This is a genomic window from Pseudomonas sp. RIT-562 (assembly GCF_026241895.1).
Lineage (GTDB): Bacteria > Pseudomonadota > Gammaproteobacteria > Pseudomonadales > Pseudomonadaceae > Aquipseudomonas > Aquipseudomonas mandelii_F.
Genome location: NZ_JAPJIV010000028.1, coordinates 1 through 57,671 on the forward strand (window position 1 = coordinate 1; position 57,671 = coordinate 57,671).

At 59.7% G+C, this 57,671-nt stretch carries 52 protein-coding genes, 1 tRNA gene and 2 pseudogenes (1 of these 55 running past the window's edge); 23 read left to right on the forward strand and 32 right to left on the reverse strand.

Translation table 11 applies throughout. The features are described from left to right. Positions 1-77: 77 nt before the first annotated feature. The 4 genes from ORL50_RS25650 to edd form a co-directional block, all read right to left on the reverse strand. Positions 78-1,547, reverse strand: coding sequence for an ATP-binding protein (locus ORL50_RS25650; RefSeq protein WP_266019128.1), 1,470 nt, complete (start codon positions 1,545-1,547; stop codon positions 78-80). Beyond that, positions 1,537-2,268, reverse strand: a complete 732-nt coding sequence (locus ORL50_RS25655) for a response regulator (protein ID WP_266019129.1) — start codon at positions 2,266-2,268, stop codon at positions 1,537-1,539. The genes ORL50_RS25650 and ORL50_RS25655 overlap by 11 nt, the downstream gene beginning before the upstream one ends. A 162-nt stretch (positions 2,269-2,430) precedes the next feature. Beyond that, positions 2,431-3,381: a glucokinase gene (locus ORL50_RS25660; RefSeq protein ID WP_266019130.1), complete on the reverse strand. Its 951-nt coding sequence runs from the start codon at positions 3,379-3,381 to the stop codon at positions 2,431-2,433. Next, positions 3,378-5,204 (reverse strand): phosphogluconate dehydratase, encoded by a 1,827-nt coding sequence (edd, locus tag ORL50_RS25665; RefSeq protein WP_266019131.1) that lies wholly within the window; start codon positions 5,202-5,204, stop codon positions 3,378-3,380. Before edd ends, ORL50_RS25660 begins: the two co-directional genes overlap by 4 nt. A gap of 220 nt (positions 5,205-5,424) precedes the next feature. On the opposite strand from edd, the gene gap reads away from it, so the two are divergent. The 16 genes and pseudogenes from gap (at position 5,425) to ORL50_RS25740 (ending at position 24,579) form a co-directional block, all read left to right on the forward strand. Further along, positions 5,425-6,426, forward strand: a complete 1,002-nt coding sequence (gene gap / locus ORL50_RS25670) for a type I glyceraldehyde-3-phosphate dehydrogenase (protein ID WP_162440207.1) — start codon at positions 5,425-5,427, stop codon at positions 6,424-6,426. Positions 6,427-6,790: 364 nt separating this feature from the next. Then, positions 6,791-7,309, forward strand: coding sequence for an RNA polymerase sigma factor (locus ORL50_RS25675; RefSeq protein ID WP_266019137.1), 519 nt, complete (start codon positions 6,791-6,793; stop codon positions 7,307-7,309). Positions 7,310-7,391: 82 nt separating this feature from the next. Further along, the gene (locus tag ORL50_RS25680; protein ID WP_266019138.1) at positions 7,392-8,357 is read left to right on the forward strand and encodes a FecR family protein; all 966 of its coding nucleotides are present in this window, start codon (positions 7,392-7,394) and stop codon (positions 8,355-8,357) included. Positions 8,358-8,479: 122 nt separating this feature from the next. Continuing rightward, on the forward strand, positions 8,480-11,044 hold the full coding sequence (locus ORL50_RS25685) for a TonB-dependent receptor (protein WP_266019140.1): 2,565 nt from the start codon (positions 8,480-8,482) through the stop codon (positions 11,042-11,044). Positions 11,045-11,167: 123 nt separating this feature from the next. Continuing rightward, positions 11,168-11,794: a biliverdin-producing heme oxygenase gene (locus ORL50_RS25690; RefSeq protein ID WP_266019141.1), complete on the forward strand. Its 627-nt coding sequence runs from the start codon at positions 11,168-11,170 to the stop codon at positions 11,792-11,794. A gap of 67 nt (positions 11,795-11,861) precedes the next feature. After that, positions 11,862-12,263: a YbaN family protein gene (locus tag ORL50_RS25695; protein WP_266019143.1), complete on the forward strand. Its 402-nt coding sequence runs from the start codon at positions 11,862-11,864 to the stop codon at positions 12,261-12,263. A 473-nt stretch (positions 12,264-12,736) separates the two neighbouring features. Next, positions 12,737-13,744 (forward strand): annotated as a pseudogene (locus ORL50_RS29185) (methyl-accepting chemotaxis protein); the annotation flags it as partial. A gap of 102 nt (positions 13,745-13,846) precedes the next feature. Beyond that, positions 13,847-14,602 carry a methyl-accepting chemotaxis protein gene (locus tag ORL50_RS29190; RefSeq protein ID WP_490722694.1) on the forward strand — a complete coding sequence of 252 codons (756 nt, stop codon included), beginning with the start codon at positions 13,847-13,849 and terminating at the stop codon, positions 14,600-14,602. A 157-nt stretch (positions 14,603-14,759) separates the two neighbouring features. Continuing rightward, entirely contained in the window at positions 14,760-15,119 is a 360-nt protein-coding gene (locus ORL50_RS25705) for a DUF5064 family protein (protein ID WP_266019147.1), read from the forward strand. Positions 15,120-15,450: 331 nt separating this feature from the next. Next, the gene (gene gcsR, locus ORL50_RS25710) at positions 15,451-16,959 is read left to right on the forward strand and encodes a transcriptional regulator GcsR (RefSeq protein ID WP_266019149.1); all 1,509 of its coding nucleotides are present in this window, start codon (positions 15,451-15,453) and stop codon (positions 16,957-16,959) included. Positions 16,960-17,395: 436 nt separating this feature from the next. Continuing rightward, the gene (gene gcvH, locus ORL50_RS25715) at positions 17,396-17,779 is read left to right on the forward strand and encodes a glycine cleavage system protein GcvH (protein ID WP_266019151.1); all 384 of its coding nucleotides are present in this window, start codon (positions 17,396-17,398) and stop codon (positions 17,777-17,779) included. Between the two features lie 11 nt (positions 17,780-17,790). Next, entirely contained in the window at positions 17,791-20,643 is a 2,853-nt protein-coding gene (gene gcvP, locus ORL50_RS25720) for an aminomethyl-transferring glycine dehydrogenase (protein ID WP_266019153.1), read from the forward strand. Positions 20,644-20,846: 203 nt separating this feature from the next. Next, complete coding sequence (locus ORL50_RS25725; RefSeq protein WP_266019154.1) at positions 20,847-22,223, forward strand: L-serine ammonia-lyase; 1,377 nt, start codon at positions 20,847-20,849, stop codon at positions 22,221-22,223. A 42-nt stretch (positions 22,224-22,265) separates the two neighbouring features. Further along, entirely contained in the window at positions 22,266-23,390 is a 1,125-nt protein-coding gene (gene gcvT / locus ORL50_RS25730; RefSeq protein ID WP_266019156.1) for a glycine cleavage system aminomethyltransferase GcvT, read from the forward strand. A gap of 392 nt (positions 23,391-23,782) precedes the next feature. Next, the gene (locus ORL50_RS25735) at positions 23,783-23,995 is read left to right on the forward strand and encodes a cold-shock protein (protein WP_003175786.1); all 213 of its coding nucleotides are present in this window, start codon (positions 23,783-23,785) and stop codon (positions 23,993-23,995) included. Positions 23,996-24,090: 95 nt separating this feature from the next. Then, entirely contained in the window at positions 24,091-24,579 is a 489-nt protein-coding gene (locus ORL50_RS25740) for an RDD family protein (RefSeq protein ID WP_266019170.1), read from the forward strand. A 90-nt stretch (positions 24,580-24,669) separates the two neighbouring features. Here ORL50_RS25740 and nadA read toward each other — a convergent pair whose 3' ends face one another. The 19 genes from nadA to ORL50_RS25835 all read right to left on the reverse strand — a co-directional run bounded on the left by nadA (position 24,670) and on the right by ORL50_RS25835 (position 39,798). After that, on the reverse strand, positions 24,670-25,728 hold the full coding sequence (gene nadA / locus ORL50_RS25745) for a quinolinate synthase NadA (RefSeq protein ID WP_266019172.1): 1,059 nt from the start codon (positions 25,726-25,728) through the stop codon (positions 24,670-24,672). A 271-nt stretch (positions 25,729-25,999) separates the two neighbouring features. After that, positions 26,000-26,075: transfer RNA gene (locus ORL50_RS25750), tRNA-Lys, on the reverse strand. A gap of 63 nt (positions 26,076-26,138) precedes the next feature. Next, positions 26,139-26,831, reverse strand: coding sequence for a 7-cyano-7-deazaguanine synthase QueC (queC, locus tag ORL50_RS25755; protein WP_266019176.1), 693 nt, complete (start codon positions 26,829-26,831; stop codon positions 26,139-26,141). 1 nt (position 26,832) lies between these two features. Then, on the reverse strand, positions 26,833-27,480 hold the full coding sequence (gene queE, locus ORL50_RS25760) for a 7-carboxy-7-deazaguanine synthase QueE (RefSeq protein WP_266019178.1): 648 nt from the start codon (positions 27,478-27,480) through the stop codon (positions 26,833-26,835). Between the two features lie 168 nt (positions 27,481-27,648). After that, positions 27,649-28,479 carry a tol-pal system protein YbgF gene (gene ybgF / locus ORL50_RS25765; protein ID WP_266019180.1) on the reverse strand — a complete coding sequence of 277 codons (831 nt, stop codon included), beginning with the start codon at positions 28,477-28,479 and terminating at the stop codon, positions 27,649-27,651. 6 nt (positions 28,480-28,485) lie between these two features. After that, positions 28,486-28,986, reverse strand: a complete 501-nt coding sequence (gene pal, locus ORL50_RS25770; RefSeq protein WP_045058224.1) for a peptidoglycan-associated lipoprotein Pal — start codon at positions 28,984-28,986, stop codon at positions 28,486-28,488. A gap of 52 nt (positions 28,987-29,038) precedes the next feature. Beyond that, positions 29,039-30,319: a Tol-Pal system beta propeller repeat protein TolB gene (gene tolB / locus ORL50_RS25775; RefSeq protein WP_416236047.1), complete on the reverse strand. Its 1,281-nt coding sequence runs from the start codon at positions 30,317-30,319 to the stop codon at positions 29,039-29,041. Positions 30,320-30,336: 17 nt separating this feature from the next. Next, positions 30,337-31,416: a cell envelope integrity protein TolA gene (gene tolA / locus ORL50_RS25780; protein ID WP_266019183.1), complete on the reverse strand. Its 1,080-nt coding sequence runs from the start codon at positions 31,414-31,416 to the stop codon at positions 30,337-30,339. Next, on the reverse strand, positions 31,416-31,868 hold the full coding sequence (gene tolR, locus ORL50_RS25785; RefSeq protein ID WP_163019479.1) for a protein TolR: 453 nt from the start codon (positions 31,866-31,868) through the stop codon (positions 31,416-31,418). The genes tolA and tolR overlap by 1 nt, the downstream gene beginning before the upstream one ends. A 23-nt stretch (positions 31,869-31,891) precedes the next feature. Beyond that, a complete protein-coding gene (gene tolQ, locus ORL50_RS25790; protein ID WP_017340467.1) occupies positions 31,892-32,587 on the reverse strand; it encodes a protein TolQ in 696 nt (231 codons plus the stop codon). Then, positions 32,577-33,044 (reverse strand): tol-pal system-associated acyl-CoA thioesterase, encoded by a 468-nt coding sequence (gene ybgC / locus ORL50_RS25795; protein WP_045058228.1) that lies wholly within the window; start codon positions 33,042-33,044, stop codon positions 32,577-32,579. The genes tolQ and ybgC overlap by 11 nt, the downstream gene beginning before the upstream one ends. Positions 33,045-33,170: 126 nt before the next feature. Then, positions 33,171-34,232, reverse strand: coding sequence for a Holliday junction branch migration DNA helicase RuvB (gene ruvB, locus ORL50_RS25800; RefSeq protein ID WP_266019186.1), 1,062 nt, complete (start codon positions 34,230-34,232; stop codon positions 33,171-33,173). Continuing rightward, entirely contained in the window at positions 34,233-34,847 is a 615-nt protein-coding gene (gene ruvA / locus ORL50_RS25805) for a Holliday junction branch migration protein RuvA (RefSeq protein WP_122840147.1), read from the reverse strand. A gap of 114 nt (positions 34,848-34,961) precedes the next feature. Beyond that, a complete protein-coding gene (ruvC, locus tag ORL50_RS25810; protein ID WP_266019187.1) occupies positions 34,962-35,486 on the reverse strand; it encodes a crossover junction endodeoxyribonuclease RuvC in 525 nt (174 codons plus the stop codon). A 157-nt stretch (positions 35,487-35,643) separates the two neighbouring features. Next, positions 35,644-36,390, reverse strand: a complete 747-nt coding sequence (locus ORL50_RS25815) for a YebC/PmpR family DNA-binding transcriptional regulator (protein WP_266019188.1) — start codon at positions 36,388-36,390, stop codon at positions 35,644-35,646. A 120-nt stretch (positions 36,391-36,510) separates the two neighbouring features. After that, positions 36,511-38,286 (reverse strand): aspartate--tRNA ligase, encoded by a 1,776-nt coding sequence (gene aspS, locus ORL50_RS25820; protein WP_266019189.1) that lies wholly within the window; start codon positions 38,284-38,286, stop codon positions 36,511-36,513. Positions 38,287-38,392: 106 nt separating this feature from the next. Then, positions 38,393-38,614, reverse strand: a complete 222-nt coding sequence (locus tag ORL50_RS25825) for an FmdB family zinc ribbon protein (RefSeq protein ID WP_045058234.1) — start codon at positions 38,612-38,614, stop codon at positions 38,393-38,395. 141 nt (positions 38,615-38,755) lie between these two features. Beyond that, positions 38,756-39,076 carry a ribbon-helix-helix domain-containing protein gene (locus tag ORL50_RS25830; protein WP_416236048.1) on the reverse strand — a complete coding sequence of 107 codons (321 nt, stop codon included), beginning with the start codon at positions 39,074-39,076 and terminating at the stop codon, positions 38,756-38,758. Positions 39,077-39,327: 251 nt separating this feature from the next. Beyond that, positions 39,328-39,798 carry a Dps family protein gene (locus tag ORL50_RS25835; protein WP_266019191.1) on the reverse strand — a complete coding sequence of 157 codons (471 nt, stop codon included), beginning with the start codon at positions 39,796-39,798 and terminating at the stop codon, positions 39,328-39,330. Between the two features lie 308 nt (positions 39,799-40,106). Between ORL50_RS25835 and ORL50_RS28975 the strand changes: the two genes are divergently transcribed. Continuing rightward, the gene (locus tag ORL50_RS28975) at positions 40,107-40,709 is read left to right on the forward strand and encodes a cold shock domain-containing protein membrane protein (protein ID WP_314528865.1); all 603 of its coding nucleotides are present in this window, start codon (positions 40,107-40,109) and stop codon (positions 40,707-40,709) included. An 80-nt stretch (positions 40,710-40,789) separates the two neighbouring features. On the opposite strand, the gene ORL50_RS25845 is transcribed toward ORL50_RS28975, so the two are convergent. Together ORL50_RS25845 and ORL50_RS25850 are read right to left on the reverse strand one after the other, a co-directional pair. Beyond that, positions 40,790-40,996 (reverse strand): SlyX family protein, encoded by a 207-nt coding sequence (locus tag ORL50_RS25845; protein ID WP_266019192.1) that lies wholly within the window; start codon positions 40,994-40,996, stop codon positions 40,790-40,792. A 3-nt stretch (positions 40,997-40,999) separates the two neighbouring features. Further along, positions 41,000-41,425 (reverse strand): HIT domain-containing protein, encoded by a 426-nt coding sequence (locus ORL50_RS25850; protein WP_266019194.1) that lies wholly within the window; start codon positions 41,423-41,425, stop codon positions 41,000-41,002. An 885-nt stretch (positions 41,426-42,310) separates the two neighbouring features. Between ORL50_RS25850 and ORL50_RS25855 the strand changes: the two genes are divergently transcribed. Next, on the forward strand, positions 42,311-43,639 hold the full coding sequence (locus tag ORL50_RS25855) for an OprD family porin (RefSeq protein ID WP_266019195.1): 1,329 nt from the start codon (positions 42,311-42,313) through the stop codon (positions 43,637-43,639). Positions 43,640-43,719: 80 nt separating this feature from the next. Here the strand turns inward: ORL50_RS25855 and ORL50_RS25860 are convergent, their stop codons facing one another. Together ORL50_RS25860 and ORL50_RS25865 are read right to left on the reverse strand one after the other, a co-directional pair. Beyond that, complete coding sequence (locus ORL50_RS25860) at positions 43,720-44,562, reverse strand: mechanosensitive ion channel family protein (RefSeq protein WP_266019196.1); 843 nt, start codon at positions 44,560-44,562, stop codon at positions 43,720-43,722. Between the two features lie 18 nt (positions 44,563-44,580). Beyond that, on the reverse strand, positions 44,581-45,066 hold the full coding sequence (locus ORL50_RS25865; RefSeq protein ID WP_266019197.1) for a YajQ family cyclic di-GMP-binding protein: 486 nt from the start codon (positions 45,064-45,066) through the stop codon (positions 44,581-44,583). A gap of 134 nt (positions 45,067-45,200) precedes the next feature. On the opposite strand from ORL50_RS25865, the gene ORL50_RS25870 reads away from it, so the two are divergent. The 3 genes from ORL50_RS25870 to ORL50_RS25880 are packed head-to-tail and all read left to right on the forward strand — an operon-like array spanning position 45,201 to position 48,785. Next, a complete protein-coding gene (locus tag ORL50_RS25870; RefSeq protein ID WP_266019199.1) occupies positions 45,201-46,118 on the forward strand; it encodes a putative 2-dehydropantoate 2-reductase in 918 nt (305 codons plus the stop codon). Between the two features lie 45 nt (positions 46,119-46,163). Further along, positions 46,164-48,200 carry a sensor histidine kinase gene (locus ORL50_RS25875; RefSeq protein WP_266019200.1) on the forward strand — a complete coding sequence of 679 codons (2,037 nt, stop codon included), beginning with the start codon at positions 46,164-46,166 and terminating at the stop codon, positions 48,198-48,200. 3 nt (positions 48,201-48,203) lie between these two features. Further along, positions 48,204-48,785: a cob(I)yrinic acid a,c-diamide adenosyltransferase gene (locus ORL50_RS25880; protein WP_266019201.1), complete on the forward strand. Its 582-nt coding sequence runs from the start codon at positions 48,204-48,206 to the stop codon at positions 48,783-48,785. A 119-nt stretch (positions 48,786-48,904) separates the two neighbouring features. Here the strand turns inward: ORL50_RS25880 and ORL50_RS25885 are convergent, their stop codons facing one another. From ORL50_RS25885 to secA, 4 genes are all read right to left on the reverse strand, one after another. After that, positions 48,905-49,849 (reverse strand): Nudix family hydrolase, encoded by a 945-nt coding sequence (locus ORL50_RS25885; RefSeq protein WP_266019202.1) that lies wholly within the window; start codon positions 49,847-49,849, stop codon positions 48,905-48,907. Continuing rightward, the gene (locus ORL50_RS25890) at positions 49,846-50,478 is read right to left on the reverse strand and encodes a glutathione S-transferase family protein (RefSeq protein ID WP_266019203.1); all 633 of its coding nucleotides are present in this window, start codon (positions 50,476-50,478) and stop codon (positions 49,846-49,848) included. Before ORL50_RS25890 ends, ORL50_RS25885 begins: the two co-directional genes overlap by 4 nt. Positions 50,479-50,619: 141 nt before the next feature. Then, a complete protein-coding gene (argJ, locus tag ORL50_RS25895; RefSeq protein ID WP_266019205.1) occupies positions 50,620-51,837 on the reverse strand; it encodes a bifunctional glutamate N-acetyltransferase/amino-acid acetyltransferase ArgJ in 1,218 nt (405 codons plus the stop codon). Between the two features lie 117 nt (positions 51,838-51,954). Further along, the gene (secA, locus tag ORL50_RS25900; protein ID WP_266019206.1) at positions 51,955-54,690 is read right to left on the reverse strand and encodes a preprotein translocase subunit SecA; all 2,736 of its coding nucleotides are present in this window, start codon (positions 54,688-54,690) and stop codon (positions 51,955-51,957) included. 307 nt (positions 54,691-54,997) lie between these two features. Here secA and ORL50_RS25905 point away from each other — a divergent pair, with 307 nt between their 5' ends. Then, positions 54,998-55,453 (forward strand): DUF721 domain-containing protein, encoded by a 456-nt coding sequence (locus ORL50_RS25905; RefSeq protein WP_007945864.1) that lies wholly within the window; start codon positions 54,998-55,000, stop codon positions 55,451-55,453. A 72-nt stretch (positions 55,454-55,525) separates the two neighbouring features. Here the strand turns inward: ORL50_RS25905 and ORL50_RS25910 are convergent, their stop codons facing one another. Continuing rightward, positions 55,526-57,007, reverse strand: a complete 1,482-nt coding sequence (locus tag ORL50_RS25910) for a helicase HerA-like domain-containing protein (protein WP_266019248.1) — start codon at positions 57,005-57,007, stop codon at positions 55,526-55,528. 172 nt (positions 57,008-57,179) lie between these two features. On the opposite strand from ORL50_RS25910, the pseudogene ORL50_RS29195 reads away from it, so the two are divergent. Continuing rightward, positions 57,180-57,671: pseudogene (locus ORL50_RS29195) on the forward strand (HAMP domain-containing protein); its annotated part runs 540 nt beyond the window's last position; the annotation flags it as partial.

Consider the following 57,671-nt stretch of genomic DNA (forward strand, 5'->3'; position numbering starts at 1 on the left):
CAATTGAATAGCCCGATCAAAAGATCGCAGCCTTCGGCAGCTCCTACATAAATCGGTGCAGGAGGATCCTTTGACCTTCAATCAACCGAACGGGGCAACTGTAACGTCACCCGCAAACCGCCTTCACGCAGGTTCTGCAGGCTGACTTCACCGCCATGACTGTGCGCAATATTGCGTGCAATACCCAGCCCCAACCCATACCCCTGCTGTTGCCCGGCCAACCTGAAGTGCGGCTCGAACACCTGTTCCAGGCGCTGCTCCGGCACACCCGGGCCTTCATCATCAACGTGCAGGATGAATGCGCTTTCATCATCGTCGATGTGCAAGTGGGCGTTCTGCCCGTACTTCAAGGCATTGTCGATCAGGTTGCCAATGCACCGTTTGAGTGCCAGTGGCTTGCCGGGGTAGGTCGCCAACGCCCGCCCCTGCTGGGTCACACGACCGTTGCCGTTGGGCGCCAGATACGGTTCCACCAGGCAATCGAGCACGTGATTGAGGTCTACCGCTTCGATGTTCTCGTGGATGTCGGTGTCCTTCACGCATTGCAGCGCGCCCTTGACCAGCAGTTCCAGCTCGTCCAGGTCGCGGCCGAACTTGGCTTGCAACTGTTCGTCCTCAAGCAACTCCACGCGCAAGCGCAACCGGGTAATTGGCGTGCGCAGGTCATGGGAAATGGCGCTGAACAATTGGCTCCGCTCGGTGAGGTAGCGGCTGATGCGTTCGCGCATCGCGTTGAAAGCGCGGCCCACTTCGACCACTTCACTGCCACCGCCCTCCGCCACCGGCTCCACTTCGGCGCCCAGGGACATATCCCGCGCGGCTCGCGCCAGGCGCTTGAGCGGTCGGCTTTGCCAGTGCACCAGCAAGCCGATGAACAACAGCAGGAAGCCACTGGTGAGCACGATGAACCACACCTGTTGCGCGGGCAGGCCCTGCTCTTCCAGGCTGGTGTAGGGTTCGGGCAGGAGCGAGGCGATGTACAGCCACTCGCCGGGCGCCATCTGGATCTGCGTGACCAGCACCGGTGGATTGACCGGCTCCAGGGTCAGCGCGTAGTGCGCCCAGGAGCGCGGCAGCTCGTCGAGTTTCAGGCCGCCATTAAAGATCCGCAGGTCCTCGGGACTGACGAAGGTCACGGAGATATCCGCGTCCTGCCCCAGGGACTGGCGCAACACCTCGTCCACCGCCTTGAGCACCGCGGCTTTGCGCGGGGTGATCGGCAGTACTTCCATGCCCAGGGGTTTGTCGTTGAGCGTCACGACAAAACGCGTGCCGCCCATGCTGCGCAACTGGTCGAGGACCAGCGGCCGGAAGGCGACGGGCAGGGAGCGAAAGTAACTGACGCTGGCGGTCATCGAATGCGCGAGGCTGCGGGCACTGGTGACCAGGCCTTCGAGCTGGGTAGCGCGCAGTTGCGAGACCCAGATCACGCTCGACAACGCCTGCGCGAACAACACCGCCAGCAGTGTCAGCAGCAACATCCGCCCCAATAACGAACGCGGCACCGGCACCTTTGCCGCCAGTTTGCGCAGGAACTCAGTGACCATTGCTGGCAACCACATTGGCTGCCAGCTGATAACCGCTGCCACGTACGGTGCGAATCAGCCGTGGCGGTTTTTCGGTATCGCGCAGGCGTTGGCGCAGGCGGCTGACCGCCATGTCGACGATGCGATCCAGCGGCATCAGGTCGCGGCCACGGGTGGCATTGCCGATGGTGTCGCGGTCGAGGATTTCCTGGGGATGATCGAGAAACAGTTTGAGCAAGGCGAAATCGGCACCGGAGAGAATGACTTCCTCGCCGTCAGTGTGAAACAGCCGATGGCTGACCATGTCCAGGCGCCAGTCATCGAAAGCCAGCACTTCACTGCCGGAGCGCTCCTGACCGAACTGCGCGCGCCGCAACAGCGCCTTGATACGCGCCTGCAGTTCCCTGGGACTGAAGGGTTTGCCGAGGTAGTCGTCGGCACCGAGCTCCAGGCCGATGACTCGGTCGGCTTCATCGGAGCTGGCGGTGAGCATGATGATCGGCACCTGGGCCTGCCGCGGGTGCTGGCGAATCCAGCGGCACAGGCTGAAGCCGTCTTCGTCCGGCAGCATCACATCGAGGATCACCAGGTCGCTGGGGGCCTCGTTCATTGCCTGCCGAAAGCCGGCGCCGTCCGGTGTGGTACGCACCTGGAAGCCCGCGCGGGTCAGGTAGGTATCCAGCAACTCGCGTATCTCCTGATCGTCATCGACCAGCAAAATCGACTTGTTGACTGCGCTCACAGGAAGGCGTCCTTGTTGTTTGGAATGGGGCGGATTATGCCTTAACAGCCTGGAAAAATTGTTGTCTGTTAGGGCCCCATCGCGGGCAAGCCTTGCTCCCACAATGCAAACTCCCGAAATCCTGTGGGAGCAAAGCTTGCTCGCGATTGGAGCGACGCGGTTTCAGGCTTGCTCGAGCGCCACACCCGCGCCCATCAACCCTGAATACGGCGCCGTCACCAGCCACACCGGAATGCCCTTGAAGTAATCGCTCATGCAACCCTTGTCGGCAAAGCAGCGGGCAAACCCGCTCTCGATGAAGAAATCAGCGAACCGCGGAATCACCCCGCCAACGATGAACACGCCACCCCGTGCGCCGGTAGTCAGCACGTTGTTGCCCGCCACACGACCGAGCCAGCAGCAGAATTGCTCCAGCACTTCCAGGGCAATCGGGTCGCCCGCCAGTCCGGCGGCAGTGATCGACTCCGGGGTATCGAGCACCGCTTCATGCCCGTCTACCGCACAAATCGCCCGGTACACTCGCGGCAAGCCACTGCCACTCAACGCCGTCTCGGCGCTGACATGTCCGATCTCATCAAAAATATGCTGCCACAACTGCGTTTCGCGCAAGCTGCTCAGTGGCAGGTCAACGTGGCCACCCTCCCCCGGTAACGCGGCAAAACGCCCGGCGCCAAGGTCGAGCAAAGTGCCGACACCCAGGCCGGTGCCCGGACCAATCACCACCGCCGGACGCAACGGTTCCGGCGTGCCCTCGCACACCACCCGAAACTCGTCCGGCTGCAAGCGGGTCATGCCCAGCGCCATGGCCGAGAAGTCATTGACCAGCAGCAGTTGATCCACCTGCAGCGCCTGGCAGAACGCCTTGCGACTGAGCCGCCAGTGATTGTTGGTGAACTTGAACTCGTCGCCGCTCACCGGGCCGGCCACCGACAGGCACACCGAGCCGATGGAGCCTGGCGCCAGGCCGAGCCCGCTCAGGTACAGGGCAATCGCCTCTTCCGGGCTGGCATGATCGGCCGTCGCCAGCACCTGGATGGCTTCCAGTTGCTGGTCTTTCCACAACGCAAAACGCGCGTTGGTCCCACCGATATCACCGACCAAAGCCAGTTTCAATTAAGCGTCTCCAGGGCAGAAGTGAAGGCGCTGGCGCCCTGCTCCGCCGAGCTGAAGGCCATGCGCATGAAACCAAACAGTTCGCGGCCAGTGCCGATGTTATTGCCCAACAGGCCCTTGGCAGGTTCGCGCGCTGCGAATTCGTCGGCGTCCACCTTAATCTCCAGGGTGCCTTTGACGCCATCGACGCGGATGATATCGCCCTCCTGCACCCGCGCAAGAGCGCCGCCGACATAAGCCTCAGGGCTGACATGGATCGCCGCCGGGATTTTCCCCGAAGCACCGGACATGCGCCCGTCCGTTACCAGCGCCACTTTGAAGCCGCGGTCCTGCAGCACACCGAGGAACGGCGTCATTTTGTGCAGTTCCGGCATGCCGTTGGAGCGCGGGCCCTGGAAGCGCATCACCGCAACAAAATCCTTCTCCAGCAAACCGGCTTTGAACGCATCGGCCAGGTCCTGCTGATCCTGGAACACCATGGCCGGTGCTTCGACGATCTGGTTTTCCAGCGCGACAGCGGAAACTTTCATCACGCCACGACCGAGGTTGCCTTCCATCACACGCAGGCCGCCTTCTGGGGAGAAAGCACGTGCGATCGGGCGCAGGATGGTTTCATCGAGGCTGTCGGTCACGCCCTCGCGCCAGACCAGTTCGCCGTTATCGAGGAACGGTTCCTGGGTGTAGCGGCTCAGGCCATGACCGAGCACGGTGTTGACGTTTTCGTGCAGCAGCCCGGCTTCCAGCAATTCGCGGATCAGGAACGACATGCCGCCCGCAGCTTGGAAATGGTTGATGTCGGCTTTGCCGTTCGGGTAGACGTGGCTCAGGGTCGGCACGACTTCGGAGAGGTCGGCCATGTCCTGCCAGGTCAATTGGATTCCGGCAGCCATCGCGATGGCCGGCATGTGCAGGGTGTGGTTGGTCGAGCCGCCGGTGGCGTTCAGCGCCACGATGGAGTTGACCAGCGAACGCTCATCGACGATTTCACCGATCGGCATGAAGTTGCCATTTTGCTTGGTCAGTCGCGTGACTTGATGCGCCGCTTCGCGGGTCAGGGCTTCGCGCAACGGCGTGTTCGGGTTGACGAAAGAAGAGCCCGGCAAATGCAGGCCCATGACTTCCATCAGCAACTGGTTGGTGTTGGCGGTGCCGTAAAACGTACAGGTGCCGGGGCTGTGGTAGGAATTCATTTCCGATTCCAGCAGCTCCTCGCGCGAGGCCTTGCCTTCGGCATAGCGCTGGCGCACATCGGCCTTCTGCTTGTTGGAAATGCCCGAGACCATCGGCCCGCCAGGGACGAAGATCATCGGCAGATGACCGAAACGCAGCGCGCCCATCATCAGGCCCGGCACGATCTTGTCGCAGATACCCAGCATCAGCGCGCCGTCGAACATGTTGTGGGACAGGGCCACGGCGGTGGACAGCGCGATCACCTCGCGGCTTGGAAGGCTCAGCTCCATGCCCGGCTCGCCCTGGGTCACGCCATCGCACATGGCCGGGGTGCCGCCGGCGAACTGGCCGACGGAGCCGATCTCGCGCAGGGCTTTCTTGATCTGTTCAGGGAAGACTTCGTACGGCTGATGCGCCGAGAGCATGTCGTTATATGACGAAACAATTGCGATGTTGGCGGAGTTCATCATCCGCAGACTGTGCTTGTCTTCGGTGCCGCAACCGGCCACGCCGTGGGCGAAGTTGGCGCATTGCAGCTTGCCGCGCATCGGACCGTCGCTGGCCGCACCGCGAATGAGCGCAAGGTAAGCCTCGCGGGTGGCGCGGCTGCGGGCGATAAGCCGTTCGGTGACCTCAAGGACGCGGGGATGCATGTGTAGAACTCCAGGCTAACGGATGTGGCGACCTGATTGTCTATGCTGAACAAGCACCGCTGTGATTGGGATGACAGACGGTTTTCTTGATCGGTCGGACCAGTTGATTCAGGTCACTCGTTGTAGATTGAACAAAATATTGCCATTAAAAAGGCTTGTTTTCTATTTTTATGCGAATAATCTTGTAATTCCAACAACAAAACGACGGCGGCCCAGTTAAATGACTCTTCGAATTGCAATCAATGGTTTTGGCCGTATCGGCCGCAACGTCCTGCGGGCACTGTATACCCAAGGCTACCGTCAGGACCTGCAGATCGTTGCCATCAATGACCTGGGCGACAGTTCGATCAACGCTCATCTGCTCAAGTACGACACCGTTCACGGCACGTTCGACGCTGATGTCCAGCACGACCAGGAGAGCCTGACCGTCAACGGCGATCGCATCGCGGTCAGCGCCATTCGCAATCCGGCCGATCTGCCCTGGGCTGCGGAAAAGATCGATGTGGTGTTCGAATGCACTGGTCTGTTCACCGACCGGGCCAAGGCCGCCGCGCATATTACTGCCGGCGCGCGCAAAGTCATCATCTCGGCCCCGGCCAAAGGTGCCGACGCCACCGTGGTGTACGGGGTCAACCACGACATTCTGCGCCAGTCGCACCAGATCATTTCCAACGCCTCCTGCACCACCAACTGCCTGGCCCCGGTAGCCCAGGTGCTGCACCGAGAACTGGGGATCGAAAGTGGCCTGATGACCACGATTCACGCCTACACCAACGACCAGAACCTGACCGACGTCTACCACACCGACCCATATCGAGCGCGTTCGGCCACACAGAACATGATCCCGAGCAAGACCGGTGCGGCGGAAGCCGTTGGGCTGGTGCTGCCGGAACTGGCAGGCAAATTGACGGGCATGGCGGTGCGCGTGCCGGTGATCAATGTGTCGCTGGTCGACCTGACCGTGCAACTCAAACGCGAAGCGTCGGCTGACGAAGTGAACGCGTTGCTCAAGGAAGCCAGCCAGCACTCGAAGATCCTCGGCTACAACACCCTGCCGCTGGTTTCCAGTGACTTCAATCACAACCCGCTTTCGTCTATTTTCGATGCCAACCACACAAAATCCAGCGGCAAGCTGCTGAAGGTGCTGGCGTGGTACGACAATGAATGGGGTTTCTCCAACCGGATGCTGGATAACTGCCTGGCGTTGTGTAACGCCGAATAACACAAGCGCCTCTCCCCGTAGGAGCGAGCCTGCTCGCGATGGACGTCAACGATGACGCGGGCAGCCTGACGCCCAACGGCGCCCTCAGGTTTTTCGCGAGCGGGCTCGCTCCTACAGGTGTTGTGCGACGCTGAAAACGCAAGCGCCTCTCCCCGTAGGAGCGAGCCTGCTCGCGATGGACGTCAACGATGACGCGGGCAGCCTGACGCCCAACGGCGCCCTCAGGTTTTTCGCGAGCAGGCTCGCTCCTACAGGTGTTGTGCGATGCCGAATAAACACCTGCGCAGTTTTTCACAATTGAGGGCTTGACCATTCGAGTAGATGATAAGCATTATCATTCGCTCGAAATGGATCAGGTCCTCCCGTGAGTCAATCGCGCTTCAATCACGTCTTCATCGCCCAGCGGGTTTCCCTGCTGCGCACACTGGAGCGGATGGTCAACAATCACAGCACCGCCGAAGACCTCCTGCAGGAAACCTACCTGCGGGTGACTCGCGCGCTCAGTGAGCGGGCCATCGATCACCTTGAACCCTTCGTCTTCCAGACCGCCCGCAACCTGGCGCTGGACCATTTGCGCGCGCGCCGCATCCAGTCGCGCACCCTGCTCGATGACGTGCCGCTGGAGGTGGTCGAAAGTGTCGTCGCGCCGGTCAGCAGCGCCGAGGATGCCGCCCATGCCGAACAGTTGCTGGAGCGCCTGAACGTGAGTCTCAACCAACTCAGCTCGCGCCAACAGAAGATTTTCATCCTCAGCCGACTGCACGGCCACAGTTACCTGGAGATTGCCGAGCAACTGGACGTCTCGCTCAGCACCGTGCAAAAGGAGCTGAAGCTGATCATGGCGATCTGCGTAGGGGTTGCCGAACGTCTGAACGGCGACTGACATCGCGAGGCTTTGCTACCCTTGCGTCTTTTCGCGCTCCACTAAAAAAACAGCAGTGCACAGACACTGCCGAGGAAACACCGTGACGCACACCCGCCGCCCGCCTCCGCCCTCCCCGGCGCAGGACCGCGCCACCGCGATGGACCAGGCCCTGGACTGGCTGATTGTGCTGGGCAGTCCGAGCGCGGAACAGACTCTGGCGTTCAATGCCTGGCTCGCTGCCGACCCGTTGAATGCCCAGGCGTTTGAACAGGCCCAGGCGATCTGGGACGGCCCGCAAGTGCTGCTGAGCGCGCAAACCCTGGCGGCCCGGCCGCCAAAGGTGACGGTGCTGGCGCGCCTGCGTCCACACTGGAAACCCTTGGCCACCGCCGCCGTGCTGATCCTCGGTTTGTTCAGCTTCAGCAACCTGCCGATGCGCCTGCAGGCCGATCACCTGACCGTGGTCGGCGAGCGCCAGCGCCTGCAACTGGAGGACGGTTCCAAAGTCCTGCTCAACACCAATTCGGCGTTCTCCAGCACCATCAACGATCAGCAGCGCATGGCCCGCCTGTATCAGGGCGAAGCGTTTTTTGAAGTGGCCGGCAACCGCGGCCAGCCACTGGAAATCGATGCCGGACCGGTCAAGGCGAGCGTGCGCGATACCGCCTTTGCCGTGCGTTATCTGGACGGCGTGGCACAGGTTCGGGTCCAGCGCGGGGATGTCGACTTGCGCGCCACCCGTGACGATGCGCGGGTGCGCCTGTCGGCCGGGGAGAGTATTCGCATCGGCCCCAATGGCTTTGAGCGCCCGGCCAAGCTCGACGTCGCCACCGACCTGGCCTGGGTCCAGGGCCGCCTGGTCTTCGAGAACTGCCCGTTGAGCCAAGTGCTGACGGAGCTGCGTCGCTACTATCCCGGCTGGATCATCAACAACAACGAGCAGTTGGCGGACATTAACGTGACCGGCAATTATCGCCTCGACCAGCCGCTGGACGTGGTGCGCTCGCTGGCCCACATCACCTCGGCGCAGCTGCGGGAATTCCCGGCGCTGGTGATCCTGAACTAAATGATAATTATTTTTACTCGATAACCGTCGCTCGTTCGTCTCGTTATAGCCAATGCAATTGATTCGCATCTTCAAATGCCAATCAGCACCTATAAAGATTCGTGCGACACGGAGCGCTATCGATGTCCTCTCGCCTTACCCGCCAGTCCTCTTCACCTACGCGCATGTTGTCGCTGCTGACTGCGGCCATTCTGATGGCCGGCAGCGCGCCACTGCTGGCTGCCACCGCCAACGGACAACAGACCCGCAACATGGGTGATTACTCGTTTGCCATTCCCCAGCAACCGCTGGTGTCAGCGTTGAACGCGTTCACCGCCGTGACAGGCTGGCAGGTCGGGTTTTCCGCCGAACTGGCGCAAGGGGTGGCTTCGCCCGGCGTGCGTGGCGCCTTGTCGCCGGAAACCGCCCTCGATCGCCTGTTGGTGGGGACCAACCTGAGCTATCGCAAGCTGGGCAACAACAACATCGTCCTGGAGTTGCGCAACAACACCGGCACCTTGAACCTGCAGCAAGTCACCATCAGCGCGACCCGCCAGGAACAGGACATAAGCAGCGTGCCGAGCACCGTCACGGTGCATACCCGTGAAGAACTCGACCGCAACAACGTCAACTCCATCAAGGACCTGGTGCGCTACGAGCCAGGCGTTTCCGTGGGCGGTACAGGACAGCGCTCGGGCATTACCGGCTACAACATCCGCGGCATCGATGGTGACCGCGTGCTGACCCAGGTCGATGGCGTGCAGGTGCCTGACGGTTTCTTCAACGGCCCCTACGCCCAGACCAATCGCAACTACGTCGACCCGGAAATCGTCAAGCGCGTGGAGATTCTTCGCGGGCCTGCCTCCGTGCTTTACGGCAGCAACGCCATCGGTGGTGCAGTCAGCTACTACACGCTGGACCCGGACGACATCATCAAGCCTGGCCAGGATGTCGGTGCTCGGCTGAAAACCGGCTACAGCTCGGCTGACGAGAGCTGGCTGACTTCCGGCACCGTCGCCGGGCGCACCGGCGACTTTGATGGCCTGCTGCACCTGAGCCAGCGCAATGGCCATGAAACCGAGTCCTATGGGGAAACCGGCGGCACCGGGCTTGATCGCACCGAAGCCAACCCGGAAGACGTGCGCACCACCAACATTCTGGCCAAGCTGGGCTGGAACTACGCCGAAGACGCACGTTTGGGCCTGACTTACGAGCACTACAAGGACGACCGTGACACTAACCAGCTGAGTGCCGTGGGTGGCCCGTTCAACGCAGGTCGCGGCTTCGGTTTCTACAAGGCGCGCAGCGGTAACGAAACCATTACCCGCGAGCGCTTCGGCCTCGACCACCGCTTCGGTCTCGACAGCGTGCTGGCAGACAATATCAAGTGGACGCTGAACTACCAGATCGCCAAGACCGACCAGAGCACCGAGGAAATCTACGCCCCTTCGCGCACCGTGTTGCGCAATCGGAACACCACCTACAAGGATCGCCAATGGGTGTTTGATGCCCAGGCCGACAAGGCGTTTGCCATCGCCGAAACCGACCACCTCGTTACCTACGGCACCACCATCAAGCAGGACAAGGTGACCGGCCTGCGCACCGGCGATGGCACCTGCCTGACCGTGGCCGGCGCGTGCCGGGTGATCGGTGCGCCGAGCGCCGCCGACACCCTGACCCCGGCCAGCGACTTCCCGGACCCGACCATCAACACCTACAGCCTGTTTGCCCAGGACCAGATCAGCTGGAACAACTGGACCTTCGCGCCGGGCCTGCGCTACGACTACACCCAGCTCAAGCCGCACCTGACCGAGAAATTCCTGGTTACCGTCGACCAGAGTGGCAATGGCGAGGTGGATGACAGCACCAAGACCTGGCATCGCCTTTCGCCTAAGTTCGGCACCACTTACCAGTTCAACGACCACTACACCTGGTACGGCCAGTACGCCGAAGGGTTCCGCACGCCGAGTGCGAAGGCGCTGTATGGCCGCTTTGAAAACACCTCCGGCGGTTATCAGGTCGCACCCAACCCCGACCTCGAGCCAGAGAAGAGCAAGAGCTACGAGACCGGCCTGCGGGGTCAGTTCGAAGCGGGCAGCTTTGACGTCGCGGTGTTCTACAACAAGTATCGCGACTTCATCAACGAGAACGCCATTACCCCGGGTTACGACGAGCTCACCTTCCAGAGCAACAACATTAAGCACGCCACCATCAAGGGCGTGGAACTCAAGGGTCGCCTGAACCTGGATACATTTGGCGCCCCGAGCGGTCTCTATACCCAGGGTTCGTTGTCTTACCTGTACGGGCGCAACGATGACAGTGGCGAACCGCTGAACAGCATCAACCCGCTGACCGGCGTGTTCGGTCTCGGTTATGACCAGGACAAATACGGCGCACTGCTCAGTTGGACCCTGGTCAAGCGCAAGGACCGGGTCGACAGCACCATGTTCAACACCCCGGACGGTACCAGCACCCAATTCAAGACTCCGGGTTATGGTGTGCTCGACCTTGCCGGGTTCTACAAGGTGACCGACGATGTGACTGTCAATGCCGGCCTGTACAACCTGACCAACAAGAAGTACTGGCAGTGGGATGACGTGCGCGGCTACGACAGCGTGGGCGAGGCCTCCGTGACCCAACCGGCCAACCTCGATCGCCTGACCCAGCCGGGGCGCAACTTCTCGGTCAATCTGGTGTGGGATATCTGAACCACTGGAGCTCACTGTGCTGTTTGAACAAAGGCGCAGTGAGATTTTTTACTCGACCGTGACGGCTGGTTCGTCTAGTTCATAACGCACTGACCCGTATTGATTTATCAAGGAAAGAACGACATGTCCGCACAAACTTCGGCATCCGATGCCAGCCCTTTGATGACTCCACGCTCGCAGCGAGTCAGGGAACTGACTCACGACCTGCACAAAAGCCTTGAAAATACAGTCGCCGAATTTGCCCCCACCGATACGCTTGCCGGCTTCGCCCGGTTCGTCCAGATGCAATATTTGTTTCAATCGGAAATCCAGGGGCTGTACCAGGACCCCGAACTGATCAAGCTCTTTCCCGATTTGCCGGAACGCTGCCGCGTAAAAGCGGCAGAGGCCGACTTGGCCGACCTGGGCTCGAGTATTCCTGAAGCAGTCCCGGGTGCCCTGCAGTCCCCTGCGTTGGCGGAAGCTTTGGCCTGGATCCGGGTTTCCGAAGGCTCGAAACTGGGCGCTGCAATACTGTTCAAGCAGGCTATCGCCCTGGGCTACAGTGAGACCCGGGGCGCGCGGCACCTGGCGGAACCAGCAGGCGGTCGCATGCGGGGCTGGAAAGCATTTAATGCCATCTTCGACAATTTGCAGTTGAGCGCCGAGGAAGAAGCTCAAGTGGACAGAGCTTCCAGAGCTGCCTTCGCACGCCTGGAGTTGCTGCTCAGGGCAGTAGGAAAAAGTCCGCTCGAGGCCCAGAGCGTTTAAGCTGCCCCCTTGTTGACGGCAAAAAACCGGTCGCTGAAGCGGCCGGATCTCTTACCTGATGTTGGTCATGACTCAACCTCCTGCCTCCACCTCAAAACTGTCGCGCATCCTGTTTGGCATGCTCGCCTATATCAGCCTGGGCATCGGCCTGATTGCAATTGTGGTGCCTGGCCTGCCAACCACCGAATTCATCCTGCTCGCCGCCTGGGCCGCTACCCGGAGTTCCCCGCGCCTCAGTGCCTGGCTGGAAAACCACCGCCTGTTCGGCCCGATCCTGTGCAATTGGCGTAATGGCAAAATCATCGCCCGGCGCGCCAAAGTCAGCGCCACTGTAAGCATGTTGCTGTGCGCCGGGCTGATGCTGGTGATGCTCGATCACGGCTGGCCGATCTACCTTGCCATCGCCGGAATGATCCTGGGCAACCTGTGGATCTGGTCGAGACCGGAATCGCTGACGCAACCGACCTGAAAAACCAGTCGTCCCCATCGCGAGCAGGCTCACTCCTACAGGAATTGAGTTTACGCAAACGCTTGCGCTGACCGTTCATCGGCTTTTGCTCATGCAAACATCCCCCGCGCCGATGCCTTTTCCATGGCGCTGAATGGACTTGGCGAACCCGGTCGATCTCGACCCACAGCCAACACCTCATCCATTCGCGAGTTCGCCTTATGTTCGACTCTCTCTCCATCCGCCTGAAAATCGTTCTGCTGTCCGGCCTGTGCCTGCTGGGTGTGATTGCCCTGATCGTGAGCATGAACATTTACCAGACCAACCAGAACGACGAACTGGTCAGTGCCTCCAGCAGCAAAATGCTCACCGACAGCGTGCAGAATCTGTTGCAAGCCAAAGCCGCCGAGCAGGCGGTGCGGGTGCAGAAGACCTTTGGCGAAAGCCTGACGGTGGTCACGGCCCTCGCGGATCAGATCAAGGACCTGCGCAACATGGCGGCCAAGCGATCCCTGGAAGCGAGCACCGTACGTGAGGAGTTGAACCAGGATCTGCGAACCGCCTTCGAGCGCAACAGCAAAGTACTGGGGATCTGGCTGGCGTTCGAACCCAACGGCCTGGATGGCAAGGACAGCGAATTTGCCAACGACGCCGCGCGCCAGTCCAACGAGGCCGGGCGTTTTGCCAGTTACTGGAGCCGTGCCGGTGGTGCCGGGGTCAACACCATCATGGTCGAAGACGACATGACCAAGACCACCCTCAACATCAACGGCACGCCCTATAACAGCTGGTACACCTGCCCTCGCGACAGCAAGCGCACCTGCCTGCTGGACCCGTACGCCGACACCGTCAACGGCAAGGAAATGCTGATGACCACCATTTCCGTGCCGCTGCTGGTGGATGGCAAAACTATCGGCGTGGTCGGCATCGACATCGCTCTGGATGCCCTGCAAGCGGCCGCCGTCGAGTCTCAGCGCGACCTGTTCAACAGCGCCGGGCACATGCTGATTGTCTCCGGCAGCGGTGTGCTCGCCGGCTACAGCGTCGACGCCAGCAAAGTCGGTAAAAGCATCGCCGACACCCTGGGCACAGATGGCAAGGAAGTGCTGCAATTGCTCGGCGCCGGCACGCCAAAAATACTCGAACAAGGCGAGCTGATTCGCGCCGTGTATCCGGTCAGCCCGATTGGCGATTCCAAGGCCTGGGGCGTGGTCATCGACCTGCCGAAACAGGTGCTGCTGGCCGACTCGGTCAAGCTGCAAACCGTACTCGATGATGCCCAGCAAAGCGGCACAATCAAGGCCGTGCTGGTGGCTGCGGCGGCTGGCCTGGTTGGCCTGCTGCTGATGTGGCTCACCGCTTCGGGCGTGACCCGGCCGATCAACAGCGTCGCGCAGATGCTCAAGGCTATTGCCAGCGGCGATGGCGACCTGACCCAACGCCTGCAGTACAGCAAGAAAGATGAACTGGGCGAGCTGGTCAGCTGGTTCAATCGCTTCCTCGACAAGCTGCAGCCGACCATAGCGCAGATCAAACAGAGCATCACCGATGCCCGCGGCACCGCCGACCAGTCCTCGGAAATCGCCCGCCAGACCAGTGAAGGCATGCTGGTGCAGTTCCGCGAAATTGATCAGGTCGCGACTGCTTCCAATGAAATGAGCGCCACTGCCCACGACGTCGCCAACAGTGCCTCCAATGCTGCGAACGCTGCCAAGGGCGCGGACCAATCGGCCCGCGACGGTATGCAGATCATCGAGCGCAGCACCCGCGACATCAACCAGCTGGCCGATGAAGTCAGCAAGGCGGTCAGCGAAGTCGAAGCCCTGGCGGTCAATAGCGAACAGATCGGTTCGGTGCTGGAAGTGATCCGCAGCATCGCCGAGCAAACCAACCTGCTGGCCCTCAACGCCGCCATCGAAGCGGCTCGCGCCGGCGAGAGCGGGCGCGGTTTTGCAGTGGTGGCCGATGAAGTGCGCAACCTGGCCAAGCGCACCCAGGACTCGGTGGAGGAAATCCGCAGCGTGATCGAACGCATCCAGACCGGCACCCGTGGCGTGGTTGCCACTATGCACTCGAGTCAGACCCAGGCGCACAGCAACGCCGGACAGATCCAGCAAGCGGTCCAGGCCTTGAGCAAGATCAGCGACGCGGTCACCGTGATCAGCGACATGAACCTGCAAATTGCCAGCGCTGCCGAACAGCAAAGCGCGGTGGCCGAGGAGGTCAACCGCAACGTCTCGGCGATTCGTACCGTCACCGAAACCCTGACCGGGCAAGCGACCGAGTCGGCGCAGATCTGCAGCCACCTCAACTCGCTGACGACTCAGCAGATGAAGTTGATGGATCAGTTCCGCGTGTGACCCTCGAATATTCGCAGCCTTACCGCAGGAACTGCGCAAGGCTGCGACTTGTTGATCTTTTGCACTATGCTGCCTTCTCCTCGGGAGAGCGCCTTCGATGACGGAGCTAATCACGTTCATTCAAGCCGCATAAACCAACTGATAAGGAGAGATGCCAATGGCTACGTTCGAGCCCGGTCACCTGCACATCGAGCGCACAGCGCTGAACAAGGATGACTACAGCTACGCGCTGAGCATCGACTATGCAGTGACCCAGGACCCCAAGGAAGGCGAAGGCATGCTGTTCAAGATGAGCGGCACGGTACAGGGCAAGGAACTCCAGGAGGAGTTTTTCCTGCCCAAGGACCAGGCGTTCGATTTCGCCCGCCATGCCACCCGCCTCGCGCAGAAACATGGTCTGCCAAAGGAAGTCGGTGTGGGTACGGTGCACAAGGCATACGACTTGATGTTCGAAGACGTTCGGGCCCAGCTCGAGATCAAGTCCGGCGATCCGGTCAAACCTGAACACCTCGAATGACTTGTGGGAGCAAAGCTTGCTCGCGATGAACGATTAGGTGGTGTGACAGAAAAACCGAGGTGCCTGCATCGCGAGCAAGCTTTGCTCCCACAGGTGATATAGCTGACATGGCACCCAGGGCATGCTTTGCTCCCACAGGTGATATGGCTGACATGGCACCCAGGGCATGCTTTGCTCCCACAGGTGATATGGCTGACATAGCACCCAGGGCAAGCTTTGCTCCCACAGGTGATATGGCCCCCAGGGCCTGCTTTGCGCCCACGGGATTTCACCTGCGGCCCAGCCCAAGGCATACTTGCCACCCTCCGCACGCCAGAACCACAACACCCCCATGCGTATCCACGTCAGCTTCATCGACCGAGTCGGCATCACCCAGGAAGTCCTGGCATTGCTCGGCGGGCGCAATCTCAACCTGGATGCGGTGGAAATGGTTCCGCCCAACGTCTACATCGACGCACCGACCTTGAGCCCGCAAGTGCTCGAAGAGCTGCGCGATGCACTGTTCAGCGTGCGCGGCGTGCAGGCGGTGACGGTGGTGGACATCCTGCCTGGCCAGCGCCGGCACCTGCAGCTCGATGCCTTGCTGGCGGCCATGACCGACCCGGTGCTGGCGCTCGACAGTGCGGGCAACGTGTTGCTGGCCAATCCGGCACTGATTGCCCTGTACGGTCGCGAACCTGCCGGGGAAAGCGTGGCGGAGCTGTTTGCCGACTCGGGGCTGCTCGATGCGTTGCTCGAGCACGGCTTTCGCTTGCCGCTGCGCGAGATCACGGTCAATGGCCAGACCTTGCTGCTCGACGCCACGCCCATCACCGATGCCGGTGCGCTGCTGACCCTGTATCAACCCAACCGCATCGGCGAGCGTCTGTCGGCACTGCACCACGATCATGCCGAGGGCTTCGATGCGCTGCTCGGCGAATCCCCAGCGATCCGCACCCTCAAGGCCCGTGCCCAGCGCGTGGCGGCGCTGGATGCGCCGTTGCTGATCCAGGGCGAAACCGGCACCGGCAAGGAACTGGTAGCGCGCGCCTGCCACGCCATCAGCGCCCGCCACAGTTCGCCATTCCTGGCGCTGAACTGCGCAGCATTGCCGGAGAACCTCGCCGAAAGCGAGCTGTTCGGCTATGCGCCCGGGGCCTTCACCGGGGCGCAACGGGGCGGTAAACCGGGGCTGATGGAACTGGCCAACCAGGGCACGGTATTTCTCGATGAGATCGGCGAAATGTCACCCTACCTGCAAGCGAAACTCCTGCGTTTCCTGAATGACGGCAGCTTTCGGCGAGTGGGTGGCGATCGCGAAGTGAAGGTCAACGTGCGAATCCTCAGCGCGACTCATCGCGACCTGGAAAAAATGGTCAGCGAAGGTTCGTTTCGCGAAGACCTGTTCTATCGCCTCAACGTATTGAATGTTGAAGTTCCGCCGCTGCGTGAACGCGGCCAGGACATCTTGCTGCTGGCGCGCTATTTCATGCAGCAGGCCTGCGCGCAGATCCAGCGGCCAGTGTGTCGTCTGGCGCCCGGGACCTATCCGGCGCTGCTGGGCAACCGCTGGCCAGGCAACGTGCGGCAGTTGCAGAACGTGATTTTCCGCGCTGCCGCCATTTGCGAAAGCAGCCTGGTGGACATTGGCGACCTCGACATCGCCGGCACCTCGGTCGCACGCCAGAGCGACACCGAAGTGGATAGCCTGGAGCAAGCCATGGACGAGTTCGAGAAAACCCTGCTGGAAAAACTCTACGTCAGTTATCCGTCCACCCGGCAATTGGCCAGTCGCCTGCAGACTTCCCATACGGCGATCGCGCACCGGTTGCGCAAGTACGGTATTCCCAATAAGCCTTAGGTGAATTGTGATGCCTGGGCCTGTAGGAGCTGCCGAAGGCTGCGATCTTTTGACTTTGATTTTGTAGCGCCTGCGACAACATCGCAGCCTTCGGCAGCTCCTACGGATCGAGTTTTCATCTCAAAAGCTTCCAACTTGCTAAAAACGACCTTCACCTGTACTGAAAGCGCTACAGCGGAACGATATCGCTACAGTCGTCTCTGACTGCTGCTGTGCAAGGCTTTGATACAGATAGGCTTTTTTCCACGCTTAAAGCTGTAGCGATTTCGCTACACGATCTATCTTCACCCCTTCCTCCAAGTTATTTAAGCCATTGTTTTATATAGCTTTTATAACATTGGCCGCGATTTTGCTTATTACCCCTGCATAAATCAGGGCTAACGCCCCAAGCATTCAATCGCGTCCACCAGACGAGTCTGACCCCCTAGGAGTTTCCATGAGCGAGTTGCGTTTTACTGAAGATCACGAATGGCTGCGCACCGAAGCTGACGGCAGCGTCACAGTCGGCATCACCGCCTTCGCACAGAACGCCCTGGGCGACGTGGTTTTCGTACAACTGCCAGAGCTGCAGTCCTACGCAAAGGGCGCGGAAGCGGCCACTGTGGAATCGGTAAAAGCTGCCAGCGGCGTGTACATGCCGCTGGACGGTGAAGTGCTGGAAGTTAACCCGGCGCTCGACAGCAGCCCGGAACTGGTCAACGAAGATCCACTGGGTGAAGGCTGGTTCTTCCGCTTCCAGCCTACCGACGCCTCGGCTGTCGCCAAACTGCTGGATCAGGACGCCTACGACCGTCTGATCAAAGCCAACGCCGAAGCCTGAGGAGCGCTGACATGACTAACATCAATCTGACCACCGCCAACGAATTCATCGCGCGCCACATCGGCCCGCGTTCCGGCGACGAGCAAGCCATGCTCAACAGCCTCGGGTTCGACTCCCTGGAAGCCCTGAGCGCCAGCGTTATCCCGGAAAGCATCAAAGGCACCAGCGTCCTGGGCATGGACGACGGTTTGAGCGAAGCCGACGCCCTGGCCTTGATCAAAGGCATCGCGGCCAAAAACCAGCTGTTCAAAACCTATATCGGCCAGGGTTACTACGGCACCCACACGCCGTCGCCGATCCTGCGCAACCTGCTGGAAAACCCGGCCTGGTACACCGCTTACACCCCGTACCAACCGGAGATTTCCCAAGGCCGCCTGGAAGCGCTGCTGAATTTCCAGACGTTGATCAGCGACCTGACCGGCCTGCCGATCGCCAACGCCTCGCTCCTTGACGAAGCCACCGCCGCCGCCGAAGCGATGACCTTCTGCAAGCGCCTGAGCAAGAACAAAGGCAGCCACGCCTTTTTCGCCTCTGCCCATTGCCATCCGCAAACCCTCGACGTGCTGCGCACCCGTGCCGAGCCGTTGGGCATCCACGTAGTGGTCGGTGACGAGCGCGAACTGACTGACGTGACGCCGTACTTCGGTGCACTGCTGCAATACCCCGCGAGCAATGGCGACCTGTTCGACTATCGCGAGCTGACCGAACGCTTCCACGCGGCCAACGCCCTGGTGGCTGTCGCCGCTGACCTGCTGGCCCTGACCCTGCTGACTCCTCCGGGCGAATTTGGCGCCGACGTAGCCATCGGCAGCGCCCAACGTTTCGGCGTGCCGCTGGGCTTTGGTGGCCCGCACGCCGCTTACTTCTCGACCAAAGATGCGTTCAAGCGTGACATGCCGGGCCGTCTGGTCGGTGTCTCGGTGGACCGTTTCGGTAAGCCGGCCTTGCGCCTGGCGATGCAGACCCGCGAGCAACACATCCGCCGCGAGAAGGCCACGTCGAACATCTGCACCGCGCAAGTGCTGCTGGCCAACATCGCCAGCATGTACGCCGTGTACCACGGTCCGAAAGGACTGACGCAGATTGCCCAGCGCATTCATCACCTGACCGCCATCCTGGCCAAAGGCTTGAGCGCGTTGGGCCTGTGCGTCGAACAAGCGCACTTTTTCGACACCCTGACCGTCAAGACCGGCGCCAACACCGCAGCGTTGCACGACCAGGCACACGCCCGGCAGATCAACCTGCGGGTCGTCGACGCCGAGCGCCTGGGCCTGTCCCTGGACGAAACCACCGCGCAAGCAGACATCGAAACCCTGTGGGCCCTGTTCGCCGCTGGCCAGACGCTGCCGGACTTCGCCGCCCTCGCCGCGTCGATTGTCAGCACGATCCCGGCCGCGCTGGAGCGCCAGTCGCCGATCCTCAGCCACCCGGTGTTCAACCGCTATCACTCCGAAACCGAGCTGATGCGCTACCTGCGCAAGCTGGCCGACAAGGACCTCGCCCTGGATCGCACCATGATCCCGCTGGGTTCCTGCACCATGAAACTCAACGCTGCCAGCGAAATGATCCCGGTGACCTGGGCCGAATTCGGCGCCCTGCACCCGTTCGCTCCAGCCGAGCAAAGCGCCGGCTACCAGCAGCTGACCGACGAGCTGGAAGCGATGCTGTGCGCCGCCACCGGTTACGACTCGATCTCCCTGCAACCGAACGCCGGTTCACAAGGTGAGTACGCTGGCCTGTTGGCCATCCGTGCCTACCACCAGAGCCGTGGCGAAGACCGTCGCGACATCTGCCTGATCCCGTCGTCCGCCCACGGCACCAACCCGGCCACCGCTAATATGGCCGGCATGCGTGTGGTCGTGACCGCCTGCGATGCCCGCGGCAACGTTGATATCGAGGATCTGCGCGCCAAGGCGATCGAGCATCGCGAACACCTCGCCGCGCTGATGATCACCTACCCGTCGACCCACGGCGTGTTCGAGGAAGGCATCCGCGAAATCTGCGAGATCATTCACGACAACGGCGGCCAGGTGTACATCGACGGCGCCAACATGAACGCGATGGTCGGCCTGTGTGCGCCGGGCAAGTTCGGCGGCGACGTCTCCCACCTGAACCTGCACAAGACTTTCTGCATCCCCCATGGCGGTGGCGGCCCGGGCGTCGGCCCGATTGGCGTCAAATCGCACCTGACCCCGTTCCTGCCGGGCCACGCCCATATGGAACGCAAGGAAGGCGCGGTCTGCGCAGCGCCTTTCGGCAGCGCTAGCATTCTGCCAATCACCTGGATGTACATCCGCATGATGGGCGGCGCAGGCCTCAAGCGTGCTTCACAGCTGGCGATCCTGAATGCCAACTACATCTCCCGTCGTCTCGAAGAGCACTACCCCGTGCTGTACACCGGCAGCAACGGCCTGGTGGCGCACGAATGCATCCTCGACCTGCGTCCATTGAAAGACAGCAGCGGCATCAGCGTCGATGACGTGGCCAAGCGCCTGATCGACTTCGGTTTCCACGCCCCGACCATGTCGTTCCCGGTGGCTGGCACCCTGATGATCGAGCCGACCGAAAGCGAATCCAAAGAAGAACTGGACCGCTTCTGCGACGCCATGATCCGCATCCGCGAAGAAATCCGCGCGGTGGAGAACGGCACGCTGGACAAGGACGACAACCCGCTGAAGAACGCTCCGCACACTGCGGCGGAACTGGTTGGCGAGTGGTCGCATCCGTATAGCCGTGAACAGGCGGTTTACCCGGTAGCCTCGCTGATCGAGGGCAAGTACTGGCCACCGGTCGGTCGCGTCGACAACGTGTTCGGTGATCGCAACCTGGTGTGCGCCTGCCCGTCGATCGAAAGCTACGCTTAAACCTGTGTGGGGTGGGTTCGCCTGCCCCTTTTTCAAGAACACCGTAAATCCCCTTGTGGGAGCGGGCTTGCTCGCGAATGCGGTGGATCAGTTACCTCAATGTTGCCTGACCCACCTCATTCGCGAGCAAGCCCGCTCCCACAGGGGACCGTGCAAAGCACCAGATTTTGCCAATTCCCATAACAAGAAACCGGAGAACAACCATGGCTTTAAGCGTGTTCGACCTGTTCAAGATTGGCATCGGCCCTTCCAGCTCCCACACTGTCGGCCCGATGCGGGCTGCCGCTCGCTTCGCCGAAGGCTTGCGCCGTGAAGGTCTGTTGGCGGCCACCGCCTGCGTCAAGGTCGAGCTCTACGGCTCACTCGGCGCCACCGGCAAAGGCCACGGCAGCGACAAGGCCGTGTTGCTCGGCCTGGAAGGCGAACACCCGGACACCGTCAACACCGAAACTGTGGCAGCCCGTCTGCAAGGCATTCGTGGCAGTGGTCGTTTGAACCTGCTGGGTGAACACAGCATCGCGTTCAACGAAAAAGAACACCTGGCGATGATTCGCAAACCGCTGCCCTTCCACCCCAACGGCATGATTTTTCGTGCGTTCGACTCGGCAGGATTGCAAACCCGCAGCCGCGAGTACTACTCGGTCGGTGGCGGTTTTGTCGTCGACGAGGATGCAGCCGGGGCTGATCGCATTGTCGAAGACGCCACCAAACTCACTTTCCCGTTCAAGAGCGCCAAGGATCTGCTGGGGCATTGCGCCACCTACGGTCTGTCGATCAGCCAGGTGATGCTGACCAACGAAAGTGCCTGGCGCCCGGAAGCTGAGACCCGCGCTGGCCTGCTGAACATCTGGCAAGTGATGCAGGACTGTGTCGCCGCCGGTTGTCGCAATGAAGGCATCCTGCCGGGTGGCTTGAAGGTCAAGCGGCGCGCGGCGGCACTGCATCGGCAACTGTGCAAGAACCCTGAATCGTCATTGCGCGACCCGCTCTCGGTGCTGGACTGGGTCAATCTGTACGCCCTGGCGGTCAACGAAGAAAACGCCAACGGCGGACGGGTCGTGACGGCCCCCACCAACGGCGCAGCCGGAATCATTCCGGCGGTGTTGCATTACTACATGCGCTTCATTCCTGGGGCGACCGATGACGGCGTGGTGCGTTTTCTGCTCACCGCAGCGGCCATCGGCATCCTGTACAAGGAAAACGCCTCGATCTCCGGAGCCGAAGTCGGCTGCCAGGGTGAAGTCGGAGTGGCCTGTTCCATGGCGGCCGGCGCCCTGTGCGAAGTTCTAGGCGGCAGCGTGCAGCAAGTGGAAAACGCGGCGGAAATCGGCATGGAACACAACCTCGGCCTGACCTGCGACCCCATCGGCGGCCTGGTACAGGTGCCTTGCATCGAGCGCAACGCCATGGGCTCGGTCAAGGCGATCAATGCGGTACGCATGGCTCTGCGCGGCGACGGTCAGCACTTCGTCTCCCTCGACAAGGTCATCCGCACCATGCGCCAGACCGGCGCCGACATGAAAAGCAAATACAAGGAAACCGCCCGCGGCGGTCTGGCGGTCAACATTATCGAGTGCTGATGCGCGCGCATTGGCCTCTGCACATTTTTTCAGGAGCAGAACATGTCCACCGAACAATTGCTGACTACCCCGCTGCACGCCCTGCACCTCGAACTCGGGGCGCGCATGGTGCCGTTCGCCGGCTACGACATGCCAGTGCAGTACCCGCTGGGAGTGATGAAGGAACACCAGCACACACGTGATCAGGCCGGGCTGTTTGATGTCTCGCACATGGGCCAGATTCGCCTGACCGGCGCCAATGCCGCCAAGGCCCTGGAAACCCTGGTGCCGGTTGACATCATCGACCTGCCAGCAGGGATGCAGCGCTACGCGATGTTCACCAACGAGACCGGTGGCATTCTCGACGACCTGATGGTCGCCAACCTGGGTAACGACGAACTGTTCCTGGTGGTCAACGCCGCCTGCAAGGACCAGGACCTGGCGCACCTGCGCAAGCACATCGGCGAGCAATGCAGCATCGAGCCGCTGTTCGAAGAGCGCGCCCTGCTGGCCTTGCAAGGCCCTGCTGCGGTGACTGTGCTGGCTCGCCTGGCGCCTGAAGTGGCGAAAATGACCTTCATGCAGTTCAATCGTGTCCAGCTGCTGGGCGTCGAATGTTTCGTCAGCCGCTCGGGTTATACCGGCGAAGACGGTTTCGAAATCTCCGTACCGGCCGCGAATGCCGAAGCCCTGGCTCGGGCCCTGCTCGCCGAACCTGAAGTAGCCGCGATCGGCCTGGGCGCTCGCGACTCCCTGCGCCTGGAAGCCGGGCTGTGCCTCTATGGCCATGACATGAACACCGATACCACGCCGATCGAGGCCAGCCTGTTGTGGGCCATCTCCAAGCCACGGCGTGCCGATGGCGCGCGGGCCGGGGGCTTCCCGGGGGCCGAAAACATCTTTGCGCAACAACAGGGCGGAGTCAGCCGCAAGCGGGTCGGCCTGTTGCCGCAAGAACGCACGCCGGTGCGTGAAGGCGCAGAAATCGTCAACGAAGCGGGTGAAATCATTGGCAGCGTCTGCAGCGGTGGTTTTGGCCCAACCTTGGGCGGTCCGCTGGCCATGGGTTACCTGGACACGGCTTACGTTGCGCTGGACACACCCGTATGGGCGATTGTTCGTGGGAAAAAGGTGCCTTTGCTTGTAAGCAAAATGCCATTCGTTGCGCAACGCTACTATCGCGGTTGATTGACTGTTTCTATAAGTAACGCGGTTGCGTTAACAGTGCACTAATGTGTAACGCAACCGCCATAAAACAGTGCAACCGTTCGATAATGAACTTCGCTTATAACGATCGAAAACAATTGAACAACGCTATCGAATAAGCCTGCACTAGTGGGCCGACTAAGAGCCCCAAGCTGAGCAAAACCGGGCCCCTCACAGGGGCTTGTTTTTTATTGGCTAGTTGGCGTAGAGTTTGTTCACTGTGTTTGCATGGGTCGCTTGGAATCGTGACCTGGGCAGTAGCCTACAAGTTAGCTACATCCCGTTCGACGTCTTCTTACTCTCCTGCAACCAGCCCCAGTACTCTTTCACGAGAAAGAGGCTGTCATTAATTTTTGCGTCAAAGGAAATAAGAAATGTCCCAACGTCAGAGCGGTACCGTCAAGTGGTTTAACGACGAGAAAGGTTTTGGTTTTATCACTCCAGAAAGCGGTCCGGATCTGTTCGTGCATTTCCGCGCTATTCAGGGCAACGGCTTCAAGAGCCTGAAAGAAGGCCAGAAAGTGACTTTCGTTGCTGTACAGGGCCAGAAAGGCATGCAGGCTGACGAAGTACAGGCAGAAGCTTAATCTTCTGTAACGAAAAAGCCCCTGATGCTGACATCAGGGGCTTTTTTGTGCGCGCAAATCCGTAAAATGAGTTCTTTTTTCGCCGAGAACCTGCCATGTCGAAACACCTGCTGAAGCCCCAGGGCGATTTTCCCGCCGCTGGCCTGGGTCGTCGTCTGGCAGCAATGTTCTATGACTTCCTGCTGTGCACTGCGCTGCTGATCGTCACCAGTGGTATCTACAAGATGATCCAGATGGCAATCATCGGCGAGGACCGCATGCGCACCCTGACCGAGGCCGGAGCATTGGATGGTGATCCGCTGCTCTCCACCCTGCTGCTGTTCGTGCTGTTCGGGTTTTTTGCCAAGTTCTGGACCTGGTCGGGTCAGACCCTGGGCATGCAGGTGTGGGGCATTCGGGTGCAGAACGCGGACGGCTCATCGATCAGCCTGTGGCAGGCACTGTTACGCTTCGTGGTGTCGATTGCTTCGCTGCTGTGCGTGGGCCTGGGTTTCATCTGGTCGTTGTTCGACAAGCAGAAACGCAGTTGGCATGACATGTATTCGGAAACGCAGCTGGTGCGGATTCCGAAGAAACAGAGGTAAGCGCAAAAAAGATCGCAGCCTTCGGCAGCTCCTACAAGGTTTGTGAGCACCTGTAGGAGCTGCCGAATGCTGCGATCTCTTGATCTTGCTTTAAGCGTTACCAGCCAACTTCATACGCGCTGCCTGGGTAAAATCGAGCATGCGCTTCAGCGGTCGAATCGCCTGGGGAATCAGCGCCGGATCGACAAAGATCTCGTTGCTCCCCTCCTTCAAGCTCTTCAGCACGCGCTCAAGCGTATTCATCGCCATCCACGGGCAATGCGCGCAACTACGGCACGCTGCGCCGTTACCGGCCGTAGGGGCTTCAATGAACACCTTGTCCGGGCACAGCTGCTGCATTTTGTAGAAGATGCCACGGTCGGTAGCCACGATCAGCGTCTTGTTCGGCAAGCTCTGCGCCGCGGCAATCAGCTGGCTGGTGGAACCTACCGCGTCCGCCAGCTCGATGACCGAAGTCGGCGACTCCGGGTGCACCAGGATGGCCGCATCCGGGTACAGCGCCTTCATATCCTCGAGCTGCTTGGACTTGAACTCTTCGTGGACGATGCAGGCACCGTCCCACAGCAGCATGTCTGCACCGGTCTTGCGCTGGATGTAAGTCCCCAGGTGTTTATCCGGGCCCCAGATGATGGTCTCGCCGTTATCCATCAGGCTCTCGACGATTTCCAGCGCGCAGCTGGAAGTCACCACCCAGTCGGCCCGGGCCTTGACCGCCGCCGAGGTGTTGGCATACACCACCACGGTACGTTCCGGGTGCTGATCGCAGAACGCCGAAAACTCGTCCACCGGGCAACCCAGGTCCAGCGAGCAAGTCGCTTCCAGGGTCGGCATCAGCACGCGTTTTTCGGGGTTGAGGATCTTCGCGGTTTCGCCCATGAACTTGACGCCGGCGACCACTACGGTCTTGGCCGGATGAGCATTGCCGAAACGGGCCATCTCCAGGGAGTCGGAGACGCAGCCTCCAGTCTCTTCGGCCAGCGCCTGGATAACCGGATCACAATAGAAGTGGGCGACCAGCACTGCGTCCTGAGCCTTGAGCTCGGCGGCGATGGCGGCGCGATAATAGGCCTCTTCCTCGGCGGTCAGCGGTTTGGGCTGCTTGGCGTCGAGATGGGCTTGAACCAGAAGGCGTTCGGAAATCTGCGTCATGTTCGCAAGACCTGCAAGCGCTTGCGCGCGAAAGTCGAGTATACACCCGGCTCCGGACCCCTTTGAGGGTACCGCCGGGAAAGTGAGTATTCATCAGGCACGGACAACGGTGGAGCTGCGCAAGGCTACAGAATATCCAGTGGATGCAAAAGATCATTCTGCCCTGCACCGCTGCCGACCCCAGCAGGGCCGGAGTCAAATCGCGGGCAAAAAAAAATCCGGAAATCCTCACTTGCGTGGGCCTTCCAGACTTTTAAAACTGCTACAAAAATGGTGGGTCGTGTGGGATTCGAACCTACGACCAATTGGTTAAAAGCCAACTGCTCTACCAACTGAGCTAACGACCCGCTGTGTGGTGGCGCGTATAATACTGATTTTTAAGGACTATTCAACACCTAATTTGAAATAAATCAAAAATAAGGTGTTGGGTCGCTGATTCCGGCCGCCGCGAAGCCTTCTGCACGCAGTCGGCAGCTGTCGCACTTGCCGCACGCGAGGCCGTTATCGTCCGCTTGATAGCAGGAAACCGTCAGGGCGTAATCGACACCCAGCTTTACGCCGGCCTGGACGATCTGCGCCTTGCTCAGGTTCTGCAGGGGCGCCTGGATGCGGAACCCATTGCCTTCCACACCGGCCTTGGTCGCCAGGTTGGCCATGCGCTCGAAGGATTCGATGAACTCGGGGCGGCAATCCGGATAACCGGAGTAATCGACGGCATTTACGCCGATGAAGATATCCCGCGCGCCCAACACTTCAGCCCAGCCCAGCGCGAGAGACAGGAACACCGTGTTGCGTGCAGGAACGTAAGTGACCGGAATGCCTTCACCGGCCTCCTCCGGGATATCGATACTGCTGTCGGTCAAAGCCGAGCCGCCCATGCCATTCAGGTTCAACCCGATGACCTTGTGCTCGACCACGCCCAGATCCCGCGCGACGCGTGCGGCAGCATGCAGTTCGGCATGGGAGCGCTGGCCGTAGTCGAAACTCATGGTGTAGCAGCTGTAACCATCGGCTCGGGCCATGGCCACCACAGTTGCCGAATCGAGGCCACCGGACAGGAGGATTACCGCACGTTTTTCTGCAGAGTTCAGTTGTTCAGTCATGTCAGCGCCCCGGCTCGTCATTCCATAGATATTTATGCAGCTGCAGTTGCAGGCGCACTGGCAGGTTGTCCGCCACCACCCAGTCAGCCAGTTCCCGAGCATTCAGGTCATGGTGGCTGGGGGAAAACAGGACCTCGCCGGCTCGCCGATCCAAGCCGTATTGAATCAGCTTGGACACGGCCCAGTCGTAGTCTTCACGGGAACAGATGACAAACTTCACCTGATCGTTGGGTGTCAGCAGCTCGATATTTTCGTAGCGGTTGCGGTGCGCTTCCTTCGAGCCCGGGGTTTTCAGGTCGACCACGCGGCTCACCCGGGGATCCACTGCCGAGATGTCGAGAGCTCCACTGGTTTCCAGCGAAACTTCGTAACCGGCATCGCACAAGCGCTTGAGCAGAGGGATGGCGTTGGGCTGCGCGAGCGGCTCGCCGCCGGTGACGCACACGTACCGCGGACGAAAGCCGGCTACTTGCTCAATGATGTCATCGAGCGGGCGAACCGTGCCGCCAGTGAAGGCGTAGGCGCTGTCACAGTATTGGCAACGCAATGGACAACCGGTTAGGCGCACAAAAACAGTGGGCAGCCCGGCCGTCCGCGTTTCACCCTGCAACGAGTAAAATACTTCGGTGATTCTCAATGTGTCTTGCATAGTCGCCACGGGCGTAACAGCTAAACAGGCTGTCCGCCTCCGTCAGGCACTTGATGGAACCCCGCCAACGCGCGAATCCCAAAAAGCGGTATTTCAGAAAAAAGGGCGTGAATTCTAACGAAAAAACCCGCAGCAAGTGCGGGTTTCTTCAAAACGGGTCAAGCCAGCTTACATTCGCTGCAAGTCACGCTGGGCCAGCTGCGCGGCAGAAGTCCCAGGATACTGGGCAACCACCTGTTGCAAAATGCCCTTTACCTTGTCGGTATGACCCAGGCGGCGTTCTACGTCAGCGAGCTTGTACAGCGAGTCAGGCACCTTCGCGTGCTTGGGGTACAGTTGCGAAACCTTGGCGAACGCTTGACCCGCACCTTGCAGGTCGCCTTTGGCCAGGTTCACTTCGCCCAACCAGTATTGGGCATTACCCGCGTACTGGCTGTTCGGGTACTTGCGCAGGAAAGCGGCAAAGGCCTGGCTGGCCTTGTCGAAATCCTTGGCCTTGATCAGGTCGAAGGCTGCATCGTAATACAGCTTTTCCTTCGCCGGGTCGGCCGGTTCAGTACCTGCGGCCGGAGCCTGAGCGGCAGCCGCTCCAGCACCTGCTGCTGCACCGGGGGCGTTCAAATCGCCACCGGTGGAAGAATTTTCAGGAGTTGCGGCGGGTGTAACGCCGGTTCCAATGCGCCGATCAAGATCCTGGTATCGCTCCAGGCTTTCCTGCTTCATGCGCGCTACATCGTTTTGCAGAACTTCGATGATGCCTTGTTGGCGCGAGATCTGCTCCTGCATGGATTGCAGTTGGTTGAACAGCTCGCCCTGTGCCGAGACAGGGGCCGAAACCCCTCCCCCGGCATAGGCGCCGTTCGTACCGTAACCTGCAGGCGGATAACTACTCCCGCTATTGCCGGAGTTGTTGTTATCGACCACAGGAACCGCAGCCCACACCGCAAGCGGTGCGAGGCTGAGAGCCAGAACAGTTACAGCACGACGGCACGTTCGCATGACGAATTACTTACGCAGTTCGACGCGACGGTTTTGAGCCCAGGACTGCTCGTCGTTGCCGGTAGCAACTGGACGCTCTTCGCCGTAGGAAACCAGTTCCAGCTGAGCTGGGGAAACGCCTTGCAGTACCAGGTAGCGCTGAACGGCTTTCGCACGACGCTCGCCCAGTGCCATGTTGTACTCACGAGTACCACGTTCGTCGGTGTTACCTTCCAGAACAACGCGAGCGCCGTTAGCTTTCAGGTCCTTCGCGTGAACGTCCAGAGCGCGCATGGCTTCTGGCTTCAGGTCCGAACTGTCGTATTCGAAGTAGAAAGTGGTGATCGCGCGCAGAGCAGCTTCTTCGCTCAGGGAGCCGTCAACTGCACCAGTGTTAGCGCCGTAACCAGCGTTTGGATCAACAGCAGCGCCTTCACCGGCATTGTCGCCGCCTTTAGACGAGCAACCTACAGCTACAGCCATGGCCAGAGCCAGCGCAGCAAATTTACCAAACTTCAGCATTTCCATCGTGAAACTCCTAATGAACCCCAGTGTGTTAAGTAAAACGTAAAGCGCCGCGTCAGTTCAGGTAAGGGGACCAGGAAGGTTCTCTGACTTCGCCTTGTGCGGTAGGAAGCGGGAGCCTTACGCGTCCATTAATGGACACGAGCATCAAGACTCCCCGGCCCTGCTGGCGGGTGGCGTAGATTACCATGGTGCCGTTGGGCGCAACAGTAGGCGACTCGTCCAGAGTGCTATCAGTGAGGATCTTTACACTACCGCGTTGCAAATCCTGGGCCGCCACCTTGAAATTGGTGAAGCCTTCCTGGCGATGGATCATTACCAGGGTCTTTTCATCAGCCGACAATTTAGGGTTGGCGTTGTAGTTACCGATGAAGGTCACACGCTCCGCACCACCACCGCCTGCGCTGGTTTTGTAGATCTGTGGCTTGCCGCCACGGTCCGAGGTGAAGTAGATGGTCGAACCATCTTTACCCCAGAACGGCTCGGTGTTGATGCCGGGACCGTTAGTGACGCGGGTGATTTGACGCGAACCCAGGTTCATCACGTAGATGTCCGGATTGCCGTCCTTGGACAGCACGAATGCCAGGCGATTGCCATCCGGAGACCACGCTGGCGCGCCATTGAGGCCTTCGAAGTTGGTGATCTGCTCACGACGGCCAGTGTCGATGTTCTGCATGAAGATGCGCGGACGCTTCTGCTCGAACGAGACATAAGCGATGCGCTTGCCATCCGGTGCGAAACGCGGCGACAGGATTGGCTCGCGCGATTGCAGCAGGGTCACGGCACGGGCGCCGTCATAGTCCGAACGTTGCAGGGTGTAGCGAGTGTTCTTTTCGGAGAAACGCTCGGCAGTTACGTACAGCAGGCGAGTCGAGAAAGCACCCTTGATACCGGTGAGTTTTTCGAACGACTGGTCAGCGATGTAGTGCGACATGTCGCGCAGTTGGTCAACGCTGCCCGACACGCTGCCAGTCAGCACTTGCTGCTCGGTGGCGACGTTGAACAGTGCGTACTGAACCTGCAGGCGACCGCCCGCCGGAGCGATGCTGCCGACCATGACGTATTGGGCGCCCAGCGCCTTGAAGTCACGGTAGATGATTTCGCTGGCCTGGCTCGGCTGGCTGATCATGTTCTGTTTCGGGATCGGCGAGTAGTAACCCGAGTTGCGCAGGTCGTTACCGATGATCTCGGCCATATCGTCCGGCAGCACGCTGCCGCCCTGGTTGGCAAACGGAACAACTGCGATCGGGGTAGCCCGATCGCTGCCGCTGGTAACCAGAATGTTTTTCTCATCTGCCATCGCCATCCCTGCCAGGCAGCAGATAGCGACAAGCATTCCTCGAAGAAGGTTTCTCACAAGGCTAGATCCTCAGGTGTGAATGTCATCTTGAATGAACGATACGGAGCGAAATCGCTCGGCTTCATTCCCTGCATTTCTGTCAAACGTCCAATATTCTTGACCGCCGCCACTGCCGAAGCATCGAACGGACCATCTCCGCTTGATCTGCCGACGGTGACCGAGGTCACTGTTCCATCCGGCAACATGCCGATTTGCAACACGACCGTCATGCCTTTGCGTGCCGAAGGTGGGCGAGCCCAGCCCTCTGCTGCGCGTGCACGAATCAGGTCATCGAAACTGCCGGCGACTTCGTCACCCTGCTCGTCCGCCAAGGCCTGCTGACGTTGCGGCGTGTCGGAAAGCAGATCCGCCAAGGCCTGGGCCTTTTTGTCTTCGGCAGACTTACGTGCCGCTTCCTGCGATTTCTTCTTCGCAGCATCGGCAGCAGCTTTCTTCTTCGCGTCTTCGGCGACTTTCTTCTTCGCCTCTTCAGCGTCGGATTTCTTCTTGGCGTCTTCTGCGGCTTTCTTCTTCGCGTCTTCGACGATCTTTTTCTTGGCTTCTTCAGCGGCCGCTTTCTTGGCCTCTTCTTCAGCAGCCTTCTTGGCTTCTTCTTCAGATTTCTTCTTGGCTATATCAGCCAATTGTTTCTCTTCAGCCTTTTTGGCTTCGGCGGTCTTTTTGGCTTCGTCGGCTTTCTTGGCTTCATCAGCCTTTTTCGCCTCTTCCGCTTTCTTGGTCTCGTCGGCCTTCTTGGATTCTTCGGCTTTTTGAGCCGCATCTTCCTTCTTTTGTTCCGCAGCCTTTATGGCTTCCTGCTCGATCTTCTTCTGCTCCATCTGCTCGACTTCGGTCTGGCGCGCGGCGGATTTCTTCGCCTCACCCGCAATCTTCTGATTGGTCTGGGTGGTCGCCTGACTTTTCGATTTCAGCTGGTACAGGGTCGCCTGGACGATCGGCCTGGCCGGCGGCAGTTCCGGGGTCATGGCAAAGCTGACAAACAACATGCCAAATACCAGCACGTGCAAGCCAATCGCCCAGACGCTAGGCCAGAAGTAGCTTTCCGAGGCTGTCGGCTCTCGTTGTTGCTGCATCAGGGCGCCTCGGTAATCAAGCCAACATTACCGACCCCGGCTTTCTGGAGACCGCCCATGGCGCCCATGACCGATCCATAATCGACGGTCTTGTCGCCTCGAATGAAGACCTGGGTCTGCTTGCCGCCTTCAGTACCGGCACGAATGATCTTGGTCACCGCGTCGGTCATCTGCGGCAAGGTCATGGCCTTGTCCTGCTGTTTCTGGGTGTCGACTTCGCTGCCAAGGTTCCAGTAATAGGTCTTGTCAGCCTTGATCGAAATGGTCAGGACCTGAGTATTGTTGTCCTGCGGCAAGGCTTCGCTGGAAACCTTGGGCAGATCAACTTTCACGCCCTGATTGAGCATCGGCGCGGTCACCATGAAGATGACCAGCAGCACCAGCATCACGTCGATGTAGGGCACTACGTTCATCTCGGCGACCGGCTTGCGCTTTTTGCGAGCTCGAGCGATTAAAGCCATTGGAAATTACCTGCTTATTCTTCGCTGGTGTGCACTTTGCGGTGCAGGATCGCCTGGAATTCATCGGCGAAGGTGTAGTAGCGGCTGATCAGCGTTTCGCTGCGGGCAGCAAACCGGTTGTAGGCGATAACGGCTGGAATCGCGGCGAACAGGCCGATCGCGGTGGCGATCAGGGCTTCGGCAATACCCGGGGCTACGGTGGCCAGGGTCGCTTGCTGGGCAGTGGCCAGGCCGCGGAAGGAGTTCATGATGCCCCAGACCGTACCGAACAGACCGATGTACGGGCTCACGGAACCTACAGTGGCGAGGAACGGCAGGCTCTGCTCGAGCTTTTCTTCCTCGCGGGAGATCGCTACGCGCATGGCTCGGGCCACACCTTCCATGACTGCTTCAGGATCTACGCCTGGCTGCTGGCGCAGACGGGAGAACTCCTTGAAACCGGCGCGGAAGATCTGCTCGACGCCCGAATCCGGATCAGGGTTGCTGCCGGCCTGACGGTAGAGTTTGGACAGGTCGATACCCGACCAGAAGCGCTCCTCGAAGCTCTCCAGGGCACGTCGACCGGCGCGCAGCAGGTTGCTGCGCTGAAAGATCATGATCCATGAGGTGACCGATGCGGCTACCAGGATCAGCATTACCAGTTGCACCACAATACTGGCATTGCTGACCAGGCTCCACATGGAGGAATGGTCGACGACGTTAGCTTCCACGCTTTATCTCCTGCTTTGAGTGAGTACCCGCGCCGCTCACGTCGGCAAAGGCCGCACGTAGAGCTTCGGGAATGGCCCGGGGTTTTAAACTTTCAGTGCGCACACAGGCCACCAGAAACTGCCCTTCGCAGAGCAGCACATTATCCGTAGCCCGCCTGACCTGCTGCTTGAAACGCAGGCTGGCACGGTTCAATTCGCTTACTTCAGCGCTTACCAGCAGCTCGTCATCCAGTCGCGCCGGCGCGTGGTAACGCGCTTCGCTGGAATGCACGACGAATAACAGGTCCTCCCCTGCCAGCTGGGATTGGGCAAAGCCCAGCTCCCGGAGCCGCTCGGTTCGAGCCCGTTCCATAAACTTGAGGTAATTAACGTAATACACGATGCCACCCGCATCGGTGTCTTCGTAATAAACGCGACACCGATGTGCGAAAGGCCCAAGCCCGTTTTGCGCGCGCATACTCTAGTGCTTACTCCTCAGGTTGCCAATCCGGCCAGGCAACTGTTTTTCATTGTTCTGCGGCTTTATCGCGAAAGCACGGTCCTCAGACAGCACAAACCCCGAATTGATCAGCCCGCAAAGTGATTAATCGTCAACTGCATCGAGGAATTCGTCTACCACGGGCATCTCACCCAATCGTGACGGAATGTTTAAACCGAAGTGCAGGTAGGCGTGCCGTGTCACCACGCGCCCCCGGGGAGTGCGCATGATGTAGCCCTGCTGGATCAGGTACGGCTCAAGGACGTCCTCGATGGTATGACGCTCTTCGCTGATGGCTGCAGCCAGGCTGTCGACACCGACCGGGCCACCGTCGAATTTCTCGATCATGGTCAGCAGCAGGCGCCGATCCTGATGGTCGAAGCCGCGCTCGTCGACATCCAGCAGGTTCAAGGCCAGGTCGGCGATCGGCTTGGTGATATGCCCCTTGGCCCGCACTTCGGCGAAGTCACGTACCCGTCGCAACAGGCGGTTGGCGATTCGTGGAGTGCCCCGGGCCCGGCGGGCTATTTCAAAAGCGCCTTCGGGGTCGAGCGGCAGGCCGAGGATATTCGCCGAACGGCCGACAATCGTGGCCAGGTCCGCAGTGCTGTAGAACTCCAGGCGCTGCACGATACCGAAGCGGTCGCGTAGCGGATTGGTCAACATGCCGGCCCGTGTGGTGGCACCCACCAGGGTGAAAGGCGGCAGGTCGAGCTTGATCGAGCGCGCAGCGGGCCCTTCGCCGATCATGATGTCCAGCTGAAAATCTTCCATGGCCGGATACAGCACTTCTTCGACAATCGGCGACAGGCGATGGATTTCATCGATGAACAGCACGTCGTGCGGCTCAAGATTGGTCAACAGCGCGGCCAGGTCTCCCGGGCGCTCAAGCACGGGGCCCGAAGTACTCTTGATCGACACCCCCATTTCCTGGGCGATGATATTGGCCAGGGTGGTTTTACCCAGGCCCGGAGGACCGAAGATCAATGTATGGTCCAGGGATTCATTGCGCCCGCGCGCAGCCTGGATGAACAGCTCCATCTGCTCGCGAACGGTCGGCTGACCGATGTATTCGGCCAGGCTGACCGGACGGATCGCCCGGTCCTGGACCTCTTCGCGATCCCGCGGGCCGGGTGCGGCTGTAATCAGACGATCAGCTTCAATCACTTAAATCATTCCCTTCAGGGCGCGACGTATCAGGTCTTCACTGCTCAAACCTTTCTCCTTGATCGCGGAAATCGCCTTGCTGGCCTCCTGGGGTTTATAGCCCAGGGAAATCAGCGCACTCACCGCGTCAGTTTCGGCACTGGCCACTGGCGCCACATCCGGGCCGCCTGGCTGGTTCGGTACCAGGGCGAACATCGCCGGCACGGTTTCCCACGCCTTGAAGCGGTCCTTGAGTTCCACCAGCAGACGCTCGGCAGTTTTCTTGCCGACGCCCGGCACCTTGGTCAGTGCCGAGGTGTCCTGGGACTGCACGCAGCGCACCAGTTCATCAACTTCCAGGCTCGACATCAAGGCCAGCGCCAGCTTCGGCCCCACACCATTGAGACGGATCAACTCGCGAAAAAAGTCTCGCTCACGCTTGCTGGCGAAACCATAGAGTAACTGCGCGTCTTCGCGTACGACCAAATGGGTGTGCAGCGTCAGCGGTTCGCCGACCGACGGCAGGCGATACAACGTGGTCATGGGCACTTCCAGCTCATACCCCAGACCATTTACATCCAGAATCAGGTGCGGCGGCTGTTTCTCAGCCAGTGTGCCGCGCAAGCGTCCAATCACGTTTCAGATCCTTGAGCGTTGGCCAGTACAGGGCTGGCGACTGACAGGACAAGGGTTTCACACCGGCAACACAGGCGCAGGCCCCTTGATCCTGAAAAAGATGTGCTGATGCTATCAGAGACGCAGGCGCCCGCCACGACTGCGTGCCGTTCCCAGGCCGTGGGGCAGCAGGCTGGAGCGGGTGTGGGCATGGCAAATGGCTATAGCCAGGGCGTCCGAGGCATCGATTTGCGGCTTGCTGGTCAGTTTGAGCATGTGCATGACCATCATTTGCACCTGCTCTTTGTTCGCTGCGCCAGTTCCGGTAACTGCCTGCTTGACCTGGGTGGCGGTGTATTCGGCAATTTCCAGGTTCTCCTCGGCGCCGGCCACGATCGCCGCACCGCGAGCCTGGCCCAGCTTCAATGCCGAGTCGGCGTTACGGGCCATGAACACCTTTTCGATGCCCATTGTTATCGGGCCATAGGTCTGGATAACTTCGCGCACTCCGCGATAGACGATTTGCAGACGCTCGTGCAGTTCGCCGGAACCGGTGCGAATGCAGCCCGACGCCACGTACACGCAACCACGCCCGGTATCGCGTACCACGCCATAACCGGTAATGCGCGAACCGGGGTCGATACCAAGGATTAAAGTCATAACGCCTGCGGTTTGGGTAGGAGCACGGTAATCGGCATAGCGAATAATAAATGTGGGAGCGGGCTTGCTCGCGAAAGCGGTTCATATTCAGCAACGATGTCGCCTGAAAATCCGCATTCGCGAGCAAGCCCGCTCCCACAATGGAACCTGGTCGCCCTCAACCCAGCTGTGCGGCAACCGATTCCGGGATGTCCGCGTTGGAATAGACGTTCTGCACGTCATCCAGGTCTTCCAGCATGTCGAGCAGCTTGAGCACTTTTTCGGCGCCCTCCAGGTCCAGTTCGGCGCTGGTGGTCGGCAACATCACGATTTCCGCGTCATCGCCTTTGAAACCACCAGCTTCCAGCGCGTTACGCACTGAGTAGAAGCCGGCAAACGAGGTAAACACGTCGATGGAACCGTCTTCGTTGGTGACCACGTCATCAGCGTCGGCTTCCATCGCCGCTTCGATCAGCGCGTCCTCATCAACACCTGGCGCGAAGGAAATCTGCCCTTTGCGTTCAAACAGGTAGGCCACCGAGCCATCAGTGCCCAGGTTGCCGCCACACTTGCTGAACGCGTGACGCACAGCGGCGGCAGTGCGATTGCGGTTGTCGGTCATGCACTCGACCATCACCGCTACGCCACCCGGACCGTAACCCTCGTAGGTCAGCTCGACCATATCGTCGGTATCGGCAGCGCCGGCGCCCCGCGCCACCGCGCGATCGATGATGTCGCGACTCATGTTCGCCCCGAGAGCCTTGTCCAGCGCCAGGCGCAGACGCGGGTTGGAACCTGGATCAGCGCCGCCCTGGCGGGCAGCAACGGTCAGTTCACGAATCCACTTGGTGAAGATCTTGCCTTTCTTGGCATCCTGACGTTCTTTGCGGTGCTTGATGTTCGCCCACTTGGAATGACCCGCCATAACTCGCTCCGAATTCACTTTTGCAACGTTGCCCGCCACGCGAATTGCGTCGGCCAGCAAATGAAAATCTAGACCTAAAGAAAAGGCGCACCCCGTAAGGATGCGCCTTGTCGGCCAGCCTTACTCGGCTTTCGGCGTTTCGCGCAGACGAATGTGCAATTCGCGCAATGCCTTGGCATCTACTGCACCCGGAGCCTGGGTCATGACATCGGCCGCGCTCTGGGTTTTCGGGAAAGCAATCACTTCACGGATCGACTGGGCGCCGGTCATCAGCATCACCAAACGGTCGAGACCGAAAGCCAGACCACCGTGCGGCGGCGCGCCGTATTTCAGGGCGTCGAGCAGGAAGCCGAACTTCTCTTCCTGTTCCGCTTCGTTGATACCCAACAGGCGGAACACGGTCTGCTGCATTTCCTTGCGGTGGATACGGATCGAACCGCCACCCAGCTCGGTGCCGTTCAAAACCATGTCGTAGGCGCGGGACAGAGCGGTTGCCGGGTTGGCTTCCAGCTCTTGCGGCGTGCACTTCGGCGCGGTGAACGGGTGGTGCAGCGCAGTGAAGCTGCCGTCGTCGTTCTCTTCGAACATCGGGAAGTCGACCACCCACATCGGCGCCCACTTGCAGGTCAGCAGGTTCAGGTCGTTACCGACCTTGATCCGCAGCGCGCCCAGGGCTTCGCTGACAATCTTGGCTTTGTCGGCACCGAAGAACACGATGTCGCCGTCAACCGCGCCAACGCGATCGAGGATCACATTGAGGTTGGCTTCTGGAATGTTCTTGACGATAGGCGACTGCAGGCCTTCGACGCCTTTGGCGCGCTCGTTGACCTTGATGTACGCCAGGCCTTTTGCACCGTAGATGCCGACGAACTTGGTGTAGTCGTCGATCTGCTTGCGCGGCATGCTCGCGGCACCAGGAACGCGCAGTGCAGCAATCCGGCACTTCGGATCGTTGGCCGGGCCGCTGAAGACTTTGAAATCAACTTCTTTCAGTTGGTCGGCAACGTCAACCAGTTCCAGCGGGTTACGCAGGTCCGGCTTGTCGGAACCGTAACGGCGCATGGCTTCTTCGAAGGTCATGTGCGGGAATTCGCCAAATTCCAGATCCAGCACTTCCTTGAACAGGTTGCGGATCATTTTTTCGGTGATGCCCATGATCTCTTTTTCATCGAGGAAACTGGTCTCGATGTCGATCTGGGTGAATTCCGGCTGGCGGTCAGCGCGCAGGTCTTCGTCACGGAAGCACTTGGCAATCTGGTAGTAGCGGTCGAAGCCAGCGACCATCAGCAGTTGCTTGAACAGCTGTGGCGATTGCGGCAACGCGAAGAAGGAACCGGCGTGGGTACGGCTCGGGACCAGATAGTCGCGAGCGCCTTCTGGCGTGGCGCGGGTCAGGATCGGCGTCTCGACGTCGAGGAAACCGTTCTCGTCCAGGAAGCGACGGATGCTGGTGGTCATGCGCGAGCGCAGACGCAGCTTCTCAAGCATTTCCGGGCGACGCAGGTCGAGGAAGCGATAACGCAGGCGGGTTTCTTCGCCAACGTCGGAGAACTCGTTGAGCGGGAACGGCGGAGTTTCCGCTTCGTTCAACACTTCCAGTTCGTAGCCCAGCACTTCGATCATGCCCGACGCCATGTTGGCGTTGGTGGCACCGGCCGGACGCAGGCGCACCTTGCCGGTAACCTTGACCACGTATTCGCTGCGCACACGGTCGGCGGCGGCGAAGGTTTCAGCGCGGTCCGGGTCGAACACCACTTGGGCCAGACCGTCACGATCACGGATATCGAGGAAAATCACCCCACCGTGGTCACGGCGACGGTGAACCCATCCGCAAAGGGTAATTTCCTGGCCTTCCAGGGCTTCGTTCAGTTGGCCGCAATAATGGCTGCGCATCATGGTAGTGGTTTCACTTCTCGTAATTCGAAATTCGGTTGGAGGTCTTGTTCATAGCAGTTGCTGGATGATGCAAGAGCTCACACGTGTCGTTCAACAGGTTGCAAAGCTAGTCAGCCTTGTCGCCGCCGGCCAGGTTTTTCTTCGAACCGGTCTTGAAGTCGGTTTCGTACCAACCGGTGCCGCTGAGGCGAAAGCCCGGCATGGACAGCATCTTCTTCAGCTCTGGCGCCTGGCACGCAGGGCAGTCGACCAACGCCGGAGCGCTGATCTTTTGAATGGCTTCCAACTGATGACCACAGGAAGCACATTGATAGTCGTACATCGGCATGGGGGTTGTCTCGGCGATCAGATTGCTACCGCAGACCCGGGGTTTTGCGGCAAAGAGCGGGATTATATCCATTAAATGCAGCCAGTGCAGCCGTAAGACTGCACAGACCGACACTCTGCAACTTTCATCATACCGATCGACTCAACGCGCTTCCTTGAGGCTGTGCACGACGCAGACAACCCGCACCAGCCCGCTGAAATTTTTCACCCCGCCATGACGCAGATGCACTTCCCGATCAACATGGGACAGCAGTGCACTGATTGAGCAACTGTTGATCCTGGCCATGTCGGCGAGAATGTCCCAATACACCTGTTCCAGGCGCAAACAGGTTGCAAATCCATTCAAGCGCACCGATCTCGACAGCGGCTGGGCCAGCCCCATATCGAATTCACTGACAAATGGATCGATTCCCTTACCCTTGGGCATATCGACCCGCCCCTCTGTTCTTGCGCAATCATCCATATCCTTGACACTCCTTTGTCATTCCTGGCGCTCGACGAGCAAGCTCGTCTCTATAGAAGCGCAGGGAAAAAGGGATATCCAGATGACTTTTTAACCAACGTCGTAGGAATTTCCTGCAACTTAAGGGCGATCCTGGAGAGCGTCCTACTCAGGCTCTTTTCCTACAGCTGGCGGTGCAAGATCGTTCAGGGCAAAGGCTGATGGGCTACGCACGGAGTGGCATCCCAGGATGCCAGCCGTGCGCGTGTACCTTATTGATCCAGTAAGGAGCGCAACATCCACGCGGTTTTTTCGTGAACTTGCATGCGCTGGGTTAACAGGTCGGCAGTCGGTTCGTCACTGACCTTGTCGAGCAGCGGAAAAATGCCCCGCGCAGTGCGAGTGACGGCTTCCTGACCGGCGACCAGTTGCCGGATCATGTCCTCGGCGCTCGGCACACCCTCTTCTTCCTTGATGGAAGACAGGCGGGCATAGATGGAATAGGCGCCAGGCGCCGGAAACCCGAGGGCGCGGATGCGCTCGGCAATCGAATCTACTGCCAACGCCAACTCGTTGTATTGCTCCTCGAACATCAGGTGCAAGGTGCGAAACATCGGCCCCGTGACGTTCCAGTGGAAGTTGTGGGTTTTCAGGTACAAGACATAAGTGTCCGACAGCAGGCGCGAAAGCCCGTCCACGATGGACTTGCGGTCTTCTTCACTGATACCAATATCAATTGCCATGCGGTTCCCCTAAAGGTGATGAATTTCATCCAACAGGTGCCGGACCACTCTAGCAAGCCTGTCGCCACACCGCAGCATCCGATGACCTGCCATGCTGCGACAAATTGCCCGCATCACACCGTCGGACTCCCTGATTTGAGTACCCACAAGCTTTGCTGTTAAATAGGCAGTGTGTCGCCTGCGTCTATTTTTCCGGACGCTGCGCATAGGCTGATTTCGGGTACGTGCCCAACGCCTCTTATTGTTCTGAAGCGAACCGTGCTCCGTCAGCTCTTCCTTGTGATCCGTCTTAACGTGAGTTAATCAAAATGTTGAAAATCGTCCACCTGCTAATGGGCGCAGCAGCCCTGCTGCTGTCCTTCATCCCTAGCCTGCGATCTGAAGCTGTTCCTTACCTGCAACAACCCGATGCGCTCTACCTGGCCTTTTTCGGCCTGCTCAACCTCACCCTCGCGCCAGTCATTCCCTACTGGAACAAAGGCCCGCGTCATCAACTGCAAAATCTGGTCAGCGTTCTGCTGGTCCTGGCTGTCGTGTTGCAGACGCTGACGCTTCTTGCGGAGATTCCTTTCGTCTCCGGTCAACCCAACGTGCTGTTCAGCCTGGCTGCCGCAGTGATTGCCGTTCTCCTGCACCTGGCGATCAGCTTCTACAAGTCTTCACCGGCCGCCGCATCGCCCAGCTATGACATGACCAACCGCGATACCGGCACCGTCAAGTGGTTCAACACTTCCAAGGGTTTCGGCTTTATTTCCCGAGACTCCGGCGATGACATCTTTGTGCATTTCCGGGCTATTCGTGGCGAAGGCCACCGCGTCCTGGTCGAAGGCCAGCGCGTGGAGTTCTCCGTGATGAATCGCGACAAAGGCCTGCAAGCCGAAGACGTGATCGCGGCTTTGCCGCGCCGCTGATTCCAGGCTGAAAAAAACCGCGAACAGCCAGGCTGGTCGCGGTTTTTTTATGCCTGCACTTAAGTAATGGGGCGGCGGCGCTAGTAATGGGGCGGCGGCGCTTCGTCTTCGGACGACTCGAACTGCCCGACCATTTCCGCCTGGCGTCGAATCAGGGCCGCCATCTGCAGCTGTAACCGCTCCACGACGGCCTGCTGCGCCACCAGTACATCGTTGAGTGTATTAATGGTGTCGTCCTGAAACGCCAGGCGGCTTTCCAGGTCGTTGATGCGCTCTTCAAGACTCATGGTTCACCCCTCCAGAAACGTGAAGCCTTCGGTTAACACCAGCTGCAGCCGCTCGCGGATAGCTGCCACCTGCTCGGCGGTATAAGGCCGCGCCGCGTGCTTGCCCCAGACTGGCGCCGGCCATGCGGCGTCTTCGCGCTTACGCACGATGACATGCATGTGCAACTGGCTGACCACATTGCCCAGCGCGGCAACGTTCAATTTGTCGGCGTCGAACGAATCCTTGAGCATCTCGGCCAGTGCGCCAGTTTCCTGCCACAGCTGCTGCTGATCAGCGACATCCAATTGAAATATCTCGCTGATATCCTCGCGGCGCGGCACCAGGATGAACCAGGGGTAATTCGAATCGTTGGACAAGAGCAGCCGGCAGAGCGGGAAATCCCCAATCGGTAAGGTGTCTTGTTGAAGTCGTGAATCCAAGGCAAACACTGCGCGCACTCCCGGCAGATGATCATTTTTCAACCTGGCTTCATCTCGAAAGACCATTGACCAGGCGACAGATGAGCAGCATACCTGCGAACGTCGCGCGCTTCACGACCATCGACGACGGCAGGGAGCACGCTCCGATATGGGCCTTTTTTGTGCAAGTCGCACCATTTCAGCACCAAACAGGATGGTAAAAGCGCTGAAGTGACTGATTATCAAGGCAGTGTCCGCAATCGCTGGGTGTTCCCGCTGTGTGAATTCGGCACAGCGCTGAAAATTTTTTGCACCAAAACCGCACAGTGCGTCTACGCTGATGCGTCGGACATCCGCCTTTTACTCACTGACGGGGTGAACCGGTAACATTTTTTCTTGTCGCGCAGAAAGTCAGGAAGGCAGGACACGATGCCAATCCCGACGTCAAGCCCGAACAATGGGGCATGAACCCCCCGGATTCATGAGGTTTTTACGGCTTCACGCGGACCATCAGAAAAAAAATAAGCGGTTTTCTGATTTGAGCACGCTTGTTGCATTCACACCCACATCGCCTTTTGCGCCTCCGCTGGAAGTGGAGGCCCCAAGGCAAATAAAAACAGTGGCAAGGTAGCCCGATGGAGATTCAAACGTTTCACCAGGGACTCTTTTTACCGATGCTCAAGCCCTGGAAACAACGAAGAAGTTGTCAGTCCTCTTGCGTCGGGGCTGTAAATTTGCGACATCTACCCAGCTGTTTGCGACAGGGTCGTAAAGATGCTGAAAGGTTAGATGCGCAAGTATCGCCAACATGGTCGGCGTGATATAAGTTTGCGCCGACACAAAAAGAAAGAGCCGCCCAGATAATAAATCAGGTGGGACGGCAGTACTCTTCTAAAACCAAAGGAGCAAATCACGATGCGCGTGATGAAGTGGAGCATGATCGCACTGGCAGTTGCAGCAGCAGCCAGCACTCAAATGGCTACGGCCGCACCTTTCGTAGGCGACCAGGCCGAAGCCAAAGGTTTTGTTGAAGACAGCACTTTCAACGTGCTGCTCCGCAACTACTACTTCAACCGTAACAAGAAAGACGGCGCAGTCGATGACAAAGACTGGACCCAGGGTTTCCACGGTGTATTCAACTCTGGTTACACCCAGGGCACCGTTGGTGTTGGTATTGACGCTTTCGGTTACCTCGCCATCAAACTGGACGGCTCCGACAAGTACTCGGGTTCGGGTAACCTGAGCACTAACGCTGCTGGCGAAAACAATGACAGCCAAGGCAAAGCCGGCGCTGCACTGAAAGTCCGCATCTCCAAAACCGAGCTGAAAGCTGGCGACATGCAGCCAAGCACCGCTCCGGTATTTGCTGTTGGCGGCTCGCGTATCCTTCCGCAAACTGCCAGCGGTTTCCAACTGCAAAGCAGCGAGATCAAAGACCTTGACCTCGAAGCCGGTCACTTCTACTCGGCGACCAGCCAGGACAAAAACGGCCGTGACGGCGGTCTGTGGGCCAACTACGCTGGCGTTGAAGCCGACACCATCAACTATGGTGGCGCTAAATACGGCATCAACGAAAACTTCAGCGTATCGCTGTACGGCGCTCAGCTCGAAGATATCTGGAACCAGTACTACGCCAACGCCAACTACACCATCCCTATGGGTGGCGATCAGTCGGTGAACCTGGACGGTAACATCTACCGCACAGACGATTCCGGTAGCGCTGAAGCAGGCGACATCAGCAACACCGCGTTCTCGCTGGCAGCTGCTTTCTCGTTCCTGAAAGCACACACCCTGACCGTTGGCTTCCAGAAAGTTAATGGTGACACTCCGTTCGACTACGTCGGCGTGGGTAAAAACAACCGTGGCGGCGACTCGATCTTCCTTGCCAACTCCATCCAGTACTCTGACTTCAACGGTCCTGGCGAGAAATCGGCTCAAGTACGTTACGACCTGAAAATGGCCGAATACGGCGTTCCTGGTCTGAGCTTCATGACCCGTTACGTTAAAGGTTGGGACATCGACGGCTCCAACGCTCCGGTGAATGGTGCTTACGCTGGCCTGTACGGCGAAGATGGCAAACACCACGAAACCAACGTCGAAGCCAAGTACGTAGTTCAAGCTGGCCCGGCTAAAGACCTGTCGTTCCGCATTCGTCAAGCTTGGCACCGCGCCAACACTGACCAAGGCGAAGGCGATATCGACGAGTTCCGTCTGATCGTCGACTACCCGCTGTCGATCTTGTAATCGAAAGCTGTTAGTTAGCAGTAAACAAAAAAAGGCCCATCTTCGGATGGGCCTTTTTTATTGTTTGTAGCTTATGCCTGTTACTGCACCGCACCTTCCTGAACCACTCGAATCACCCGTTGCGGAAACGGAATATCGATACCAGCGGTTTTAAGACGATCCCGGGATTGTTCGTTGAACATGAACATCACATCCCAGTAATCCGCAGTCTTCACCCAAACACGCAGGGAAACAGTAATCGAACTGTCGCCCAGAGTGGAAATGACCGCTTGTGGTGCCGGCTCGGCCAGCACGCGTTCGTCCTTGGCCAGATCAAGCAATACTTCACGGGCTTTTTGCAAATCCGCTTCGTAATCCACGCCCACATCGAATACGACTTTGCGGGTTGGTTGACGGTTGGTGTTGGTAATGATGCCGTTGGACAAATTGCCGTTAGGCACGATGATGGTCTTGTTATCACCGGTGCGCAGCACAGTATGGAAAATCTGGATACTGTCCACGGTGCCAGCAACACCCTGCGCCTCAATCCAGTCACCGATACGGAACGGACGGAACAGCAGAATCAACACGCCCCCGGCGAAGTTCGCCAGGCTGCCCTGCAACGCCAGGCCGATGGCCAAGCCCGCTGCACCGATAGCCGCGACGAAAGAGGTGGTTTCCACACCAATCATCGAGGCGACACTGACGATCAGCAACACCTTCAGAATGATGTTCGCCAGGCTGCTGATGAAGCCCTGCAACGCCAGGTCGGCGTTGCGCAGCGCCAGCAGACCGCCGAGTTTCTGCGTGAGCTTGTTGATCAGCCACCAGCCAATCGCCAGGGTGATGATTGCCAGCAGCACGCGGCTGCCGTATTCCATGATCATTGGAATCCAGGCTTGAGACGCCTTGACCAGGTTGTCCACCTCAGCATTCAAATCCATTGTTACTCTCCTTCGAAATCAATCGCGGAAGTTGTTGAACTGCAGCGGCATGTCGAAGGTTTTGGCGCGCAGTGCGGCAATGGCCTCCTGCAAATCGTCACGCTTTTTGCCAGTAATACGTACTTGCTCGCCCTGAATGGCGGCCTGCACCTTGAGCTTGGCGTCTTTGACGTGGGCGACGATCTTCTTCGCCAACTCCTTGTCGATGCCTTCCTTCAGCACGGCTTCCTGCTTCATCACTTTGCCCGATGCGTAGGCGTCCTTGACTTCAAGGCACTGCACATCGATTTTGCGCTTGACCAGGGCCAGCTTGAGGATCTCAATCATGGCTTCAAGCTGAAAATCGGCTTCTGCAGTCAGGTTGACGGTGAGGTCCTTTTCCTTGAACTCGAAGCTGCCCTTGCCTTTCAGGTCATAACGGCGATCGAGCTCCTTGACGGCGTTTTCGACCGCGTTGGTGACTTCGTGTTTGTCCAGTTCGGATACCACGTCGAACGACGGCATGTAATCTCTCCAATAAAAAGGGGCGCCCGTGGAGCACGCCTGGCTTGCGGTTAAAATCCGCGCTGATTATAACGGGTCTTTCCGATCATTCACTGCGAGCCTCCGATGCGCGTCATAAACAGAGCAAAAAGCTGATGTCCACCACCTGGCACGTTCTCGGTGCGGGCAGCCTCGGCACCCTCTGGGCCACTCGTCTGGCGCGGGCCGGGTTGCCGGTCACGCTGATCGTGCGCGACCAGGCGCGACTGCAGGCCTACGAGGCACAAGGCGCGCTGACACTGGTGGAACATGGCGAGGCGCGCAGCTACCCGATCCCGGTGCAGACGCCGGACAGCGAAGAACCGATCAAGCGGCTGCTGGTCGCCTGCAAGGCTTATGATGCCGAACACGCCGTGGCCCAACTGGCCCCGCGCCTGGCTGAAGATGCCGAGCTGATCCTGCTGCAGAACGGCTTGGGCAGCCAGGACGCTGTCGCCGCCCGGGTTCCTCATGCTCGCTGTATTTACGCGTCGAGCACCGAAGGTGCATTTCGCGACGGCGACTGGCGAGTGGTATTCGCCGGTCACGGCTACACCTGGCTGGGGGACGCCGGTCACCCGGTGCCACCGATCTGGCTGGATGACCTGAGCGCCGCCGGCATTCCCCACGAATGGAGCACCGATATCCTGACCCGCCTGTGGCGCAAGCTGGCGCTGAACTGTGCGATCAATCCGCTGACAGTCCTGCACCAGTGCCGCAATGGCGGCCTTGAAGAGCATCATTGCGAAGTCGCGACTCTCTGCGGCGAACTCAGCGAGTTGCTCGAACGCTGCGGCCAGCCGGCTGCCGCCGAGGACTTGCAGCAGGAAGTGGAACGAGTGATCCACGCCACTGCGGCAAATTTTTCGTCGATGTACCAGGATGTCGGCAGCCGGCGGCGCACAGAAATCAGCTACCTGCTGGGTTACGCCTGTAAAGCGGCGCGTCGACACTCGCTGCACTTGCCACACCTGGACCAGCTGGAAGCGCGACTGATTGCCCATCTGCACAGCCTTGGATTGCCCAGCGACTAAGCAGCGGCTACGCTGGCCACTTGTTCCTTTGTAGCGACGAACCTGATGCCATTGCGCCAGCGCCTTGAAAACCTACCGGTCGGCCAAAAACTGCTGGCCGCCCTGTTGGTGCTGTTGACCACTGTCCTGCTGGTCGCCAACCTGACCTTCATCAGCGCCGCTTATTATATCTCCCAGGAAAGTATGGCGCCCCAGGCCCTGCAGACCATTGGCCGCCTGGTGTCCAATCCGAGCCTGATATCCGACGCGCTCGAGTCGCCGCAAAGCGCACAGCGCCTGCTCAATGAACTCAACAGCTATTCACCTCTGCGCGCAGCCGCCCTCTACGACGGCAAAGGTGAGCGCCTGGCCCAGTTGCAACAGGGCGAAAAGCTCAAGTTGCCGGAGCATTACCGGCGCATCGAGTCCTGGCAGGCGACCGAATTTCGCAGCAATCAGGTGATCACCCTGCCCCGTCCCGGTACTGCGCCCGGTCATTTACTGCTGGTGGCCAGCAGCGAGCTGCCGATGGCGTTCTATACCGGCACCCTGACAGCCAGCCTGGGGATCCTGATCTTCAGCATTCTGTTGTGGCTGGTGATCGCCCGACAGATAAAGCGCCTGATCACCCGGCCGATCTACCAACTGGAAGAGTTGTCCCGGCAAGTTACCCGGGAAGAGAACTACGCCCTGCGCGCCTCCCGCGGCAATCATGACGAAATCGGCAGCCTCGCCGAGGCGTTCAATACCATGCTGTCGCGCATCGAAGCCCGGGAGCAGCAGCTCAAGCGCGCCCGGGACGACTCCCAGGCCGCCTACGACCAGGCCCAGGGGCTGGCGGAAGAAACCCGTCATACCAATCGCAAACTGGAACTCGAAGTGCAAGTGCGCAGCAAGATCGAGAAAAAGCTCACGGGTTTCCAGAATTACCTGAACAGCATCATCGACTCCATGCCGTCGGCGCTGATCGCGCTGGATGAACAGCTCTACGTTACCCAGTGGAATCAGGAGGCTAGCGCCCTGTCCGGGACCCGGCTGGATGAAGCCTTGAACCAGCCGATCTTCCTCGCTTTTGAACCACTCAAGCCGTTTCTGCCGCAACTCAAACAGACGGTAGAGCAGCACACAGTGGCCAAGATCGAGCGAGTCACCTGGGTCAAGGATGATGAAGCCCGGCATTACGCCCTGACGTTTTATCCGCTGATGGGCGGTGCGGGCCGCGGCGTGGTCATCCGCATCGACGACATCACCCAGCGCCTGTCGCTGGAAGAAATGATGGTGCAATCGGAGAAAATGCTCTCGGTCGGCGGCCTGGCAGCGGGTATGGCACACGAGATCAATAACCCCCTGGGCGCCATTCTGCATAACGTGCAGAACATCCGTCGGCGCCTGTCCCCGGAGTTGCCGAAAAACCTGGAACAGGCCGAACACATCGGCATTGAGCTGGAAACCGTAAACCAGTACCTGGTTGCCCGTGAAGTACCGCAGCTGCTCGACGGGATCCAGCAGGCTGGCGCCCGCGCGGCGAAGATCGTCACGCACATGCTCAGTTTCAGCCGACGCAGCACCCGGCAGATGGCGCCCTGCGACCTGCCGGCGCTGATCGACCAGGCGGTGGAAATCGCCGGCAACGACTTCGACCTGGCGATCGGTTTCGACTTCAAGGGGCAGGCGATCATTCGTCAGTTCGACCCGCAGCTCGGCCCCGTTCCCGGCACCGCCAACGAGCTTGAACAAGTGTTGCTCAACCTGCTGAAGAACGCGGCCCAGGCCATTCATCAGCGCGAGGACGACCGAGAGCCGGGGCGGATTATCTTGCGCACCAAGCTCAATCCACCGTGGGCGGAAATCCAGGTCGAAGACAATGGCATCGGCATGAGCGAGAGTGTGCGCAAGCGCACCTTCGAGCCGTTCTTCACCACCAAGGAAATCGGCCAGGGCACCGGGCTGGGCTTGTCGGTGTCGTATTTCATCATCACCAACAACCACAAGGGTCAGATGGAGGTGCAATCGACCCTCGGCCAGGGCACCTGTTTCACCCTGCGCCTGCCCTTGGCGAGCACCCCGCTCGTCTCCCAGGAATTCAATCAGCTATCGAGGTAACCCATGGGCTTTCGCCTGTCGAAGATTTACACCCGCACCGGCGACAAAGGCGAGACCGGCCTCGGCGATGGCCGTCGCGTGCCCAAGGATCATCCCCGGATTGAAGCCATTGGTGAGGTTGATTCGCTCAACAGCCAAGTTGGCGTGCTGCTGGCGGGATTGGCGCAGGAAAGTGCCACCTGTACCGGGCTGAAAGAGGTGATCGAGGTATTGGCACCGTGCCAGCACCGCTTATTCGACCTAGGCGGCGAGCTGGCCATGCCTGAGTATCAGGCCCTCAACGCGGCAGAGATTGAGCGACTGGAGGCGGCAATAGATCTGTGGAATGAAGAACTGGGGCCGCTGGAGAACTTCATTTTGCCGGGCGGTTCGGCGTTGATTGCCCAGGCGCACGTCTGCCGTAGTCTGGCCCGCAGTGCGGAGCGGCGGTGTCAGCATCTGAATGCGGTTGAGCCGTTGGCCGGGGTTGGCCTGGCGTATATCAATCGGTTGTCGGACTTGCTGTTTGTGGTGGCGCGGTTGATTGCCAAGCGCCAGGGAATTGCCGAGATTCTTTGGCAGCCGGCGGCCAAACCTGAGGTTTAGTCGGCGCTTGGCAGGCCGCCTTCGCGAGCAAGCCCGCTCCCACATTGGATCTGTGGTGTTCACAAATCCAATGTGGGAGCGGGCTTGCTCGCGAAGAGGCCAGCAGCATCAACGCAGAATCAGTCCTCAGGCCAAAACGCCCGAATCCCCGCCACACCCTGCGCCCCTATTTCCCAAGCCTTCTGCCGCTCCGCCGGGCCAACACCACCCAGCAGGAACACCGGCTTGCTGAAACCTTCGATCAAGCTTGCCGCCTGCTCCCAACCCAACGGCTGACCATCAGGGTGAGTCTGTGTCAGTTGCACCGGCGACAGGGTGACAAAGTCCACGCCCATCTGCTCGGCCAATGCCAGTTCCTCGGCGTTATGGCAGGACGCCGCCAACCAGCGCGACGCCGGTAGCGGTCGACCCGCCGCCGCGTACTTGCGCAGCTGTGCAGACGTGATATGCCAGCCGGCGGAGGGGAAATCGCCCAACCACTCGAACGGCCCCTTGATCATCAACTGCGCCTTGCCAGCACAAAGTCCCGCCGCATCCACCGCCAAGTCGCGGTATTTTGGGTCGTATCCGTTGGGCGCCCGCAACACGATCAACTTGATACCGCCGGCAATCGCTTTCTGGATACCGCGCAGTAAGGCTGGGGTTTCCAGGTCCTCCGGGGTAATCAGGTACTCCGCCGGCAACCGTGCCGCCGCAACGATCGGCTGGTTGGCCGCCGGGAACTCGTAGTTCAGCAGGTCACGCGGCGCGACCCATTCCAGCGGCTGGCCTTCGGCGCCGTGAGGCTCGCCACTGAATGCCGAGACTTCCCAGACATCCAACAACACCTGTTTGTCCGGGTAGTCGTGTTGAACCTTGATCAGCGGTCGCGCCGCCTCAACAACAATGCCCAACTCTTCCTGAAGTTCACGGGCCAGGGCGGTTTCAACGGACTCGTCCGCCTCGACCTTGCCACCGGGAAACTCCCACAAACCGCCCTGATGCTGAGTGTCGGCACGGCGCGCAATAAGAATCTTGCCAGCGCTGTCACGGATAACAGCGGCAGCAACCTGTACTCGTCTCACTTTCCTACCTCCTCCAGTCCGGCCTTCTGCCAGGCCTTGAACGCTGGCCATTGGTAGATGGTTTCGACGTAGGCTTCGGCCACCGTCGGCAACTTCACCCGGTAGGTGCGCAGGCGCACGGCGATTGGGGCGAAGAAGGCATCGGCCAGGCTGACCTTGCCAAACAGGAACGGACCGGCGTCGGTCGCAGCCGCGCGGCACTCTGCCCATAACGCCAGCATCCGCTCGATGTCCGCCTGGACTTCAGCCGGGACCGTTTCCAGCGGGGCGTCGCGGCTCAGGTCAAACGGCATGTTGCCGCGCATGGCGAAGAACCCGGCGTGCATTTGCGCGCAGGCCGAACGAGCCTGGGCTCGAGCCGCCACATCGTCGGGCCAGAGGCCGGCGTCAGGGAATTGTTCGGCCAAGTACTCGGCAATTGCCATCGAATCAGCGATGGTGCCATGTTCGGACTTTAGCAGCGGGACTTTGCCGGTCGGCGAGTGTTTGAGCAGGCGCTCACGGGTGTCCGGCTGGTTCAGCTTGATCAGCTCTTCGCTGTAGGGGGCTTTGGCTAGATCGAGCGCCAGCGCGCCGCGCAAGGACCAGGAGGAATACAGTTTGTCGCCGATGATCAGGTGCAGGCTCATGTTCGGGACCTTTTGATGGGGGGGGGGGCAGGCCAGACTCTCTAGTGTTGGGTCGGGCCTCTTCGCGAGCAAGCCCGCTCCCACATTGGAATGCGGTCAACTGTGGGAGCGGGCTTGCTCGCGAATGGCAGCGACGCGGTCTTAGGTGCGGTACTCAGCGTTGATCTTTACATATTCATGCGACAGGTCTGTGGTCCAGATCGTCTCGCTGCAATCGCCGCGACCCAGCTCGATGCGGATGGTGATTTCTTCCTGCTGCATCACCGCCGCCCCCTGGGCTTCGGTGTAAGTCGCCGCACGCGCGCCACGGCTGGCGATGCACACCTCGCCCAGGAACACGTCGATCTTGCTCACGTCCAGGTCAGGCACACCCGCGCGGCCAACGGCGGCCAGGATGCGGCCCCAGTTCGGATCGGAGGCGAACAGTGCGGTCTTGATCAATGGCGAGTGAGCCACGGTGTAACCGACGTCCAGGCACTCCTGATGATTGCCGCCGCCATTGACTTCAACGGTGACGAACTTGGTCGCGCCTTCGCCATCACGCACGATGGCCTGGGCCACTTCCATGCAAACCTCGAACACTGCTTGCTTCAACTTGGCGAACAATTCACCGCTGGCGGAAGTGACTTCCGGCAGTGCAGCCTGACCGGTGGCGATCAGCATGCAGCAGTCGTTGGTCGAGGTGTCGCCGTCGATGGTGATGCGGTTGAACGACTTGTTGGCGCCGTCCAGGAGCAGGTTTTGCAGCACTTCGCGGGAAACTTTGGCGTCAGTAGCGATGTAGCCCAGCATGGTCGCCATGTTCGGCCGAATCATGCCCGCGCCTTTGCTGATGCCGGTGACGGTAATGGTCACGCCGTCATGTTCAAACTGGCGGCTCGCACCCTTGGGCAAGGTGTCAGTGGTCATGATGCCAGTGGCGGCAGCTTCCCAATTGTGGATCGACAGGTCATCAAGCGCTGCCTGCAACGCACCTTCGATTTTCTCGACCGGCAGCGGTTCACCGATCACCCCGGTGGAGTAAGGCAGCACCAGGCTCGCGTCGACACCGGTCAACTCTGCCAGCTTCGCGCAGGTGCGCTCGGCCGCGGCCAGGCCAGGCTCGCCGGTGCCGGCGTTGGCGTTGCCGGTATTGGTCAGCAGATAGCGCACCGGGCCTTGCACTCGCTGCTTGGCCAGGATCACCGGAGCTGCACAAAAAGCGTTCAGGGTGAACACGCCCGCGACCGTCGAGCCTTCGGCACAGCGCATGACCACTACATCCTTGCGCCCCGGGCGCTTGATGCCGGCCGAAGCAATACCGAGTTCAAAACCGGCAACCGGGTGCAACGTTGGCAAAGGACCAAGACCAACAGCCATGAATGCGCTCCTTAAAATAGTCATCGCCGACGCAGGTGATCGGCGGTATCAAATGGCAAAACGCCGCGACGGCTGATGCCGGTCGCGGCGCGGGTATTTCAGCTTGCTGAACGGGTTTTACTGGATCTGCCCGTGGCAATGCTTGAATTTCTTGCCCGAACCGCAGTAGCACAGTTCGTTACGGCCCAGCTTCTGTTCGTTACGCACCGGTGCGGATGCGAGGGCAACATCGACCTCTTCACCCAGCAGTTCCGGCTGCTCCAGACCTGGCGCTTCGTCGTGCTGGAACTGCATGCGCGCAGCCAGTGCTTCGGCTTCCTGACGCAGGCGTTGTTCTTCTTCGATTGGATCTTCGCGACGAACCTGAACGTGAGACAGCACACGAATCGAGTCGCGCTTGATCGAATCCAGCAGCTCGGAGAACAGCGTGAACGACTCGCGCTTGTACTCTTGCTTCGGGTTCTTCTGGGCATAACCACGCAGGTGGATGCCGTGACGCAGGTGATCCATGGTCGACAGGTGATCTTTCCACAGGTCGTCCAGGACGCGCAGCACGATTTGCTTCTCGAAGGTACGCAGCGCATCCGCGCCTGCCTGGTCTTCTTTCTCGTGATACGCGGCGATCAGCTCGTTCATCAGCTTCTCGCGCAGGGTCTCTTCGTACAGGTGATCGTCCTCGTCGAGCCATTGCTGGATCGGCAGGGCCACACCGAAATCGCTCTGCAAAGCGGCTTCCAGACCGGCCACGTCCCACTGCTCAGGCAGCGACTGTGGAGGAATGTGCGCGCTGACGGTGGCGTTGAGTACGTCCTGACGGAAGTCGGCGATGGTTTCACCAATGTTGTCAGCGGCCAGCAACGTGTTACGCATGTGATAAATCACTTTACGCTGTTCGTTGTTGACGTCATCGAACTCGAGCAATTGCTTACGGATATCGAAGTTGCGACCTTCAACCTTGCGCTGAGCCTTCTCGATGGCGTTGGTCACCATGCGGTGCTCGATCGCTTCGCCAGGCTGCATGCCCAGGGCTTTCATGAAGTTCTTCACCCGATCAGAGGCGAAGATGCGCATCAGGCTGTCTTCCAGCGACAGGTAGAAGCGGCTGGAACCGGCGTCACCTTGACGACCGGCACGGCCACGCAACTGGTTGTCGATACGGCGCGACTCGTGACGCTCGGAAGCGATCACCTGCAGGCCACCCGACTCCAGCACTTGCTGGTGACGTTTCTGCCAGTCGGCCTTGATCTGGGCAATTTGCTCAGGGGTCGGGTTTTCCAGCGAAGCCACTTCCACTTCCCAGTTACCGCCCAACAGGATGTCGGTACCACGACCGGCCATGTTGGTAGCGATGGTCAGTGCGCCTGGGCGACCGGCCTGGGCGATGATCTCGGCTTCTTTTTCGTGGAACTTGGCGTTCAGGACCTTGTGCTCGATGCCTTCCTTGTTGAGCAGATTGGACATGTGCTCGGAAGTTTCGATGGTTGCAGTACCCACCAGCACCGGACGGCCCTGGGTCATGCATTCCTTGATGTCGGTGATGATTGCCGCGTATTTCTCGTCGGCGGTCAGGAACACCAGGTCGTTGTAGTCTTTACGCGCCAGCGGACGGTTTGGTGGAATCACCATGACCGACAGGCCGTAGATCTGATGGAACTCGAACGCTTCGGTGTCAGCGGTACCGGTCATCCCGGACAGCTTGTTGTACAGGCGGAAGTAGTTCTGGAACGTGGTCGAAGCCAGGGTCTGGCTTTCGGCCTGGATGTTCAGCTCTTCCTTGGCTTCGATGGCCTGGTGCAGGCCTTCGGACAGACGACGACCCGGCATGGTACGACCGGTGTGTTCGTCGACCAGCACAACCTGGCCGTCCTGCACGATGTATTCGATGTTGCGATGGAACAGCTTGTGCGCACGCAGACCGGCATAGACGTGGGTCAGCAGGCCCAGGTTATGTGCCGAATACAGGCTCTCGCCTTCAGCCAGCAGGCCGACGCGGGTGAGCATGTCCTCGATGAACTGGTGACCGGCTTCGTTGAGTTCCACCTGACGGGTTTTCTCGTCGACGGTGTAGTGGCCAGCCTTGGTGACTTCGCCTTCCACTTCCTCGACGTGCAACTCCAGCTGCGGGATCAGTCGGTTGATCTCGACGTACATCTTGGAGCTGTCCTCGGCCTGACCGGAAATGATCAGCGGGGTACGAGCTTCGTCGATGAGGATGGAGTCGACTTCGTCGATCACGGCAAAATTGAGTTCGCGCTGGAATTTTTCTTCCATGCTGAACGCCATGTTGTCGCGCAGGTAGTCGAAACCGAATTCGTTGTTGGTGCCGTAGGTGATATCGGCGGCGTAGGCCAGGCGCTTCTCTTCCGGCGGCTGGAACGGCGTAACCACGCCGACTGTCAGGCCGAGGAATTCGTAGAGCGGACGCATCCAGTTGGCGTCGCGACGGGCCAGGTAGTCGTTCACGGTAACAACGTGCACGCCCTTGCCGGACAGCGCGTTCAGGTAAACGCCCAGTGTCGCCACCAGGGTCTTGCCTTCACCGGTACGCATTTCCGCGATCATGCCTTCATGCAAGGTCATGCCGCCGATCAGCTGGACATCGAAGTGACGCATACCCATGACGCGCTTGCCGGCTTCGCGGGCGACCGCAAAGGCTTCAGGCAACAGCTTGTCGAGGGTTTCCCCTTTGGCGATGCGGGCCTTGAACTCGTCTGTCTTGGCACGCAATTGATCGTCCGAAAGGGCCACCATTTGCTCTTCGAAGGCATTGACGAGTTGCACCGTCTTGAGCATGCGTTTGACTTCACGCTCGTTCTTGCTTCCAAAAAGTTTCTTTAACAAAGGCGCAAACATATCGGCAGGATCTTCCACACTAAAGGGATGGAGGGCGGCCCCGTGAGTCGCCCGAGCAGCCCTCATGGCCGCATGCGAACGAGCATTCTACCCGGAAACGGTGGTGAGGAAAGTGGCGTTATTCCACGATGCTGGCACAGCGCTGTGACGGGGCTCACTTAAAATAAGGGCTTTTTGCTGAACTTCAAGTCATTCACGACATAAGTTACTTGTTGATTTAATGGGTAAAGCGTTCGTAAAGCAATGGGGCGAGCGGATCGGGTGCTTTCTGCTAACATGGCGGCTCTGTTACTTCAGGTGTCTGATCATGGCATTTCGCCCTCTTACGGCCAGAGCACCCGCCGTTCTGCTTCGCGAAGCCAAACCGCTCAAAGCCATCTTTGGCCACGCTCAACGCCTGGGTCATTTGCAACGCCTGCTGGAAAGCCAGCTGCAGCCTGCTGCGCGGGAACACTGTCATGTGGCCTCCTGGCGCGAAGGCAGTTTGCTGCTGATCGTGACCGATGGCCACTGGGCGACCCGTCTGCGTTATCAACAGAAGCGCCTGCAACGGCAACTCCAGATGTTCGACGAATTTGCCAGCCTGACGCGGATTCTGTTCAAGGTTCAACCGCCCACGGTCCAGCAAGGGGCGGCGGGCCATACCATCAGCTTGTCGACCGATGCAGGCGCAACCATTCAGGCCACGGCCGACGGAATCAGCGATCCGAATCTTCGGGCAGCGCTGGAACGGCTGGCGGCTCACGCCAAACCAAAGGTTTAACGGCAAGATCAAAAGATCGCAGCCTTCGGCAGCTCCTACGTAGGAGCTGCCGAAGGCTGCGATCTTTTGCTTTTAGCGGCGTTTGCTGCCGCCAAGCAGCGAGCCCATCAAGCCGCGCACCAACTGTCGGCCCAATTGATTGGCCGCCTGGCGCATCGCTGATTTCAATGCCTGCCCCGCCGCAGTGCCAAGGAACTCCCCAGCCTTGTCGGTAAAACTCGGTTCCTCAGGTTTGCCCGGCACAGACTCAGGCTCCGGCGCCAATCCCTTGCGCCCCATCAGCACTTCATACGCCGACTCACGATCAATCGGCTTGTCATAACGGCCTTTGAACGGCGACCCGGCGATCAGCAGTGTGCGCTCGGTTTCGGTCAAGGGTCCGATCCGCGACTGCGGCGGTGCCACCAACACCCGCTGGACCATCGCCGGGGTGCCTTTGTCCTGCAAGGTGCCCACCAGCGCCTCGCCGATCCCGAGTTCGGTCAGCACCGACAAGGCGTCAAACGCCGGGTTGGGGCGGAAGCCTTCCGCCACCGCGCGCAGGGATTTCTGTTCCTTGGCGGTAAATGCACGCAGCCCGTGCTGCACGCGCAAGCCCAGCTGGGCCAGGACATCATCCGGCAGGTCGCCAGGCGACTGGGTGACAAAATACACTCCCACGCCTTTCGAACGGATCAGCCGCACCACTTGTTCCAGGCGATCACGCAGGGCCTGGGGGGTGCCGGCGAATAACAGGTGCGCCTCGTCAAAAAACAGCGCCAGCAGCGGTTTGTCCGCATCGCCGCGCTCGGGCAATTGCTCGAACAATTCGGCCAGCAACCACAACAGGAACGTGGCGTAGACCTTCGGCGCTTCGTGAACCAGGCGGCTGGCATCGAGCAGGTGGATGCGCCCGCGCCCCTCGGCGGTGGGTTGCAGAATATCTTCGAGCTGCAGCGCCGGCTCACCGAACAGAGCCTCCGCGCCCTGCTGCTCCAGAGTTGCCAGGCGGCGCAACAACGCCTGGCTGGAACCGGTGGTCATCAGCGCGGCGTCGTCTCCCAGCAACTCCGGGTGGTCGCGCAGGTGATTGAGCAGTGCTTTGAGATCCTTGAGGTCCAGCAGTAACAGCCCCTCCCGATCCGCAACCTTGAACGCGGCGTACAGCGCCGACTGCTGGCTGTCGGTCAGCTCCAGCAGGCTACCCAGCAGCAACGGCCCCATTTCGCTGAGCGTGGTGCGCAACGGATGACCGGACTTTCCATGGATATCCCACAAAGTGACCGGATACGCCTGAGGCTGGTGATTCAGCCAAGGCATGCCGGCGATGCGCTCGGCGATCTTGCCCTGGGGATTCCCGGCCGCCCCGAGCCCGCACAGGTCGCCCTTGATATCGGCGGCAAACACCGCCACCCCGGCGTCACTGAAGGCTTCGGCCAGGCGTTGCAAGGTAACGGTCTTGCCCGTCCCGGTCGCACCGGCGACCAGGCCATGACGATTGGCCAGGCGCATGGCCTGGGCAATGGGGCTGCCGGCGAGATCGGCACCAATAACAAGTTGCGAGGAGTCAGGCATTTCGTCACCCATGGTTAATCTTTGATTCGCGATGGCCGATACAGAGGATTGAAGAGCGTCGGTAATTTCCTACAGAGAAAACGGAGCTATCCGCGTGTGCTCGCCACCACCCATTCGCGTTCTCTTATAAAAGCACGCCCTGGACATTAAGACCTTAGCGGAACCCCAAGCCATGAACAAAAACCTGCGTTTCAGTCATAAAATCCTGCTTGCCGCCGCGCTGATTGTCATTGCCGCCTTTGCTTCGTTTACGCTGTACAACGACTACCTGCAGCGTACCGCCATCCGCGAAGACCTGGACAACTACCTCAACGAGATGGGCGACGTCACCGCCAGCAATATTCAAACCTGGTTGAGCGGGCGCATTCTGCTGATCGACAACCTCGCCCAGAACATCGCCATCAACCCCGAACCGGGCACTGTGGCCAGTCTGCTTGAGCAGAAAGCGCTGACATCGACTTTCATGGCGTCCTACCTTGGCGATGCGACCGGCAGCTTCACCATCCGCCCGGACGCCAAAATGCCTGCTGGCTTCGATCCGCGAGTGCGCCCCTGGTACAAAGGTGCCGAGAGCAGCAGCACCGCCACGCTGACCGAACCCTACATCGATGCCGCCACCGGCCAGACCATCATCTCCATTGCCACTGCTTCGAAAAAAGCCGGC

Bases quoted from the DNA above. Each gene is read 5' to 3' on its own strand.
- secA (WP_266019206.1), bottom strand. From the start codon at position 54,690: ATGTTTGCGCCTTTGTTAAAGAAACTTTTTGGAAGCAAGAACGAGCGT.
- gap (WP_162440207.1), top strand. From the start codon at position 5,425: ATGACTCTTCGAATTGCAATCAATGGTTTTGGCCGTATCGGCCGCAAC.
- ORL50_RS28975 (WP_314528865.1), top strand. From the start codon at position 40,107: ATGTTGAAAATCGTCCACCTGCTAATGGGCGCAGCAGCCCTGCTGCTG.
- aspS (WP_266019189.1), bottom strand. From the start codon at position 38,286: ATGATGCGCAGCCATTATTGCGGCCAACTGAACGAAGCCCTGGAAGGC.
- ORL50_RS25870 (WP_266019199.1), top strand. From the start codon at position 45,201: ATGTCCACCACCTGGCACGTTCTCGGTGCGGGCAGCCTCGGCACCCTC.
- ORL50_RS25725 (WP_266019154.1), top strand. From the start codon at position 20,847: ATGGCTTTAAGCGTGTTCGACCTGTTCAAGATTGGCATCGGCCCTTCC.
- gcsR (WP_266019149.1), top strand. From the start codon at position 15,451: ATGCGTATCCACGTCAGCTTCATCGACCGAGTCGGCATCACCCAGGAA.
- ORL50_RS25890 (WP_266019203.1), bottom strand. From the start codon at position 50,478: ATGAGCCTGCACCTGATCATCGGCGACAAACTGTATTCCTCCTGGTCC.
- ORL50_RS25905 (WP_007945864.1), top strand. From the start codon at position 54,998: ATGGCATTTCGCCCTCTTACGGCCAGAGCACCCGCCGTTCTGCTTCGC.
- gcvP (WP_266019153.1), top strand. From the start codon at position 17,791: ATGACTAACATCAATCTGACCACCGCCAACGAATTCATCGCGCGCCAC.
- ORL50_RS25735 (WP_003175786.1), top strand. From the start codon at position 23,783: ATGTCCCAACGTCAGAGCGGTACCGTCAAGTGGTTTAACGACGAGAAA.
- ORL50_RS25815 (WP_266019188.1), bottom strand. From the start codon at position 36,390: ATGGCGGGTCATTCCAAGTGGGCGAACATCAAGCACCGCAAAGAACGT.
- ORL50_RS25865 (WP_266019197.1), bottom strand. From the start codon at position 45,066: ATGCCGTCGTTCGACGTGGTATCCGAACTGGACAAACACGAAGTCACC.
- ruvC (WP_266019187.1), bottom strand. From the start codon at position 35,486: ATGACTTTAATCCTTGGTATCGACCCCGGTTCGCGCATTACCGGTTAT.
- nadA (WP_266019172.1), bottom strand. From the start codon at position 25,728: ATGACGCAGATTTCCGAACGCCTTCTGGTTCAAGCCCATCTCGACGCC.
- ORL50_RS25845 (WP_266019192.1), bottom strand. From the start codon at position 40,996: ATGAGTCTTGAAGAGCGCATCAACGACCTGGAAAGCCGCCTGGCGTTT.
- ORL50_RS25705 (WP_266019147.1), top strand. From the start codon at position 14,760: ATGGCTACGTTCGAGCCCGGTCACCTGCACATCGAGCGCACAGCGCTG.
- ORL50_RS29190 (WP_490722694.1), top strand. From the start codon at position 13,847: ATGCTGGTGCAGTTCCGCGAAATTGATCAGGTCGCGACTGCTTCCAAT.
- ORL50_RS25685 (WP_266019140.1), top strand. From the start codon at position 8,480: ATGTCCTCTCGCCTTACCCGCCAGTCCTCTTCACCTACGCGCATGTTG.
- ybgF (WP_266019180.1), bottom strand. From the start codon at position 28,479: ATGCGAACGTGCCGTCGTGCTGTAACTGTTCTGGCTCTCAGCCTCGCA.
- ORL50_RS25855 (WP_266019195.1), top strand. From the start codon at position 42,311: ATGCGCGTGATGAAGTGGAGCATGATCGCACTGGCAGTTGCAGCAGCA.
- ORL50_RS25860 (WP_266019196.1), bottom strand. From the start codon at position 44,562: ATGGATTTGAATGCTGAGGTGGACAACCTGGTCAAGGCGTCTCAAGCC.
- gcvT (WP_266019156.1), top strand. From the start codon at position 22,266: ATGTCCACCGAACAATTGCTGACTACCCCGCTGCACGCCCTGCACCTC.
- ORL50_RS25695 (WP_266019143.1), top strand. From the start codon at position 11,862: ATGACTCAACCTCCTGCCTCCACCTCAAAACTGTCGCGCATCCTGTTT.
- ORL50_RS25690 (WP_266019141.1), top strand. From the start codon at position 11,168: ATGTCCGCACAAACTTCGGCATCCGATGCCAGCCCTTTGATGACTCCA.
- ORL50_RS25910 (WP_266019248.1), bottom strand. From the start codon at position 57,007: ATGCCTGACTCCTCGCAACTTGTTATTGGTGCCGATCTCGCCGGCAGC.
- ORL50_RS25830 (WP_416236048.1), bottom strand. From the start codon at position 39,076: ATGGATGATTGCGCAAGAACAGAGGGGCGGGTCGATATGCCCAAGGGT.
- queE (WP_266019178.1), bottom strand. From the start codon at position 27,480: ATGCAAGACACATTGAGAATCACCGAAGTATTTTACTCGTTGCAGGGT.
- ybgC (WP_045058228.1), bottom strand. From the start codon at position 33,044: ATGCGCGCGCAAAACGGGCTTGGGCCTTTCGCACATCGGTGTCGCGTT.
- ORL50_RS25740 (WP_266019170.1), top strand. From the start codon at position 24,091: ATGTCGAAACACCTGCTGAAGCCCCAGGGCGATTTTCCCGCCGCTGGC.
- ORL50_RS25650 (WP_266019128.1), bottom strand. From the start codon at position 1,547: ATGGTCACTGAGTTCCTGCGCAAACTGGCGGCAAAGGTGCCGGTGCCG.
- tolB (WP_416236047.1), bottom strand. From the start codon at position 30,319: ATGCTTGTCGCTATCTGCTGCCTGGCAGGGATGGCGATGGCAGATGAG.
- pal (WP_045058224.1), bottom strand. From the start codon at position 28,986: ATGGAAATGCTGAAGTTTGGTAAATTTGCTGCGCTGGCTCTGGCCATG.
- ORL50_RS25825 (WP_045058234.1), bottom strand. From the start codon at position 38,614: ATGCCGATGTACGACTATCAATGTGCTTCCTGTGGTCATCAGTTGGAA.
- gcvH (WP_266019151.1), top strand. From the start codon at position 17,396: ATGAGCGAGTTGCGTTTTACTGAAGATCACGAATGGCTGCGCACCGAA.
- edd (WP_266019131.1), bottom strand. From the start codon at position 5,204: ATGCATCCCCGCGTCCTTGAGGTCACCGAACGGCTTATCGCCCGCAGC.
- ORL50_RS25875 (WP_266019200.1), top strand. From the start codon at position 46,164: ATGCCATTGCGCCAGCGCCTTGAAAACCTACCGGTCGGCCAAAAACTG.
- ORL50_RS25880 (WP_266019201.1), top strand. From the start codon at position 48,204: ATGGGCTTTCGCCTGTCGAAGATTTACACCCGCACCGGCGACAAAGGC.
- argJ (WP_266019205.1), bottom strand. From the start codon at position 51,837: ATGGCTGTTGGTCTTGGTCCTTTGCCAACGTTGCACCCGGTTGCCGGT.
- queC (WP_266019176.1), bottom strand. From the start codon at position 26,831: ATGACTGAACAACTGAACTCTGCAGAAAAACGTGCGGTAATCCTCCTG.
- ORL50_RS25835 (WP_266019191.1), bottom strand. From the start codon at position 39,798: ATGGCAATTGATATTGGTATCAGTGAAGAAGACCGCAAGTCCATCGTG.
- tolA (WP_266019183.1), bottom strand. From the start codon at position 31,416: ATGCAGCAACAACGAGAGCCGACAGCCTCGGAAAGCTACTTCTGGCCT.